45 protein-coding genes and 1 tRNA gene (2 of these 46 running past the window's edge) are annotated in these 57,671 nt (G+C 73.2%); 12 read left to right on the top strand and 34 right to left on the bottom strand.

Going from position 1 to position 57,671, the window contains the following annotated elements:
- Positions 1-163: the 5' portion of a TetR/AcrR family transcriptional regulator gene (locus tag R4Z62_RS22435; RefSeq protein WP_491520716.1), read on the bottom strand. The gene continues 605 nt to the left of window position 1, outside the view; only the first 163 of its 768 coding nucleotides appear in the window; its start codon is at positions 161-163; its stop codon lies beyond the left edge, outside the window.
- Between the two features lie 185 nt (positions 164-348).
- On the opposite strand from R4Z62_RS22435, the gene hisN reads away from it, so the two are divergent.
- Complete coding sequence (hisN, locus tag R4Z62_RS22430; protein ID WP_385495904.1) at positions 349-1,149, top strand: histidinol-phosphatase; 801 nt, start codon at positions 349-351, stop codon at positions 1,147-1,149.
- A 243-nt stretch (positions 1,150-1,392) separates the two neighbouring features.
- Entirely contained in the window at positions 1,393-1,794 is a 402-nt protein-coding gene (locus R4Z62_RS22425; RefSeq protein WP_064537624.1) for a CBS domain-containing protein, read from the top strand.
- A 163-nt stretch (positions 1,795-1,957) separates the two neighbouring features.
- Here the strand turns inward: R4Z62_RS22425 and R4Z62_RS22420 are convergent, their stop codons facing one another.
- The gene (locus R4Z62_RS22420; protein ID WP_491520715.1) at positions 1,958-3,409 is read right to left on the bottom strand and encodes a catalase; all 1,452 of its coding nucleotides are present in this window, start codon (positions 3,407-3,409) and stop codon (positions 1,958-1,960) included.
- A 143-nt stretch (positions 3,410-3,552) separates the two neighbouring features.
- Here R4Z62_RS22420 and R4Z62_RS22415 point away from each other — a divergent pair, with 143 nt between their 5' ends.
- On the top strand, positions 3,553-3,969 hold the full coding sequence (locus R4Z62_RS22415) for a Fur family transcriptional regulator (RefSeq protein WP_064535191.1): 417 nt from the start codon (positions 3,553-3,555) through the stop codon (positions 3,967-3,969).
- A 183-nt stretch (positions 3,970-4,152) separates the two neighbouring features.
- Here R4Z62_RS22415 and R4Z62_RS22410 read toward each other — a convergent pair.
- The 3 genes from R4Z62_RS22410 to R4Z62_RS22400 form a co-directional block, all read right to left on the bottom strand.
- A tRNA-Met gene (locus R4Z62_RS22410) sits at positions 4,153-4,226 on the bottom strand.
- 201 nt (positions 4,227-4,427) lie between these two features.
- Positions 4,428-6,374, bottom strand: a complete 1,947-nt coding sequence (locus R4Z62_RS22405; RefSeq protein WP_382851768.1) for a tetratricopeptide repeat protein — start codon at positions 6,372-6,374, stop codon at positions 4,428-4,430.
- Between the two features lie 214 nt (positions 6,375-6,588).
- On the bottom strand, positions 6,589-9,498 hold the full coding sequence (locus tag R4Z62_RS22400; RefSeq protein WP_491521911.1) for a UPF0182 family membrane protein: 2,910 nt from the start codon (positions 9,496-9,498) through the stop codon (positions 6,589-6,591).
- Positions 9,499-9,651: 153 nt separating this feature from the next.
- On the opposite strand from R4Z62_RS22400, the gene R4Z62_RS22395 reads away from it, so the two are divergent.
- On the top strand, positions 9,652-10,194 hold the full coding sequence (locus R4Z62_RS22395) for a PPA1309 family protein (protein ID WP_064535187.1): 543 nt from the start codon (positions 9,652-9,654) through the stop codon (positions 10,192-10,194).
- Between the two features lie 55 nt (positions 10,195-10,249).
- On the opposite strand, the gene R4Z62_RS22390 is transcribed toward R4Z62_RS22395, so the two are convergent.
- The 4 genes from R4Z62_RS22390 to R4Z62_RS22375 form a co-directional block, all read right to left on the bottom strand.
- Positions 10,250-11,347: a YlbL family protein gene (locus R4Z62_RS22390; RefSeq protein WP_064535185.1), complete on the bottom strand. Its 1,098-nt coding sequence runs from the start codon at positions 11,345-11,347 to the stop codon at positions 10,250-10,252.
- A gap of 59 nt (positions 11,348-11,406) precedes the next feature.
- Positions 11,407-11,571: a hypothetical protein gene (locus R4Z62_RS22385; RefSeq protein WP_018571315.1), complete on the bottom strand. Its 165-nt coding sequence runs from the start codon at positions 11,569-11,571 to the stop codon at positions 11,407-11,409.
- Positions 11,572-11,732: 161 nt separating this feature from the next.
- Entirely contained in the window at positions 11,733-12,194 is a 462-nt protein-coding gene (locus tag R4Z62_RS22380) for a molybdenum cofactor biosynthesis protein MoaE (RefSeq protein WP_018571314.1), read from the bottom strand.
- Between the two features lie 120 nt (positions 12,195-12,314).
- Positions 12,315-13,427, bottom strand: coding sequence for an SDR family oxidoreductase (locus R4Z62_RS22375; protein ID WP_355476904.1), 1,113 nt, complete (start codon positions 13,425-13,427; stop codon positions 12,315-12,317).
- Positions 13,428-13,619: 192 nt separating this feature from the next.
- Here R4Z62_RS22375 and R4Z62_RS22370 point away from each other — a divergent pair, with 192 nt between their 5' ends.
- Both R4Z62_RS22370 and R4Z62_RS22365 read left to right on the top strand, forming a co-directional pair.
- Complete coding sequence (locus R4Z62_RS22370) at positions 13,620-15,083, top strand: zinc-dependent metalloprotease (RefSeq protein ID WP_064535181.1); 1,464 nt, start codon at positions 13,620-13,622, stop codon at positions 15,081-15,083.
- The gene (locus R4Z62_RS22365; RefSeq protein ID WP_064535179.1) at positions 15,080-15,595 is read left to right on the top strand and encodes an NUDIX hydrolase; all 516 of its coding nucleotides are present in this window, start codon (positions 15,080-15,082) and stop codon (positions 15,593-15,595) included. The genes R4Z62_RS22370 and R4Z62_RS22365 overlap by 4 nt, the downstream gene beginning before the upstream one ends.
- 82 nt (positions 15,596-15,677) lie before the next feature.
- Here the strand turns inward: R4Z62_RS22365 and R4Z62_RS22360 are convergent, their stop codons facing one another.
- The 4 genes from R4Z62_RS22360 to R4Z62_RS22345 all read right to left on the bottom strand — a co-directional run bounded on the left by R4Z62_RS22360 (position 15,678) and on the right by R4Z62_RS22345 (position 19,644).
- Positions 15,678-16,433 carry an AIM24 family protein gene (locus tag R4Z62_RS22360; protein WP_355476910.1) on the bottom strand — a complete coding sequence of 252 codons (756 nt, stop codon included), beginning with the start codon at positions 16,431-16,433 and terminating at the stop codon, positions 15,678-15,680.
- 16 nt (positions 16,434-16,449) lie between these two features.
- Positions 16,450-17,130 carry an AIM24 family protein gene (locus R4Z62_RS22355; RefSeq protein WP_018571309.1) on the bottom strand — a complete coding sequence of 227 codons (681 nt, stop codon included), beginning with the start codon at positions 17,128-17,130 and terminating at the stop codon, positions 16,450-16,452.
- Between the two features lie 11 nt (positions 17,131-17,141).
- Positions 17,142-18,875, bottom strand: a complete 1,734-nt coding sequence (locus tag R4Z62_RS22350) for a TerD family protein (protein WP_491520714.1) — start codon at positions 18,873-18,875, stop codon at positions 17,142-17,144.
- A gap of 172 nt (positions 18,876-19,047) precedes the next feature.
- Positions 19,048-19,644 (bottom strand): M48 metallopeptidase family protein, encoded by a 597-nt coding sequence (locus R4Z62_RS22345; RefSeq protein ID WP_355476914.1) that lies wholly within the window; start codon positions 19,642-19,644, stop codon positions 19,048-19,050.
- A 257-nt stretch (positions 19,645-19,901) separates the two neighbouring features.
- On the opposite strand from R4Z62_RS22345, the gene R4Z62_RS22340 reads away from it, so the two are divergent.
- On the top strand, positions 19,902-21,116 hold the full coding sequence (locus tag R4Z62_RS22340; RefSeq protein ID WP_491520713.1) for a TOMM precursor leader peptide-binding protein: 1,215 nt from the start codon (positions 19,902-19,904) through the stop codon (positions 21,114-21,116).
- Entirely contained in the window at positions 21,109-22,473 is a 1,365-nt protein-coding gene (locus tag R4Z62_RS22335) for an ABC1 kinase family protein (RefSeq protein WP_064535171.1), read from the top strand. The genes R4Z62_RS22340 and R4Z62_RS22335 overlap by 8 nt, the downstream gene beginning before the upstream one ends.
- A 60-nt stretch (positions 22,474-22,533) precedes the next feature.
- On the opposite strand, the gene R4Z62_RS22330 is transcribed toward R4Z62_RS22335, so the two are convergent.
- From R4Z62_RS22330 to R4Z62_RS22310, 5 genes are all read right to left on the bottom strand, one after another.
- Complete coding sequence (locus tag R4Z62_RS22330) at positions 22,534-22,743, bottom strand: hypothetical protein (protein WP_491520712.1); 210 nt, start codon at positions 22,741-22,743, stop codon at positions 22,534-22,536.
- 136 nt (positions 22,744-22,879) lie between these two features.
- Complete coding sequence (locus R4Z62_RS22325; protein ID WP_018571304.1) at positions 22,880-23,206, bottom strand: putative WhiB-interacting protein; 327 nt, start codon at positions 23,204-23,206, stop codon at positions 22,880-22,882.
- On the bottom strand, positions 23,203-23,571 hold the full coding sequence (locus tag R4Z62_RS22320; protein ID WP_026253134.1) for a WhiB family transcriptional regulator: 369 nt from the start codon (positions 23,569-23,571) through the stop codon (positions 23,203-23,205). The genes R4Z62_RS22325 and R4Z62_RS22320 overlap by 4 nt, the downstream gene beginning before the upstream one ends.
- Before the next feature lie 176 nt (positions 23,572-23,747).
- A complete protein-coding gene (locus R4Z62_RS22315; protein ID WP_018571302.1) occupies positions 23,748-24,068 on the bottom strand; it encodes a hypothetical protein in 321 nt (106 codons plus the stop codon).
- A gap of 164 nt (positions 24,069-24,232) precedes the next feature.
- The gene (locus R4Z62_RS22310) at positions 24,233-26,446 is read right to left on the bottom strand and encodes an ATP-dependent DNA helicase UvrD2 (RefSeq protein ID WP_491520711.1); all 2,214 of its coding nucleotides are present in this window, start codon (positions 26,444-26,446) and stop codon (positions 24,233-24,235) included.
- A 221-nt stretch (positions 26,447-26,667) separates the two neighbouring features.
- Here R4Z62_RS22310 and R4Z62_RS22305 point away from each other — a divergent pair, with 221 nt between their 5' ends.
- Positions 26,668-26,910, top strand: coding sequence for a mycoredoxin (locus R4Z62_RS22305; protein WP_491520710.1), 243 nt, complete (start codon positions 26,668-26,670; stop codon positions 26,908-26,910).
- Between the two features lie 117 nt (positions 26,911-27,027).
- Here the strand turns inward: R4Z62_RS22305 and nudC are convergent, their stop codons facing one another.
- From nudC to R4Z62_RS22280, 5 genes are all read right to left on the bottom strand, one after another.
- Positions 27,028-27,972: an NAD(+) diphosphatase gene (gene nudC, locus R4Z62_RS22300; RefSeq protein ID WP_064535163.1), complete on the bottom strand. Its 945-nt coding sequence runs from the start codon at positions 27,970-27,972 to the stop codon at positions 27,028-27,030.
- Between the two features lie 154 nt (positions 27,973-28,126).
- On the bottom strand, positions 28,127-29,530 hold the full coding sequence (locus R4Z62_RS22295) for a dipeptidase (RefSeq protein WP_491520709.1): 1,404 nt from the start codon (positions 29,528-29,530) through the stop codon (positions 28,127-28,129).
- A gap of 104 nt (positions 29,531-29,634) precedes the next feature.
- Positions 29,635-33,255, bottom strand: a complete 3,621-nt coding sequence (locus tag R4Z62_RS22290) for an ATP-dependent helicase (protein WP_491520708.1) — start codon at positions 33,253-33,255, stop codon at positions 29,635-29,637.
- A 191-nt stretch (positions 33,256-33,446) separates the two neighbouring features.
- Complete coding sequence (locus R4Z62_RS22285) at positions 33,447-36,839, bottom strand: ATP-dependent helicase (protein ID WP_491520707.1); 3,393 nt, start codon at positions 36,837-36,839, stop codon at positions 33,447-33,449.
- Positions 36,840-37,150: 311 nt separating this feature from the next.
- The gene (locus tag R4Z62_RS22280; protein WP_064535157.1) at positions 37,151-37,543 is read right to left on the bottom strand and encodes an MGMT family protein; all 393 of its coding nucleotides are present in this window, start codon (positions 37,541-37,543) and stop codon (positions 37,151-37,153) included.
- Between the two features lie 185 nt (positions 37,544-37,728).
- On the opposite strand from R4Z62_RS22280, the gene R4Z62_RS22275 reads away from it, so the two are divergent.
- The 3 genes from R4Z62_RS22275 to R4Z62_RS22265 all read left to right on the top strand — a co-directional run bounded on the left by R4Z62_RS22275 (position 37,729) and on the right by R4Z62_RS22265 (position 44,100).
- A complete protein-coding gene (locus R4Z62_RS22275) occupies positions 37,729-40,596 on the top strand; it encodes a lysylphosphatidylglycerol synthase transmembrane domain-containing protein (RefSeq protein ID WP_491520706.1) in 2,868 nt (955 codons plus the stop codon).
- A gap of 191 nt (positions 40,597-40,787) precedes the next feature.
- A complete protein-coding gene (locus tag R4Z62_RS22270) occupies positions 40,788-42,329 on the top strand; it encodes an alpha/beta hydrolase (RefSeq protein WP_491520705.1) in 1,542 nt (513 codons plus the stop codon).
- A gap of 184 nt (positions 42,330-42,513) precedes the next feature.
- Positions 42,514-44,100, top strand: a complete 1,587-nt coding sequence (locus R4Z62_RS22265) for an alpha/beta hydrolase (RefSeq protein ID WP_491520704.1) — start codon at positions 42,514-42,516, stop codon at positions 44,098-44,100.
- Positions 44,101-44,258: 158 nt separating this feature from the next.
- On the opposite strand, the gene moeZ is transcribed toward R4Z62_RS22265, so the two are convergent.
- From moeZ to R4Z62_RS22210, 11 genes are all read right to left on the bottom strand, one after another.
- Positions 44,259-45,437: an adenylyltransferase/sulfurtransferase MoeZ gene (gene moeZ / locus R4Z62_RS22260; RefSeq protein WP_037888165.1), complete on the bottom strand. Its 1,179-nt coding sequence runs from the start codon at positions 45,435-45,437 to the stop codon at positions 44,259-44,261.
- Between the two features lie 63 nt (positions 45,438-45,500).
- Positions 45,501-46,250, bottom strand: a complete 750-nt coding sequence (locus tag R4Z62_RS22255) for a spherulation-specific family 4 protein (protein ID WP_355476946.1) — start codon at positions 46,248-46,250, stop codon at positions 45,501-45,503.
- Positions 46,238-47,200, bottom strand: a complete 963-nt coding sequence (locus tag R4Z62_RS22250) for an NAD-dependent epimerase/dehydratase family protein (RefSeq protein ID WP_064535149.1) — start codon at positions 47,198-47,200, stop codon at positions 46,238-46,240. The genes R4Z62_RS22255 and R4Z62_RS22250 overlap by 13 nt, the downstream gene beginning before the upstream one ends.
- A gap of 408 nt (positions 47,201-47,608) precedes the next feature.
- Positions 47,609-48,871: a hypothetical protein gene (locus R4Z62_RS22245; RefSeq protein WP_491520703.1), complete on the bottom strand. Its 1,263-nt coding sequence runs from the start codon at positions 48,869-48,871 to the stop codon at positions 47,609-47,611.
- Positions 48,868-50,832: a DUF3492 domain-containing protein gene (locus R4Z62_RS22240; RefSeq protein ID WP_491520702.1), complete on the bottom strand. Its 1,965-nt coding sequence runs from the start codon at positions 50,830-50,832 to the stop codon at positions 48,868-48,870. The genes R4Z62_RS22245 and R4Z62_RS22240 overlap by 4 nt, the downstream gene beginning before the upstream one ends.
- A 192-nt stretch (positions 50,833-51,024) precedes the next feature.
- Positions 51,025-52,779, bottom strand: a complete 1,755-nt coding sequence (locus R4Z62_RS22235) for a dipeptide ABC transporter ATP-binding protein (protein WP_491520701.1) — start codon at positions 52,777-52,779, stop codon at positions 51,025-51,027.
- Positions 52,776-53,783, bottom strand: a complete 1,008-nt coding sequence (locus R4Z62_RS22230) for an ABC transporter permease (protein ID WP_355484718.1) — start codon at positions 53,781-53,783, stop codon at positions 52,776-52,778. Before R4Z62_RS22230 ends, R4Z62_RS22235 begins: the two co-directional genes overlap by 4 nt.
- Positions 53,780-54,937, bottom strand: a complete 1,158-nt coding sequence (locus tag R4Z62_RS22225) for an ABC transporter permease (protein WP_491520700.1) — start codon at positions 54,935-54,937, stop codon at positions 53,780-53,782. Before R4Z62_RS22225 ends, R4Z62_RS22230 begins: the two co-directional genes overlap by 4 nt.
- Before the next feature lie 4 nt (positions 54,938-54,941).
- Complete coding sequence (locus tag R4Z62_RS22220) at positions 54,942-56,660, bottom strand: ABC transporter substrate-binding protein (RefSeq protein WP_491520699.1); 1,719 nt, start codon at positions 56,658-56,660, stop codon at positions 54,942-54,944.
- A 222-nt stretch (positions 56,661-56,882) separates the two neighbouring features.
- Positions 56,883-56,975 (bottom strand): Ms4533A family Cys-rich leader peptide, encoded by a 93-nt coding sequence (locus tag R4Z62_RS22215; protein ID WP_018571282.1) that lies wholly within the window; start codon positions 56,973-56,975, stop codon positions 56,883-56,885.
- A 90-nt stretch (positions 56,976-57,065) separates the two neighbouring features.
- A protein-coding gene (locus R4Z62_RS22210) for a DUF3152 domain-containing protein (protein WP_491520698.1) crosses the window boundary here: on the bottom strand, positions 57,066-57,671 show its end. 609 nt of this gene lie beyond the right edge of the window; only the last 606 of its 1,215 coding nucleotides appear in the window; its start codon lies off the right edge, out of view — the gene reads right to left on this strand; the stop codon is at positions 57,066-57,068.

Raw genomic sequence — 57,671 nt, 5'->3', positions numbered from 1 at the left:
AGCCGTCCGCCTCGCTCCTGACCAGGGCCCGCGCCAGACCGTCCTTGCCGCCGAACTCGTTGTAGAGCGTCTGCCGCGACACGCCCGCCGCGGCGGCCACGTCCACCATCCGCACCGCGGACCACGGCCGCCGGGCCAGCGCCGTACGCGCGGCGTCCAGCAAGGATTCCCGCGCTGCCGGCATCATCGCCTCCCGGGGACGCGTGCGGGTCCCGTACGACGGCTCTGGGACCACAGGTTTGGCGCGGAAGAGGGCACTGTCAAGACTCCCCGACGGCATCCGGCGGACACCCCGCGTTCAGCTTCCCCTGTGGCATTGCGTCACCTCGGCCGGATACCGTTCCCCGCATGCCCGACTATCTCGACGATCTGCGCCTGGCCCACGTTCTCGCGGACGCGGCGGACGCCGCCACGATGGACCGCTTCAAGGCCCTCGACCTCAAGGTCGAGACGAAGCCCGACATGACCCCGGTCAGCGAAGCGGACAAGGCCGCCGAGGAGCTGATCCGCGGTCAGCTCCAGCGCGCCCGGCCGCGCGACGCGGTCCTCGGCGAGGAGTACGGCGTCGAGGGCACGGGCCCCCGGCGCTGGGTCGTCGACCCGATCGACGGCACCAAGAACTATGTGCGCGGTGTTCCCGTCTGGGCCACGCTGATCGCCCTGACCGAGGCGGGCGAGGGCGGCTACCAGCCGGTCGTCGGCCTCGTCTCCGCGCCCGCGCTGGGCCGCCGCTGGTGGGCGGCGAAGGGACACGGCGCGTTCACCGGGCGCAGCCTGTCGCAGGCCTCCCGCCTCCAGGTCTCCCGGGTCTCCTCACTGCCGGACGCCTCCTTCGCGTACTCCTCGCTCGGCGGCTGGGAGGAGCAGGGGCGGCTGGACGGCTTCCTCGACCTGACCCGCGAGGTGTGGCGCACGCGCGCGTACGGCGACTTCTGGCCGTACATGCTGGTCGCCGAGGGCGCGGTGGACATCTGCGCCGAGCCCGAGCTGTCGCTGTGGGACATGGCCGCGAACGCGATCGTCGTCACCGAGGCCGGCGGCACCTTCACCGGCCTCGACGGCCGCCCGGGACCGCACAGCGGCAACGCGGCGGCCTCCAACGGCCTGCTGCACGACGAGATGCTGGGGTATCTCAACCGGCGCGGCTGAATCACGACCGGCGCGGCCGGATCGCGGCGGACGCCCGTGCGCGCCCCCGCCCGGCCGCGCACGCCCTCTTGTTGCACCCCGTCCGGCCTGCGACTCTGGGAGCCCCCTCACTTGTGAACAAGTGAATCCCACCCTCACGCGGGCCGCTCCCGCACGGGTGCGCGCACTCCGCGCCTCCCGTACAGGAGCGTGCTGCGCGTGGATTCCTTGAGGAGGTGGCTCCGCCCCATGCCCGTCCCTCCCCTGCTCGTCCGTGACGCCATGAGCACGGTGGTCCTCACCATCGGTCCCGCCCACACCCTGCGCGAGGCCGCCGTCCTGATGTCCGCCCGCGGTGTCGGCGCCGCCGTCGTGCACGACCCCGACGCCGGCGGCATCGGCATCCTCACCGAACGCGACATCCTCAACTCCGTCGGCCTGGGCCAGAACCCGGACTCCGAGCACGCCCACGCCCACACCACCACCGACGTGGTCTTCGCGGCCCCCGCCTGGACCCTGGAGGAGGCGGCGCGGGCCATGGCAGGCGGCGGCTTCCGCCATCTCATCGTCCTGGACGGCGGCGAGCCGGCCGGTGTGGTCTCGGTCCGCGACATCATCCGCTGCTGGGCGCCGGTGCGGCGGCACCCGGCCCGGGTGCCCGTCTGAGCCCGCGCCACGGACGCGGACGTACGGCGACGGACGTACGGCGACGATCGCGGACGTACGGCGACGATCGCGGACGTACGGCGACGATCGCGGACGTACGGCGACGGGCCGGGTCCCCGAAGGAACCCGGCCCGCCCGTCCGGCAAACGGTCCAGTGCCGGAGTCAGCCGCGCAGTGCTCGCACGGCGGCCTCCAGCCGCTTGCCGAAGTCCCCGTCGGCCCGACGGAAGTTGTCGACCGCGCGCTCGACGATGTCCTCGCGCGAGACCTGGGAGATCGCACCGGCGAGGTTGCCGATCAGCCGGTCCTTCTCCTCGTCCGTCATCAGCCGGTAGAGGTCGCCCGCCTGGACGAAGTCGTTGTCCTCGGCGTGTGCCGGGGCCGCGTGGTCGCCGGTGGCCCCGGTGACCGCGACGGGCTGCCACAGCGGCCGGTCCGTCTGGAACGGGCCGCCGAAGCTGTTCGGCTCGTAGTTCTTCGCGCCCTTGTGCCGGCCGTCGTACAGGAAGCCGTCACGGGCGTGGGAGCGGGCCTCGGTCGCGTGCGGGCGGTTCACCGGCAGGTGCCCGGCGTTGATGCCGACACGGTAGCGGTGGGCGTCGCCGTACGCGAACAGCCGGCCCTGGAGCATCTTGTCCGGGGACGGGCCGATGCCGGGCACGAAGTTGGCCGGGGTGAAGATCGACTGCTCGACCTCGGCGAAGACGTTCTCCGGGTTGCGGTTCAGCTCCAGCTTGCCGAACTCGATCAGCGGGTAGTCCGCGTGCGGCCACACCTTGGTCAGGTCGAACGGGTTGAAGCGGTACCCCGCCGCCTCGGCCACCGGCATGATCTGCACGTACACCGTCCAGGACGGGAACTCGCCGCGCTCGATCGCCTCGCGCAGGTCGCGCTGGTGCGAGTCGGGGTCCTTGCCCGCCAGGACGTCGGCCTCCTCGGCGGTCAGGCACTTGATGCCCTGGTCCGTCTTGAAGTGGTACTTGACCCAGAAGGACTCGCCGGCCTCGTTGTTCCACTGGTAGGTGTGCGAGCCGAAGCCGTCCATGTGGCGGTAGGAGGCCGGGATGCCGCGGTCGCCGAAGAGCCAGGTCACCTGGTGCGTGCTCTCCGGGGACAGGCTCCAGAAGTCCCAGACGTTGTCCGGCTCCTGGCTGCCCGTGTACGGGTCGCGCTTCTGGGTGTGGATGAAGTCGGGGAACTTGATGGCGTCCTTGATGAAGAACACCGGGGTGTTGTTGCCGACGAGGTCGTAGTTGCCCTCCTCGGTGTAGAACTTCAGCGCGAAACCGCGCGGGTCGCGCACCGCGTCCGCCGCGCCCAGGTTGCCCGCCACCGTGGAGAAGCGGAGGAAGGTCTCCGTCTCCTTGCCGACCTCGGAGAGGAACGCGGCACGGGTGTACGCGGTGACATCGGCGGTGACCGTGAACGTGCCGTAGGCGCCCGCGCCCCGCGCGTGCACCACGCGCTCCGGGATGCGCTCGCGGTTGAAGTGCGCCAGCTTCTCCAGCAGGAGCTGGTCCTGGACGAGAACCGGGCCGCCGACGCCCGCGGTCTCGCTGTTCTGGTTGTCGGCTACCGGAGCACCGGCCTCCGTGGTGAGCGGCCCCTGGGTCACGTCGCCTCCTGCGGCAATTTCTGTCGTACCTGTCGCTTGGCCGAAGCCAGTCCCGATCCTACAATGGACAAAGTCTAAGTCAAGTAGAACTCCAAAGTCACACTTGTTCGGGATCTGTTCTCGCTGCTGTTAGGCTGGTGTGTATGAGTGACCTTCTGGAACGGCTGCGGGGACGCGGGTGGCGCATGACCGCGCAGCGGCGCGTCGTGGCCGAGGTCCTGGACGGCGAGCACGTCCATCTGACGGCCGACGAGGTGCACGCCCGAGCCGTGACGAGGCTCCCCGAGATCTCCCGGGCGACCGTCTACAACACGCTGGGCGAGCTGGTCACGCTGGGCGAGGTGCTGGAGGTCAGCACCGACAAGCGCGCCAAGCGGTACGACCCCAACGCGCACCAGCCGCACCACCACCTGGTCTGCGCCGGCTGCGGCGCGATCCGCGACGTCCACCCGAGCGGCAACCCGCTGGCCGACCTCCCGGACTCGGAGCGCTTCGGCTTCACGGTCTCCGACGTCGAGGTGACGTACCGCGGGCTCTGCCCGAACTGCGCGTCGGCCTGACGCGCCCCGCACACGGAACACGGCGAAGGCCCCGGCACCCGAGAGGTGCCGGGGCCTTCGCCGTACCCGCCCGGAAGCCGTTCCGCCCGGAAGCCGTCCCACCGGGACGCCTCACCGCACCGGAACGCACCGGAACGCACCGAGGGCCGGAACCCTGATCGGATTCCGGCCCTCGACCTTCAGTAGCGGGGACAGGATTTGAACCTGCGACCTCTGGGTTATGAGCCCAGCGAGCTACCGAGCTGCTCCACCCCGCGTCGATGAATAGAACACTACGTGACCGGGGGGAGAAGAAGCAAATCGCTTCCCCGCGGCCCCACCCGCCCCGCGAAGCCGCGCGACCTCGCGGTCCTCCGCCGCCCCGCGGGGCCGTCCGGCGCGCGTCCGGCCGCGCGGGCCGGCGGTGCGAGCCGGCCGGTGCGAGCCGGCCGCGCGGGCCGGCGGTACCTCGCCGAGCGTCACGCCGACAGCTCCTCGCGCAGCGCGTCCCGCAGCCGCGCCGCCCGCTGGGCGACCTCGCGCGGCCCCAGCGCCACCGCCCGGTCGGCCCACCGCTGGCCCTCGGCCAGCTCGCCGCGCCGCGCGCAGACCAGCGCCAGCCGCAGCGCCGCGCGCCCGTGCCCGGCCTCCGCCGCCCGCGTCCACCACACGACCGCCTCGGGCTCGCTGCCCTCGCGGGCCAGCAGCAGACCGAGGTTGAACGCGCCGTTGCGGGACCCGGCCTCCGCGGCCTCGCGGTACCAGCGCGCCGCCTCGACGACATCGCCGCGCGCCGCGGCCAGCATGCCCACCCGCACCTGAGCCCGGCGGTGCCCCTGGGAGGCCGCCCGCTCGTACCACTCCTCGCACTCGGTCTTCTCGTGGACCGCCGGTTCCCCCAGTTCGTGCGCGGGCGGCGGGGGGCGGCGCGCGTCGAGCACGCTCGCCAGCCGGTAGGCGCCCTCCGCGCTGCCGCCGCCGGCCGCGCAGCGCAGATGCCGCTCGGCCGCCCGCTCGTCGCCCGCGCGCAGCCGGGCCATGCCCACCTGGAGGGCCGCCTCGCTGTGCCCGGCCGCCGCCGCCTGCTCGTACCAGCGCAGGGCGTCCCGTTCCAGGCCGCGCCCGGCGTAGAGGATGCCCAGGTTGAAGGCGGCGTCCACGCTGCCGGCCTCGGCCGCCTTGGAGAACCACGGCTCGGCGCCGGCCGTGTCCCCGCCCTGGAGCAGCAGGACCGCCAGCGCGTTCGCGGCCTCGCGGTGGCCCGCGTAGGCCGCGCTGCGGTACCACTGCTCGGCCTGCGGGGTGCGGCCCTGCTCGGCGCAGAGCAGGGCGAGGTTGTAGGCGCCGTTGACGTCCCCGGCGTTCATCGCCGCGCGGTACCAGCGCTCGGCGGTCTGCGTCTCGCCGCGCTCGGCGTGCAGCGCGCCCAGCGCGTTGGCCGCGTTGCCGTCGCCGTCCTGCGCGGCCCGCAGCCACCACACGGCCGCGCTCTCGGTGTCCCCGGCGTCGCGCAGCAGGAACCCGAGGGCGCAGGCGGCGCGCGCCTCGCCGTCCTTGGCGGACGTCAGGTACCAGCGGCCGGCCTCCCTCAGCTCGCCCCGCTTCTCCAGGATCGCCCCGAGGTGCAGTGCGGCGCGGCGGTGGCCGCGGGCCGCGGCCTGCCGGTACCACTGCTCGGCCTCCGCGGAGGGGGCGGCGCCGTCCGCCGCCGGGTCCGGCGCGGACCGCCGGTCCACCGCCCTGGCCAGGCGGTACGCCGCCTCCCGGTGCCCGCGTTCGGCGGCCACCCGCATCCAGCGCTCGGCGTCCGCGTCGGCGCGGTGCTCCAGCAGGTCGGCGAGGGCGTAGGCGCCCAGGACATGGCCCTGTTCGGCGGACTGGCGCAGCCAGTACTCGGCGGCGGGCTCGTCGCCGCGCTCGCGGTGGTGGCGGCCGAGCGCGTGCGCGGCCGGGGCGGAACCGGCGACGGCGGCGATGCGCCACCAGCCGGCCGCCTCCTCGGGGTAGCCGCGCTGCTGGAGGAGGACGCCCAGGTTGTTGGCCGCGGCCCGGTCACCGGCCGCGGTGGCGGCCCGCAGATGGGGTTCGGCGCCGTCCAGGTCGCCCCGGCGCAGCAGCATGGCGCCGAGGACGCTCATCGCCTCGGTGTCGCCGGACTCGGCGGCGAGCCGGCGGCGTGCCAGCTCGGCGACCTCCTCGGCGGCGGCCCCGGTCTCGTCCGCCGCGGTCTCCCGCGCTGCCGTCCGGTCCCTGGTCCCGTCCTCGGTCCCGTCCGTGCCCGTCACCTCCGCACCGGGGACGCGGGTACCGGTCCGGTACCGGTCCGCGCTGCCGGACTCCTCGGGCCCCTGGGTCGGCCCGGGGTCGGAAGTCTGCACAAATCGCCCTGTCTCGAACAGAGTTACCTTGTCCCCCATAACGTCCATCGTCGCACCACCCGCAACCCGGGTACACCTGGTATACCGCAGCCAGTGAGGTCACTTCAGCGTTTTGTCGACATGCCCACAGAGAGACAAGTCAAACACAGATCGCCCAACTCCCCACGGCGGCACGGCGGTCGTGGGACACGCGTCTTGAGTCCGCGCAGCGCGAAGGCCCGGATCCGTCGAGGGATCCGGGCCTTCGACTCGTTCGGGAAATTCAGCTCCCGTTCTTGCCGTTGCCCTGCTTGCGGGCCGCCTCCTGCGCGTCCTCGGCCTGCTGGAGCGCCTTCTGGAGGTCCTTCTGCGCCTTGCCGTAGGCCTCCCAGTCGGTCGGCTTCTTGTTCAGCGCCGTCTGGCCCTCGTCGAACGCCTTCTGGGCCGCCTCCAGGGCCTTCTGGACCGTCGGGTTGCCCGCGGCCGGCGGTTTGGTGCCGCTGCCCTTGTCCGGCGGGTTCGCGGCCCCGCTGGTCCCGAAGACCTTGTCCAGCGCCTGGTCGAGGGTGTCCTCGAACGCGGTGGCCCCGCCGTAGGTCACCAGGACCTTGCGCATCAGCGGGTACTTGAGCTGACCGCCGCGCACATAGACCGGTTCGACGTAGAGGAATCCGCCGTCGAGCGGGATGGTCAGCAGATTGCCGTACTCGATCTCCGAGTCACCGCCTCTGATGAGTTTCACGAACTCGGCGATGTTCTGCGAGGAGTTGGAGTTGAACTGGCTCTGCACCTGTTTGGGGCCGCCGACCGTCGTGCTCTTCGGCTTCAGGATTCTGATCTTGCCGTAGTCGGGCGTGCCCGCCTGCGAGTCGACCGCCATGAACGCGCTCAGGTTGTCCCGGCCGCTCGGCGTGAACGTCGTGGTGAGTGAGAACGCCTGGGAGTCCTGGCCGGGCATCTTCATCGTCAGGTAGTACGGCGGCACCGCGTTGCCCGACTTGTTGGTCGGATCGTCGGGCACCTGCCACACCTCGCTGCTGCTGAGGAAGGTCTGCGCGTCCTGGACGTGGTACCGGGTGAGCAGTTCGCGCTGCACCTTGAACAGGTCCTGCGGATAGCGGAGGTGGTCCATCAGCTCCGGCGAGATGGCCGCCTTCGGCTGCACCGTCCCCGGGAACGCCTTCATCCAGGTCTTCAGGACCGGGTCCTCGGTGTCCCACTGGTACAGCTTCACCTCGCCGGTGTAGGCGTCGACGGTCGCCTTCACCGAGTTGCGGATGTAGTTGACCTGGTTCTGCTGGGCCACCACCGCGCGCTGGTTGTTGTTGTACGTCAGCGAGTCGGCCGTGGTGTCGCCCAGCGTCGTGCGCGAGGCGTACGGATAGCCGTTGGTCGTCGTGTACGCGTCGACGATCCACTGGATCTCGCCGTTCACCACCGCCGGATACGCGTCGCCGTCGATGGTCAGCCAGGGCGCCACCGCCTCGACGCGCTCCTTGGGCGTGCGGTTGTACAGGATCCGCGAACCGTCCCCGATGGCGCCGGAGTACAGGATCTGCGGCTCGCCGAACGCCAGCGCGTACGCGGCCCGGTTGACCGGGCTGGACAGGCTGACACCGCTCTTGCCCTGGTAGCTGGTGGTCGTCTCGCCGTCGTTGTTGGAGTAGTCGATCTCCTTCTGGGGACCGCCGACGATCGAGTACGTGGTGGTCTTCTCGCCGTAGTAGACGCGCTGCTCGTACGTGCCGAGGTCGCCGGTGGCGGGCAGGTTCTTCTCGGTGAAGACCGGCTCGCCGTTGCTGGCCTCGGTGCCCTTGGCGGCGACGAGGCCGTAGCCGTGGGTGTACCGGAAGTGGCTGTTGATCCAGTTCTTCTTGATGCTGTCGAAGTTCAGCTCGCGCAGACCGACGACCGTGTCCTGGACCTTGCCGTCCTTGGTGGGATACCGGTCGACGTCCAGATTGTTCGGGAACGCGTAGAAACCGCGGATCTGCTGGATCTGCTGGAACGTGGGCGAGACGATGTTCGGGTCGAGGATGCGCACGCTCGCCGTCTTGTCCACCTGGCCGCGCAGCGTCGACTTGTCCTCGGTGCTGCTCGTGCCGTCGTAGTCCGAGACGTCGGTGTGGTCGATGCCGTACGCCTCACGCGTCGCCTTGATGTTCTTGGCGACGTACGGCGCCTCCTTGGCCTGCTCGTTGGGCTGGACCTGGAACTTCTGCACGATCGCCGGGTACAGGCCGCCGATGAGGACGGCCGAGAGCACCATCAGACCGAAGCCGATCACGGGGAGCTGCCAGGTGCGCCGCCACAGCGTGGCGAAGAACAGCAGCGCGCAGATCACCGCGATGCAGAACAGGATCGTCTTGGCCGGCAGATAGGCGTTGGCGTCGACGTAGCGCAGGCCCGTCCAGTTGTCGGTGGCCTTGAAGTCGCTGGACTTGACCGCCAGCCCGTACCGGTCGAGCCAGTACGCGACCGCCTTCAGCGCGACGAACACGCCGAGCAGCACGGACAGGTGCCCGGTGGCCGCGGCCGTGGCCCGCGCGCCGGGGCTGGTGATCCGCAGCCCGCCGTACAGGTAGTGGGTCAGCACCGCGGCGATCAGGGACAGGATCGCGGCGGCGAAGCCGAAGCCCAGCAGGAAGCGGTACCAGGGCAGGTCGAACGTGTAGAAGGAGATGTCGAGGTGGAACTGCGGGTCCGTCCGGTGGAACGGCACGCCGTTGACCCACAGCAGCCAGGTGCGCCACTGGCCCGCGGCGGAGGCCCCCGCGATCAGCCCGACCACGGCGGTGATCCCGCACAGCAGCCACTTCTTGTACGGCGCGATGCCCATCCGGTAGCGGTCGAGGTTCTGCTGCTCCATCGACATGGCGCTCAGCGGGGGCCGCAGCCGGTGCGCCAGCCAGACGTTGAACCCGACGGCCGCCGCCATCAGCAGGCCGAACACCAGGAACAGCCCGATCTTGGTCCACAGCGTGGTGGTGAACACGGACGAATAGTGCACCGACCGGTACCACAGCCAGTCCGTCCAGAAGCCCGCGAACATCGTGAACGCGATGCCGAGAGCGGCAAGGACGCCCAGGACGATCAGCAGGGTCCGGGCTCGCCGGGACGGGCGGCCGACTCTGATCCGCGGCCCGGACGGGCCTCCGCCGCGGTCCGGCATCTGGAAAGCCAAGGTGCGCACCTCGAAGTTCGCTGGTGGTTCGCTGTCGTTGCGTCTGGCCCCCGTGTCCGCGGACCGTACGGAGCGCCCGCGGTCACGGGCGCCCACCTATGCAACTTACTCACCGTTTATTCGGTTCCCGATTCCGGCCGGGAACGAGGCAGGATTGTGACCATGTCCAACACTCCCATGGCAGCGAACCCCCTCACCCGGGCCGTCCTCGAGATCGACGAGTACGCCTCCGGGCTCGGCTGGGACCAGCCCGCTCGCCTCTTCGCCCTCGTCGACACCGCGCGGCTGCGGTCCGAGGAACCCGCCCTCGCCGCGCAGCTCGGTCTCCAGGACGAGCAGGAGACCTCCGGTCTCACCCCGATCGAGCAGGACGAGGTCCCCGCTGACCGGCCGCTCGACGAGTTCCTCGCCACCATCGCCTGGCCGGGCGCGGTGGCCGGCTGCGCGCTCACCGTGGAGCGCCTGATGCTGCCGCCGTCCGCCGAGGCGCAGGTCCCGCAGGGCCTCGACGATGCCAAGCTCGCCCGGTGGGTGGCCGCCCACCCCGAGCGCCAGGAGGTCCGTATGACGGTCGCGGTGCTGCGCGACGGCGCGCGCGAGTCGGCGCTGCGCCTGCGGGAGAAGGACTCCGCCACGGACGTCCTCACCGGCTCGGAGCTGGTCCCCGGGCTGGCGGAGGCGCTGGCGGCCACGTTCGAGGAGTGAGTGCCCGAGGGGCCGCTCCGGAGGGAGCGGCCCTTGAGGCGCGGGGGCGGTCCGCTCAGCCCTTGGCCGAGCAGGTCGGCAGACCGGCGGTCTTCCCGGAGCGGATGTCCTTGAGCGCGGCGAGGGCGTCGCGGATGGTGCCGACCTTGACGAGGGTCAGCCCGGAGGGGGTGTCCGCGGCCGCCGCCGCGCAGTTGTCGGCGGGCGTCAGGAAGTACTGGGCGCCCTTGTCGCGCGCGCCGATGGTCTTCAGCTCGATGCCGCCGATCGGGCCCACCTTGCCGTCGTCGTCGATCGTCCCGGTCCCGGCCACGAACTTCCCGCCGGTGAGGCTGCCCGGGGTGAGCTTGTCGTAGATGCCGAGGGCGAACATCAGACCCGCGCTGGGTCCGCCGACGTCCGCGAGCTTGATGTCGATCGTGAACGGGAAGGTGTGGTCGGTCCCCGGCGAGATGCCGACGACGGCGCGCTGGGCGCCCCCGTCGTGGGACCGCGCGGTCGTGATCGTCACGTCCTTGGTGACCGTCGCCGCCTTGTGCGCCTTCTCGGCGGCGGCCTGGTCCTTGGCGGGCACGATGGTGAAGACGGTCTTCTCGCCCGGCTTGTGCTTGGTAACCAGCCCCGCCACGTCGGAGGGCTGCTTGACGGGGGTGCCGTCCACCGCCTTGATGACGTCACCGGCGTGCAGCCTGCCCTGCGCCGGGCTGTCCTTGACCACGGTGGACACGATCACCCAGCTCTGCACCGGGATGCCGAGCTCCTTCAGGGCGGCGACCTTGGCGCTCTCCTGGGACTGGCTGAACTCCTCGGCGTTCTCCTGGGTCGACTGCTCCTCCGTCTTGCCGTCCGGGTAGAGCGTGTCGTGCGGGACGATCCTGTTGTCGTGGGCGAGCCAGCCGTAGACGGCCTCCACGAGGTTCATCCGGTAGTCCGGGCTGGTGACCCGCACGGTCGTCATGTTGAGGTGGCCGTCGGTCGGGTACGTCTTGTGCCCGTCGATCTGCAGCACCGGCTCGCCGTCGTGGTCGCTGAGGGTGTTGACCGTCGGTCCCGGTGACATCTCCGAGTACGGCACCCGGAGGAAGACTCCCGCGCACAGGAGCGCGATCAGCATCAGGGTGGAGGCGAGCATCGTCGCGGTGCGGCGTGGCATGAGTCGACAGTACGGGACCGGCCTGTCGGCGCACCGTCAGGGCCGCCGCGGGGATCCGGTCAGGTGCCGGAGGTGGACCGCTCCATGGCCTCGCGGAACCGGGCGTAGCCGTCCAGTTCGGGCCCGTCGCTGCGGATTCTGCGGGTCCGGTTCGCCCAGCTCCCCCACAGCCCGGCGACTATCCCCGCCACCACCGGTATCAGCAACCAGGCGAGTGCTCCCACGCCGACCTCCCTACCCCGATCGACCGACCCCGACCGACTGATCAGCAGATTAACCATCCGCACTGACAACGCTCGGGCCAGGGGGCCGGTTACGCAACCGGGGCCGGGCGCGGGAGCGACACCGGAGCCGGGGTACGGCTCTTCGGGGCGGCGCTCTGGGTTCAGCAGGCGCCGACCCATTCCTCGGTGCCGTCGGAGAACCGCTGGTGCTTCCAGATCGGCACCTCGTGCTTGAGGTCGTCGATCAGCTTCCGGCAGGCGGCGAACGCCTCGGCGCGGTGCGGGCACGACACGCCGACGACCACGGCGAGGTCCCCGATCCCCAGATCCCCCACCCGGTGCACGGCGGCCAGGGCCCGCACCGGGTACTCGGCCACCACCTTCTCGGCGACGCGCCGGATCTCCTCCTCGGCGCTGGGGTGGCAGGAGTACCCCAGCCCGTCGACGTCGGCGCCCCCGTCGTGGTTGCGCACGGTCCCCACGAACAGCGCCGTGCCCCCGGCCGCGGCGTCGCCCAGCGCCCGGAAGACCTCGTCCAGGGAGAGCGCGGTGTCCCGGACGCCGATGAGCTTGATGGGATCGTCGGCGGTGTGCTCGCCGGGGTGATCGGTGGTGGGTGCCATGTCCTCCATCGTGCCGCACGCGCGCGAGGACGCGGAATAGCGTGATCGCCCGGCACGCGCGCGTGGGGGTTGGAGCCTCCTACGACCGGCCGACGGCCCGCCCGGCCGGGCGCGGGTCGCTCAGATGCGGCGGCGGGCCTTGCGCGCCCGCCGCACCACCGCCGCGGCGCCCAGCAACGCGACCGTCGCGCCCGCGGCCCCGGCCGCCGTCGCGTCCTTGCGCCCGAGCCGCCGCCCGGCCACCGTGTGCCGCCCGGCGACCTCCTCCAGCAGCTCGGCGAGGACCTCCTCGTTGGTCCACTTGGGCCGCCATCCGGCGTCGTGCAGCCGGCTGCCGCTCACCACCCAGGGGTACATCGTGTACGCCAGGTCCCCGGCCGGGGACGGGGTGAGCCCGATCCGGTGCAGCCGGGCCGCCGCGCCCAGCGCGACCGCCGACGGCAGCTCCATGCGCCGGATCCCGCTCAGCTCCTCGACCTCCTCCTGCTCCAGCCAGCCGTCGCAGCCGACGGCCAGCTCGCCGTCGGCCTTCTCCAGCACGGCGTACTCCAGCGCGCCGCACAGGTCCTCGACATGGCAGAACTGCCAGGCCGGCCGGGACCCGGCCACCACCAGCAGCCGCGGCGACTCGAAGTACCTGGTCAGCGCGGTGTCGGTGCCGCCGACCAGGACGGCGGGGCGCATCACGGTCACATTGAGGCCGGGGTGCGCGCGGGGAGCGCGCCGGGCCAGCCGCTCGATCTCCAGCAGGTCACCGACACCGGTGGCCTCGGCGGTCGCCCGCAGCTCGGCGTCCTCGGACAGCGGCAGCTCGTTCTCCGGCAGCGCCCCGTAGACCATCGCGGAGGTGCACAGCACCACCCGGTGCACCCCGGCCGCCGCCGCGGCCGTCAGCACCGTCTGCGTGCCCCGGACGTTGTAGGCGCTGCGGGCGGCGGGGTCGCTCTCCAGATCGAGGTCGAGCGCCAGGTGCACCACGACGTCGGCGCCGCGCAGCCGCTCCGCGATGGCGGGGTCGCGCACGTCCAGGACGTGCCACTGCGCCTGCGCGCACTCCCCGCGCCGTTCGTCGATGGCGATGACCTGCCGGACCTCGGCGGAGGCGGCCAGCCGCTCGGTGAGCAGGGCGCCGACACCGCTCGCGGCTCCGGTGACCGCGACGACGGGCCCGCGCGCGGCGGGCGTGTTTTCATGGTTTCGCGCTGCGCGAACCTGTGGATCTGGGGAACTCACCGGGCGTCTCCAGCGGTTGTCTTCCATACGGGCGCGAATGACGCGTACGTACCAGGTGGCATCCATCCTGCCGCAGGCGTTCTGTCGGCGAAGCACCGAGGCCCGAACCGCTCGCGGTGTCTAGGCTGGGTGGTGTTGTCGGGCAGCCGCGCCGCCGGAGAGAACCGGTGGCCTTACCAGCCGAGGAACCCCGTGAGTGACACCCCATTCGGATTCGGCCTTCCGCCGGAGGAGCCGGACGACGGCGACGAGGGCAAGAAGAAGGACCAGGAGAGCGGTGGTGGGCAGGGACCGGCCAACCCGTTCGGTTTCGGGCTGCCCGGAGCCGGAGGCTTTGGCGGGCCCGGCGCCGACAATCCGCTCGCGGCGATGTTCGGGTCGCTGAACCCCACCGACCTGGGCGCCGCCTTCCAGCAGCTCGGCCAGATGCTCTCCTACGAGGGCGGCCCGGTGAACTGGGACATGGCCAAGCAGATCGCCCGCCAGACGGTCGCCCAGGGCACCTCGGACGGCACCAAGGACGCCAGCGTCGGCCCCGCCGAGCGCACCGCCGTCCAGGAGGCCGTCCGCCTGGCCGACCTGTGGCTGGACGACGCCACCTCCCTGCCCTCCGGCGCCGCCGCCACGGTTGCCTGGTCCCGCGCGGAGTGGGTCGAGGCGACCCTCCCGGCGTGGCAGGAGCTGGTCGACCCGGTCGCCGAGCGCGTCGGCAACGCCATGGGCGATGTGCTGCCCGAGGAGATGCAGGCCATGGCCGGCCCGCTGATCGGCATGATGCGCTCCATGGGCGGCGCCATGTTCGGTACGCAGATCGGGCAGGCGGTGGGCGTGCTGGCCGGCGAGGTCGTCGGCTCGACCGACATCGGTCTGCCGCTCGCCCCGGCCGGCAAGGCCGCGCTGCTCCCGGTGAACGTCGAGAAGTTCGGCAAGGACCTCGGCGTGCCCCAGGAGGAGGTGCGCCTGTACCTGGCGCTGCGCGAGGCCGCCCACCAGCGCCTGTTCGCGCACGTGCCGTGGCTGCGCTCGCACCTGTTCGGCGCGGTCGACGGGTACGCGCGCGGGATCAAGGTCGACACCGCCAAGCTGGAGGACGTGGTCGGCCAGTTCGACCCGCAGAACCCGGAGCAGTTGCAGGACGCCCTCCAGCAGGGCATGTTCCAGCCGGAGGACACGCCGGAGCAGAAGGCCGCCCTGGCGCGTCTGGAGACCGCTCTGGCGCTCGTGGAGGGCTGGGTGGACGCGGTGGTGCACGCCGCCGCCAAGCCCCGGCTGTCGTCCGCGGACGCGCTGCGCGAGACGCTGCGCCGCCGCCGCGCCTCGGGCGGCCCCGCCGAACAGACGTTCGCCACGCTGATCGGTCTCGAACTGCGTCCGCGCCGCCTGCGCGACGCCTCCCGCCTGTGGGCCTCGCTCACGGACGCGCGGGGGGTCGAGGGCCGGGACGCCCTGTGGGCCCACCCGGACATGCTCCCGACCGCCGCCGACCTGGACGACCCGGACGGCTTCGTGCACCGCGAGCAGCTGGACTTCTCCGAGCTGGACAAGATGCTCGGCGAGGCGGCGAGCGGCAAGCCCGACCTGCACAAGAAGGACCCGGGCGAGGGCGGGGCCCCCGAGGACGGCGCCGACGACGGCAAGGACAACGGCACCGAGTGAGCCTCTTCGACGACACGGTCCTCGTGCTGAAGGGCTACGAGGACCAGACGGAGCTGCGCCAGGTCTATCTGGACCATCTGGCCGCTCACCCGGACGGCCTGTGGAAGGCGTGCGGGGACGGGCACATCACGGCGAGCGCGCTGGTGGTCGACCCGGAGCACGGCCGGGTGCTGCTGACCCTGCACAAGAAGCTGCGCATGTGGCTCCAGATGGGCGGCCACTGCGAGCCGGAGGACGCCACCCTGGCACAGGCGGCTCTGCGGGAGGGGACCGAGGAGTCGGGCATCCCGGGGCTCTCCCTGCTGCCCGGCGGCCCGGTCCGGCTGGACCGGCACCTCACTCCCTGCGCCTGGCACCTCGACGTCCAGTACGCCGCGATCGCCCCGCCCGGGGCCGTCGAGGCGATCAGCGACGAATCGCTGGATCTGCGCTGGTTCGCCTACGAGGAGGTGGGCGGCGTCGCGGACGACTCGGTCGTCCGGCTGCTGGAGGCCACGCGCGACCGGCTCTGAGGCAGAGACGGAGGTAAGGGGCGACCGCTTGGGCGGTCGCCCCTTACCTCTGCTCCTTTCCGTCCGAGGCTCGGGCCGCGGCTCAGCTCCAGGCGTTGCCCTGGTTCTGTCCCCGGGCGCCCTGCTGCCCCATGCCGAACTGCGCGGCGAGGCCCTGCCCGATCGCCGCGTTCTGCGGCGGCAGCAGCTCACTGGGCTGGACGAGCGCGTAGCCGCTGCCCATGAAGCTCAGCTCCCAGCCCTCGCCGGTGTTGCCGCGGCGCCGCCACACCCCCGAGGAGTGCGTCTGGGCCTGCATCTGCACGCGCAGCCCGGTGGACCAGGCGACGATCGCGTCGGCGTCGCAGTTGACGTACTTGTCGGGCGTCACCTGCATCATCAGCGGCGCCCCGGAGGTCATCAGGGCCACCTTGCCGTGTCCGGTGATGTTCAGCTGGTACTTCCCGGAGCCGGAGATGCCGTACATGCTGTCGACGGCGATCACCTCGTGGTGCAGCGAGGAGTCCATCGCCAGGACATAGCTGCTGTCGACGGTGAGGCCGTCCTGCTCGATGTCCATGATGTGCACGTACTGGCCGAGGTTGGCGAGGTAGACGGTGCCCTGCCCGTGGCAGCGCATCAGGTCGAGGCCCTCGCCCGTGTAGGCACGCGCGTGCCCCTGGTTGCCGCTCTGGTACTCGGCGTCGAACTCGACCATGCCCTGGTAGGCGACCATCGTGCCCTTGCGGGCGAGGATGTCGTCGTGGCCCTCCATGACGACGCGCAGCATCTGCTTGTTCTGGAGGCCCCAGCGGTCCTGGGTCTGGACGTCGTTGAAGGCGAAAAGCGGGCTCTGCATTGTCCTTCTCTCCCCCTCAGCCCCGGACCCGGAGGCGGTCGGTGCTGTCCTCGCTGGGCTGCACGACGACGATGCCCTGCCCGGAGAACGCCATCTGGTACGCCTCGCCGCTGCCCCGTCCGATCAGGGACTGCGCCTTGAAGCTGCGCTTGCCCTTCACCTTGAGGTTCGGCGACCAGGCGACCAGGGCGTCCGGGTCGACGTAGGTCTCGTTCTCCCCGCCGCCGCAGTCGACGACGATCGGCTTGCCCCGGGAGGTCAGCGCGACCCAGCCCTGCCCGGAGATCTTGGTGTTCCACAGGCCCTGTCCGGCGAACTTCGCCAGCCCCTTGACCCGCTCGACGCCCCACTGGAGGTGCGCGTCGAAGGCGAGCAGGTTGGTGGCGTTGACGGAGATCGCGTCACCGCCCAGGTTGATGACGACGACGTCGGCGCCGTAGTCGGCGAGGTAGAGCAGACCGTCGCCGGTGCACTTCATCAGGGGCGCGCCCTCGCCGGTGATCCAGTCACGGGCGATCTGGCGCACGGCCGGCGGGTTGGGCTCGTACTGCACGAAGCCCTCGTAGGCGACCATCGAGCCCACGCGCGCGAAGAGGTCGTTGCCGGTCTGCATGGCGACCTTCAGCATGTGGCTGCCGTGGTTCTCCATGCGGGCGGTGACGGGTGCGGGGGCGTAGCCCGCGAGCGGCTGGTTCATGACGGGCTCCCTCAGACCTCGTAGGGCTGGACGACGACGAAGTTGCCGGGCGCGGCCCGGAACTGGAGGTTGACGCCCTCCCCGGTGTGGCCCGGGTAGGCGTTGCGGCGCATGCGCACCTGGCTGGAGACGATCACCTGCGCGGCGGCGGACCAGGCGACGACGGCATTGGAGTCGACGAACGTCGTGGGGGTGACCGGCAGGACGACCGGCGTACCGTGCGTCTTGACGACCACCGTGCCGGTGCCCTGGAACTGCATGGTGAACAGGGCGCCGCCGGGGATGCCGTGCCCTTCGATGCGGCGGACCTCGTACTGGAGGCTCTCGTCGAAGGCGAGGACGTTCTCCGCGGAGACGCAGATCGCGTCGCCCTGGAGTTCGACCGGGTGCAGATGGGCGGAGTTCTCGGCGAGGAACACCTGTCCTTGGCCGGTGCAGCGCATGAGCTGCATCTCCTGGCCGGTGGCGTTGCCGACGACACGGCCCGCGAAGCCCGCGCCCTTGTAGCTGAAGTCGACCTTGCCCTGGTAGAGGACCATGCTGCCCTGCCGGGCCAGGACGGGCTGGCCGCCCGTGCCGAGGTCGGCGCGGATCAGCTTGCCGTTCTGGAGGGTCCAGCGCTGGCCGGTGGGCGTCTCCTTGAACTGCTGGAGCGCGGCGGCCACCCCGGCGCCCTGCGGAGCCTGCGCGGCGGCCTGCGGCGCGCCGTAGGGCGCGGGCTGGCCGGGCGCCTGCCCGAACGGCGGCTGCTGTCCGTAGGGCGGCTGCTGCCCGTAGCCGGGCGGCATCGGGGGCTGGCCGTAGCCGGGCGGCGCGACCGGCGCATGGGCGGCCGGGGGCTGGCCGGGGTGCCCGTAGGGCGCGGGGGCCGGGGCCGGCGGCGGGACAGTGCCTCCGGGCGGGGCCATGGGCGCGATGATGGTCGGCGCGGCGTGCACCGAGGGAGTGGGCGCCGGAGCCGGGGGACCGGGGGGCGGCGGGGGCGAGCCCGGGGGCGGCGCGAAGCCCTGGGCGGCGGGCTGCGGCACGGGGGCCGGAGCGGGCACCGGTGCGGCGGGTGCGGGTGCCGCTGGTGCGGGTGCGGGTATCGCGGGTGCCGGTGCCGCGCCGGGGGCTCCGAAGGCGGGCGGGGCGGCGGACCGGGCGGGCGGGGCGAAGCCCGGGACCGCGCCCGGCTGCGCCTGCTGCGGAGCCGGTGCCGGAGCGGGTGCCTCCTCCTCCAGCACCTCGCCGCCGAAGTTCTTCAGCAGCGCTTCCAGGCCGCCGTCGAATCCCTGTCCGACCGCGGCGAACCGCCAGACGTCCTTGAGGTAGATGTCGCCCAGCATCACGGCCCGCTCGGTGGAGAACTCGGCACCGGTGAAGGAGTACCGGGCCACCTCCTCGCCGCCCGCGACGATGCGCAGGTAGCCGGGGCCCACCTGCGACATCTGCCCGGCGCCGTCGAGGGTCGCCGTGAAGGACAGCTTCTGGATCCCCGGCGGGATCCGGTCGAGCGTGACCCTGAAGGACTCCGTGTCGCCGGCCTGCGCGCCCAGCAGCTGGATGGCCTCCTCCGGGGACTTCGGCTGGTTGAAGAAGACGAAGTACCGGTCGTCCGAGAGCCTCTCCTCGGCGTCGAGGCCGAAGCAGCTGATGTCGAAGGTCAGTCCGGGGCCGGAGATCTGTACGCCCACGTACAGATCCGTGCCCGCGGTCAGGTCACTGATCCTGGCCTTGTGGCCGCGTTGGAATTCCCTGGGCATACGTAACGACCGTCCCCCATCCCGAGTGCGAGTGCGTCGCGCCAGGCTAACGGCAAACTCCGACACCCGACCAAGCCGGTACAGACCCGGTACACAATCCCCGCCCGGCCGTGGCGCACGGTGCCGCGCCGCCCGAGGGGGTCACGTGCCGCGCGCCCGGCGGGGCGGCCGGTCAGTCGTCGCGGTCGCCCGGCGGGTGCGGCAGGCGGCCCGCCGCGACGACCCCCTCCAGGTAGCCGCGGGCCCGCTCGGTGCGCGGGTAGGCGTCCAGGAGCCGCCAGAAGTCGGGGCCGTGGCCCGGCACCAGCAGATGAGCCAGCTCGTGCAGCAGCACGTAGTCGACGACGTACTCGGGCATCCCCTGGAGGCGGTGCGAGAGCCGGATGCTGCCCTCCGCCGGGGTGCACGAGCCCCAGCGGGTGTTCTGGTTGGTGACCCAGCGGACCGAGACCGGCCGGGCCCGGCCGTCGTAGTACTGGGCCGAGAGCCGCTCGGCGCGCTCGGCCAGCTCGGTGTCGCCGAGCGAGCGGCGGCTCTCCTGGGCGGCCAGCTTGTCGAGCATGACGTTCACCCAGCGCCGCTCCTCCGCCTCGGACATCCGGGCGGGGATGAGCACGACGGTGCGGTCGCCCTCGCGGTACGCGGAGACGGTCCGGCGGCGGCGGGCGCTCCTGCGGACCTCGATCGGACTCGCCGCCGAGCCGCTCGGCGGCGGGCTCGTCTTGCTGCGCTGCGGCGCTCCGGCACGGTGCAGTGGGTCGGCGGACACGCCCCGACGTTACCGGGTGCGCACGGCGGAAGTCCCGGGTCCGGGACGGTTCCGCGCCGATCCCCCACCGACGGTCCGATTCATGTGACGAATACCCCCTGCCTGTGGACAACTTTCCGCACCGCCCGGCCGGACCGGGCATGCTGGCATGCGTCGACGGAGCACCGACCGGCTCCACCGACTCAGCTGCTTTCTCGTCGTAGCTGCTTTCTCGTCGTACTCGTTCGCTCTTGTCCATCCGGCTACGGGGGCCGCTCATGCATCCGATGGTGAAACCCGCGCTGCGGCGCGGCTGGCGTGATCTCAACACCGTGCAGTTCGGGATGACACCCGCGCACGCGCTGACCCTGGGGCCGGTCGACACGGCGACGGGCAGCTTCCTCGAACTGCTCAACGGCAGCCGGGGGCTGCCGCTGCTGCGGGAGGAGGCCCACCGCATGGACCTGCCCGAGGGGCACGTCGACCTCCTCGTGCGGCGGCTGTCCCGCGCGGGCCTGCTGGACGACGCCCGGGGCGGCGGCGCGGCGGCCGCGGAGCTGCGGGCGAAGAAGGAGGTCATGGACCGGCTGGCTCCCGATCTCGCCGCGCTGTCCGTGGTGAACCGCGAGCCGGACGGGGCGATCGAGCGGCTGGCCGCCCGGCGCGGTATGCGGGTGCGGGTACGCGGCGCCGGCCGGGTGGGCGCCGTGCTGGCCGCGCTGCTGTCCGGCGCGGGGGTCGGCGAGGTCGAGGTGCTGGACGGAGGATGCGTGGAGCCGTGGGACGTGGCCCCGGGCGGGCTGCCCGCCGAGGCCGTCGGTGAGCGCCGGGACGCCGCCGCCCGACGTGCCGTGCGCCGCGCCGCCCCCGCCCGCCCGGAGCGCCGCACCGCCGGGACGCCGTCCGGGGCGGACGAGACCGGGCACGCGCTGGTCGTCATCGCCCCGCGCGACGACATCGCCGTGCACGCGCCGGACCCGGCCGTGGCGGCTCCGCTGATCGCGTCGGGCACTCCTCATCTGTACGCCGGGGTCGTGGAGGCCACGGGAGTCGTCGGCCCGCTGGTCCTGCCCGGACAGACCGGCTGCGCCGAGTGCCTGCACCACGGGCGCACCGACCGGGACGAGACCTGGCCGCGCCTGGTGGCGCAGTGGCGGTCCGGGCGGCAGCGCCGGGTGCGCCCCTGCGACCTGGCCCTCGCCACCACCGTGGCCGGGCTGGCGGCGGCCCATGCGCTCGCCTTCCTGGACGGGGAGACACCCTCCAGCACCGGTGCCCGCTGGGAGGTGTCCGCACCCGCGCTGAACTGGCACGGGCGCCCGGTGTGGCCGCATCCGGACTGTCCGTGCGGGGCGGCGCGCAAATCCGTGGTGGAAGACACCTCAAAGGAGGGCGGCGCACGCGCGACAATGGCTGGGCAACGGCCGTCGTCCGTACCTCGCCGTCAGGCGGAAGCGACGCGGCCTGCTGGGACTTGGAGGGCGCATGTCTGATCTTCCCCGGAAGGCGGTCACCCGGACCGCCAAGCTCGCCGCGCTCCCGCTCGGTTTCGCCGGGAGGGCGACCTGGGGACTCGGCAAACGGATCGTCGGCGAGTCCGCCGAGATCGTCGGCCGGGAGCTCCAGCAGCGCACCGCCGATCAGCTGTTCAAGGTGCTCGGGGAGCTGAAGGGCGGGGCCATGAAGTTCGGGCAGGCCCTGTCCGTCTTCGAGTCCGCCCTGCCCGAGGAGGTCGCGGGTCCCTACCGGGCGGCGCTGACCAAGCTCCAGGAAGCCGCCCCGCCGATGCCGACGCGCACCGTGCACGCGGTGCTGGAGGAGCGGCTCGGCGCGGACTGGCGTGCGCTGTTCGAGGAGTTCGAGGACAAGCCGGCCGCTGCGGCGTCCATCGGGCAGGTGCACCGGGCGGTGTGGCACGACGGCCGCGAGGTGGCGGTCAAGGTGCAGTATCCGGGCGCGGGCGAGGCCCTCCTGTCCGACCTGGGCCAGCTGAGCAGGTTCGCCCGGCTGCTGGGACCGCTGATCCCCGGCATGGACATCAAGCCCCTGATCACCGAACTGCGCGACCGCGTCTCCGAGGAACTGGACTACGGCCTGGAGGCCCAGGCCCAGCAGGCGCACGCGGAGGAGTTCGCGCAGGATCCCGACGTCCTGGTCCCGGCGGTGATCCACCAGTGCGAGCAGGTCCTGGTCACCGAGTGGATCGACGGTGTCCCGCTGGCCGAGGTGATCGCGGACGGCACCCAGGAGCAGCGCGACCGCGCCGGACAGCTGCTCGCCCGTTTCCTGTTCTCCGGCCCGGCCCGCACCGGCCTGCTGCACGCCGACCCGCATCCGGGCAACTTCCGCCTGCTCCCCGGCGGCCCGGACGGCGAGGACGACTGGCGGCTCGGCGTGCTGGACTTCGGCACCGTCGACCGGCTGCCCGGCGGCCTGCCGGAGCCGATCGGCGCCTCCCTGCGGATGACCCTGGACGGCGAGGCCGAAGCCGTCTACGACATGCTGCGCGCGGAGGGCTTCGTCAAGGAGACGGTCGATCTGGATCCGGACGCCGTGCTCGACTACCTCCTGCCGATCATCGAGCCGGCCCAGGCGGAGGAGTTCACCTTCACCCGCGGCTGGATGCGCAGCCAGGCGGCCCGTATCGCCGACATCCGCTCGCCCGCCTACCAGTTGGGCAAGCGGCTCAACCTGCCCCCGTCCTACCTGCTGATCCACCGGGTCACGCTCAGCACGATCGGGGTGCTGTGCCAGCTGGGCGCCACCGTGCGGCTGCGGGACGAGCTGGAGGAGTGGCTGCCTGGCTTCGTCACCGCGGTGGAGGACGAGGAGGCCGCCGCCGAGGTGTGACCGGCCAGGGCCCGGCAGACCCGGGTCAGGCCCGCGCGGAAGGGCGGCCGGTGCCCGCGGTCACCACCAGGCGGAGTCGAGCCGTCCCTCGATCGATCTGAGGTGTGCGCGGGAGCAGGTGTCGCAGAAGTAGCGGCGGACACCGTCCTCGACGGAGCAGGTCCAGGTGGGAGGCGCTCCGTCCGCCGGGGCGCCGCAGTGCGCACAGCTCACGGACGGGCGCGGTGCGCCGTCGCCGCCGTGGTCAAGGTCTCCGGGAGGACGCGTCACCCGGCGACGATACCTCCGGCCCGACAGGGCGCGGGGACAACGCACCGCGGGGGCCGGTCCGTGCGGACGGACCGGCCCCCGCGAGCATCGAGCTCACCTCCCGGCCGGGAGGTCACCGCCGAGCGGTGTGGGCGGCTCAGTGCATGACCGCCATGGCGAGCGCGCGGCGGGCACGCCGTGAGGCGCGCTCGGCGCGGCGCTGCATCCGGCGGGCGGCCACCACGCGCAGAGCGTGGCGCTCGCGGTCCGCCTCGTGCAGCCGCTCCTGCATATGCGCACGAGCCATGGCTTCTGGGATGAGTTGCATCTCGCGGGTCCTGTTCTGACGCGAGTCGTTCGCGCCGGTGGTGGTGACGTCTTCGGTGGCGGAGCCTGCGGGCTCGCTGGGGACGGACGGCTTCATCGGGGCCTGCTTCTGGGGGTCGTGCGTGAGGGGGCGATCGATCGTTCCTGGGATGTTCATGCCGCAACCGGGTTCTTGCGCGGACGGCCACGGGGCCGCTTCCGGGCGACGACGACACCCTGGACGAACAGCTCTCCGCCCCAGACACCCCAGGGCTCGCGCCGCTCCTTGGCGCCCGCGAGGCAGGCTTCCATCAACGGGCAGGTGCGGCACAGGGACTTGGCGTACTCCACGTCCGCCGGCGACTCGGCGAAGAAGACCTCCGGGTCGTAGGAGCGGCAGGGGACGGGCACGCCGAGGTTCTCGATGGCGTCGTCGAGCGCGGTGAGCGCGGTGAGGGGGATCAAGGCGGGGTCCTCCGTGAGACCGGGCTTGGGGATCGTGTCGGAAGGCGGTACGGACGGGGCGTGCGCTTCGAGTTGCACGGCTGGTGTTTCCTCGTCTGGTCGGTCCGGCCGGGTCGGCCGGGTGTCGGCTGGGTACCGGGTTCTTTTCTTGTCCCGAGGCCCCTTCGGTCCGTCGTCCCCGTTCGGGGAAAACAGAAGGGCCGCGGATCCCGGGTGGGGTTCCGCGGCCCTGAAGGCGCCGGCCTGATCGACGATCAGGCTGGATCACTCCAGGGTTCTGGCCCACGGAAGGCCCACATCTGGTGGTGGTGCGTCGTCTGCTTCCGGATACCGGCACCGGCCGCCGTAAAGGCATAGGCGCGGGCCTGTGCCACTACTGCTTCCAGTGCCTCGGTCGGTCGCTCATTGCCCTCGCGGACAGGGAGGCCCGCGAGAGACAGGGAGGACGCCGGACGCGCGGCGCGAACGCCGGACACACCGGTGCCCTGGTCCGAGACGCCGAGCATGCACAGGGAAGCGACCGAGCGATCGGTCATTTTGGCGGTGCTGAAGAAGCTGCTCTTGATGCTGATCACTGGGCTCGCCTCCTCTCGGCGTCTGGGGGACTGGGGTGAACCAGTCCGTACGGATATGCAAGTACAACACGGAATCAGGGCCTCAGGAAGGCCGCTGTCCCCGTGACCAAGAACCTATGGGGATTGCCGGGGCATGCGCAAACTATTTTTTCGACGAGTTCGCATCAGTTGTCGATCTCTTCGTCCGGAGGCTCCTGGCCTGCGCAGATGGCGAGAACATCGGCCCCGTGGCGCCGCAGCTTGCGCGTGCCGACGCCGGGGATGCGTGCCAGCTCGCGCGCGTCCTCGGGCGCGGTCTCGGCGATCGCCATCAGCGTCCGGTCGGTGAAGACGCAGAAGGCGGGCTGCCCGCTGAGCCGAGCCTGCTCCTCCCGCCACTCGCGCAGCCGCTCGTACAGGCCCTCGTCCATGTCGGAGGGGCAGTCGTCGCAGCGCATCAGCTTCATCTCGCCGGCGTCGGTGAGGGTGCGGCCGCAGACCCGGCACCGGGCCGGGACGCGCTGGGTGCGCCGGAGGACGGCGCCCGCCGTACGGGCCGCACCCGCGGCGGGGGCGGTCCCCCGCTCGATCCCCCCGACGGCGCCCGCGGCGCCCTGCCCGGTCGCGCCGGCCGTGCCCGGACGCAGTCCGTCCAGGAAGCGGCTCGGGCGGCGGCTGGGGCGCCCGCCGGGTGTGCGGGTCAGCGACCAGGAGACGAACAGCCGCTCGCGGGCGCGGGTGACGCCCACGTAGAGCAGCCGGCGCTCCTCCTCGATCTGCTCGTCGGTTCTGGCGTAGGTGATCGGCATCATGCCCTCGGCGACGCCGACCAGGAAGACGGCGTCCCACTCCAGGCCCTTGGCCGAGTGCAGGGAGGCCAGGGTGACGCCCTCGACGGTGGGGGCGTGCTGGGCGTTGGCGCGCTCGTCCAGCTCGGCCACCAGGTCGCTCAGGGTGGCGCCGGGGCGGGCCGCGGCGAAGTCCCGCGCGAGGTTCACCAGCGCGGCCAGCGACTCCCAGCTCTCCCTGACGGCGCCCGAGCCGGCCGGGGGCTGCGGGGTCCAGCCCTCCCCGGACAGCACGGCCCGCACCTGCGAGGGCAGGTCGACGGTGTCGTCGAGGAGGGCGTCGTTGCCGCCGAAGCGGGCGGCGGCCCGCAGGGCGATACCGGCCTTGCGCACCTCGGGGCGGTCGAAGAAGCGCTCGGCACCGCGCAGCTGGTAGGGCACCCCGGCGTCCGCGAGGGCCTGCTCGTATGTCTCCGACTGAGCGTTCGTACGGAAGAGGATCGCGATCCCGCTCGCCGGGACGCCGGAGGCGATGAGGTCGCGGATGCGGCGGGCCGCGCCCTCGGCCTCGGCGGGCTCGTCCGCGTACGCCGTGTACTCCGGCTCGGGGCCCGCGGGACGCTGTGAGACCAGTTCCAGCCGGTGGTCGGCGGCGCGGCCCCGGGCCAGCGCCAGCAGTCCGTTGGCGAGGTGGACCACCTGGGGGGTGGAGCGGTAGTCGCGGACCAGTTTGACGACGGTGGCGCCGGGGTGACGGACACGGAAGTCGAGCAGATGGTCGGGGGTTGCTCCCGTGAACGAATAAATCGTCTGGCTGGCGTCGCCGACGACGCACAGGCTGTCCCGCTCCCCCAGCCACAGCTCCAGCAGGCGCTGCTGGAGCGGGCTGACGTCCTGGTACTCGTCCACCACGAAGTGCTGGTACTGGGCGCGGATCTGTTCGGCGACGTCACGCCGGTCCTGGAGGATGGCGACGGTGAGCAGCAGGACGTCCTCGAAGTCGATGACCGAGCGGTCGCGCTTGAGGTCCTCGTAGACCGAGTACAGCTGGGCGAGCTCGGCGGCGTCGCGCGGGGTGTCGCGGCCGGCCTTCGCGGCTGCGAGGGCGTAGTCGGCCGGGACGGTCTGGGTGACCTTGGCCCATTCGATCTCCGCGGCGGCGTCGCGCAGCTCGCCCCGGTCCAGCCGGACGCGGCAGGCGGCGGCCGCGTCCGCGACGAGCTGGATCTTGCGGTCGACGAGGCGGGGCATGCTGCCGCCGATCGCTTTCGGCCAGAAGTACTGCAACTGCCGCAGCGCGGCGGAGTGGAAGGTGCGCGCCTGGACGCCCTGGGCGCCGAGCTGGCGGAGCCGGCCGCGCATCTCACCCGCGGCGCGGTTGGTGAAGGTGACGGCGAGCACGGTCGAGGGCTGGAGGATGCCCGCGCGCACCCCGTAGGCGATCCGGTGGGTGATCGCCCGGGTCTTTCCGGTGCCGGCGCCCGCCAGTACGCACACCGGACCGTGCAGCGCGGTGGCCACCTCGCGCTGCTCGGGGTCGAGCCCTTCGAGCACCGCGTCGGCAGAGTCCGGTACCTGCGGGAAGAGGGTGGAGTGCGTTGCTGCTGTCACACCGCCATGCTGCCAGGTCGCGGGAGACGGGTGAGCCGGTTGTCCACAGGCAACCCCTTGCAGTCGTACTGATGCGACCGGTGTCACCCTGCTGCGACCGGTGTCACGCCGAGGCGCCGCGCGCTCCGTCCCGATACCCCCGGTGGGAATGCCCGGTGTGCGGCGCGCGTTCCCCCACTGCGACGATGACGTCCCCGACCCGCCGAAGGAGCACGAGAGACATGCCGGGCACTGTGACGATGTACAGCACCACGTGGTGCGGCTACTGCCGCCGTCTGAAGGGCCAGATGGACCGCGAAGGCATCGCGTACACCGAGATCAACATCGAGCAGGACCCGGAGTCCGCGGCCTTCGTCGAGAAGGCGAACGGCGGCAACCAGACGGTGCCGACCGTGCTCTTCGAGGACGGCTCGACGCTGACGAATCCGTCGCTGGCGCAGGTCAAGCAGAAGATCGGCGTCTGAGCCCGGTCGGTGTTCCCTGCGCCTGCCGGGCGCGGAGCCGGAGCGCACGAGCGCGCCGGAAGGCGGTCCCCGAGTTCGTCGGGGGCCGCCTTCTCGTATTTCGCGCGGTGCCCGCGGTCAGACGACGCTCCTGGTCGGCAGGGGCTTGCCGTACCAGAGTTCGATGAGGCGGGCCGCGATGGAGATGCCGTAGGGCGGCAGGACCTCGCCGGACTCGAAGGCCGTGCGCAGCTCCTCGCGGGAGAACCAGCGGGCCTCGTGGATCTCCTCGCCGTCGACATCGATCTCGGTCGAGGTGGCGTGGGCCATGAAGCCCAGCATGAGGCTGGAGGGGAAGGGCCACGGCTGGCTGGCGACGTACTCGACCTGGCCGACGGCGACGCCGACCTCCTCGTGGACCTCGCGGCGCACCGACTGCTCGATGGACTCGCCTGGCTCGACGAACCCGGCGAGCGTCGAGAAGCGGCCCTCGGGCCAGTGCACCTGGCGGCCGAGGAGGATGCGGTCCTCGTCGTCGGTGACCGCCATGATCACCGCCGGGTCGGTGCGCGGGTAGTGCTCGGCGCCGCAGGCCGGGCAGCGGCGGATGTGGCCGGCCGCGGCGATCACGGTGCGCTCCCCGCAGCGGGAGCAGAAGCGGTGCAGCCGCTGCCAGTTCTCCAGGGCCACCGCGTGCACCAGCAGGCCGGCGTCCCGGGGCGACAGCAGCAGGCCCGCCTCGCGCAGGCCCGCAGGGCGCGCGGACTGGTCCATGCGACCGGGCAGCGAGTCCTTCTGGAGGGCGAAGTAGCTGACGCCGTCCTCGTCGGTGCCGAGGAAGTAGCGGTGCGCCTCGGTGAGGGGGGCCTCGAAGGACGGGGTCATCACCAGCTCGGTGCGGCCGTCGGGCGTCTCGTCGATCAGCGCCTGACCGCCGGAGACCACGAAGCAGCGGGTCGTGGGGTGGCTCCACGCCGCGGCGAGCCATGCCTCGTCGAGCCGGTGGTGGGCGGCCCGGTCGATGCCGCTGGGCGCGGTGAGCGAGATGGGTCGGTCTGCGGTGTGGTCGGTCCAGGTGGTCACGGGTGCTTCCAACTCCCCCGGTGCAACGGTTGATTCGGCGGCGGTTCAGCGGGACGGACGGCAGGAGGGGACCGGTCCGGCGGGGCCCTCGGAGCGCGGGGCGGCGCTTCCAGTGTGCCCCGCGCGCGGCGAGGTGCCGGACGGCGGCGGCAGGTCAGGGCACATCGCGCCAGTGCTCGGCGAGGTCGCCCCACAGATACGCGCTGGTCTCGACGCCCTTGAACAGGAGGTCGAGCTCGACCTTCTCGTCGGGGGCGTGCCAGCCGTCGGACGGGACGGAGATGCCCAGGAAGAGGACGGGTGCGCCGAGCACCTCCTGGAGGTCGGCAGCCGGTCCCGAGCCGCCCTCGCGGGTGAAGCGGACCGGGGTGCCGAAGGCCCGCTCCATGGCGCGGACGACGGACCTCAGGGCCGGGTGGTCCAGCGGGGTCAGACAGGGACGCGTGGCCGCGCCGAACACCGTCTCGTGCCGGATCCCCTCGGGCACCTGTTCGCCGATCCAGGCGCGGACGGCCTTCTCGACGTGGTCGGGGTCCTGCCCGGCGACCAGGCGGAACGACAGCTTCACCATCGCGTCGGACGGGATGACCGTCTTGCTGCCGGGGCCCTGGTAGCCGCCGCCGATGCCGTTGACCTCGGCGGTGGGGCGGGCCCAGATGCGCTCCAGCGTGGTGTGCCCGGCCTCGCCGTGGGTGGCGTACGACTTGGCGGTGCGCAGCCACCGCTCCTCGTCGAAGGGCAGCTCGGCGAAGAGTTCGCGTTCGCGGTCGGTCAGCTCGACCACGCCGTCGTAGAAGCCGGGGACGGCCACGCGCGCGTGCTCGTCGTGCAGGGCGGCCACGAGACGGGCGGCGGCGGTCGCCGGGTTCGGCACGGCGCCGCCGAAGGAACCGGAGTGGATGTCCTGGTCCGGGCCGTAGAGCCGGATCTCGCACTCGGCGAGCCCACGCATGCCGGTGCACACCGTGGGCGTGTCCTCGGACCACATGCCGGTGTCGGAGACGATCACGGTGTCGGCGGCGAGCCGGTCGGCCCGCTCCTCGACCAGTGCCCGGAAGTGCGGGGAGCCGGACTCCTCCTCGCCCTCGATCAGCAGCTTGAGGTGGACGGCCGGGGCGGTGGCGCCGGTGGCCGCGAGGTGGGCGCGCACCCCGAGTGTGTGGAAGAACACCTGGCCCTTGTCGTCGGCCGCCCCGCGCGCGTAGAGCCGGTTGTCCCGGACGACCGGCTCGAAGGGCTCGCTGTGCCAGCCGTCCTCGCGGGCGGCGGGCTGTACGTCGTGGTGTCCGTAGACCAGGACCGTGGGAGCGCCGGGGTCGGCGGCGGGCCACTCGGCGAAGACGGCCGGGGCACCCGGTGTCGGCCAGACCTCGGCGGTGGGGAAGCCGGTGTCCCGGAGCTTGGCGGCGAGCCAGTCGGCGCTGCGCCGTACATCGGGCGCGTGGTCGGGCTGGGCCGACACGGAGGGGATGCGCAGCCACTCGGCGAGGTCGTCGAGGAAGGCGGTGCGGTGCTGCTCGATGTACGTACGGACGACGCTGTCCGGGGTCTGGCTCATGCTCCCGAGCCTATCGGCACGCGGTGACATCCCGTTCGGGCGGTTCGTCACACTGCGCCGGGGCCCCGGTGCCGGTGCGCCTGCCCGTCCTCGCAGCCGTCCGCCTACCCGTTCGCGGGCTCGTCCAGCAGGAGCCGTTCCAGCGCGGCCCGGTCCGGCAGGTTCCGCGGTCTGACCACCTCGCCGCTGCGGACGTACACGAACGCGGCGCCGACCCGCTCCAGCGGCAGGCCGTGCCGCTCGGCCCAGGCCAGCCGGTACACGGCGAGCTGGAGCGGGTCCGCGGTGTGCGAGTGGTGCGTCTTCCAGTCCACGATCTCGTACGCCGTCGCCTCGCCGTCGCCCTCCTTGTAGACGGCGTCGATCCGGCCGCGGACGACCCGGCCGGCTATCTCCAGCTGGAAGGGTGCCTCGACACGATGAGGGGTGCGGTGGGCGTACTCGGTGCGCTCGAAGGCCTCCTTGAGGGCTTCCAGATCGTGTTCGTCGGCGATCTCGGCGTCGTCCGCGCCGGGCAGTTCCTCGGGCTCCAGCAGGGGCAGCGTGAGCGCTTCGAAGCGGGTCTCGATCCACGCGTGGAAGCGGGTGCCCCGGCGTGCGGCGGGTTGCGGGGGGCGCGGCATGGGGCGCGCGAGTTCCGCCGCGAAGGCGTCCGGGTCGGCCGCCAGGCGCAGCAGCTGTGTGGCGGTCAGGGTCGTCGGCAGGAGGACGTCGGTGACGCTCTGCCGGGAACGCCGCAGCTCTCCGGCGAGCGCGTCGAGGTCGCGGTCCCAGGAGGCGAGGGTGCGGGCCTCCTCCGGGGTGAGGCGCCGGGGCTGCGGGTGGCTCCCCTGGCCCGGGAGGGCTTCGGGGGCCGGTGCGGCGGCCGGCCGCGGGGGCGACGGCGGTGCGGCGATGTGCCCGTCCACCGGTGTGACCTGGTGCGGGACGGTGGGGCGGGCCGTGCTCCAGGAGTCCCGGTCACCGGTGTCACCGGTGTCACCGGTGTCGCCGGGATCGCTGGGGTCCCCGGGCAGCCCGTGGCCGCCGGGGGCGTCCGCCGTGGGCACGTCCTCCTCGTAGGACGGTTCGTCGTAGGGCGGTTCGTCGTCGTAGGGCGGTTCGTCGTCGTCCGGGGGTGGGGGCCAGTCCGGGTCGTCGTGGGAGTCCGGATCGTGTACGGCGGCGGGCGTGAGGGCCGGCCCGCCGTGGGCACCGTCCGTGCGGGGGCCGTCCGCGGCGGCGAGGCCGGCGAGACCCTCCAAGTGGGCCAGTACGGTCGCCGCGGCGGCCCGGCGGCGGGCCAGGGCCGTCTCGTCCAGCGGCAGGGGCCATGCCTGGTCGGCACCACCCTGGTGCAGCGCGGGGTTCTCCTCGTCCTCCCCCGGCTTCTCCGCCCAGACCTCGATCTCGCCATGCCCGGCCGCGCAGTGGTCGTACAGCGCCTCCAGGAAAGCGGAGGGACCGCGGGGCTTCTTCTGGCTCGGGCCCCACCAGTGGCCGGAGCCGAGCAGCAGGGAGCGGGGCCGCGTGAAGGTGACGTAGCCGAGGCGCAGCTCCTCGGTGTGCTGGTGGTCCTTCATGGCCTCGTGGAAGGACTTCATGGACCGCGCGTCCCAGTCGTCCACGTCGGGCAGGGTGGCGGCGTCGCCGCGCAGGGCGTGCGGCAGCACCTTGCCCTGGCTGGTCCACTTCTCCCGGCCCTGGCTGCTGGGGAAGGCGCCGGTGACCAGGCCGGGGACCGCCACGACGTCCCACTCCAGGCCCTTGGACCGGTGGGCGGTGAGCACTTTGACGGTGTTCTCGCCGCCGGGCAGCGTGTTGTCGAGGCCCTTCTCGTACTGGGCGGCGGTGCGCAGGAAGCCGAGGAAGGCCAGCAGGGTGGCCTCGCTCTCCTGCGCGGCGAAGGAGGCGGCGACGTCCAGGAAGTTCGAGAGGGTCTCGCGGCGGCGGGCGGCCAACGCGTGCGGGGACGCCGACAGCTCCACCTCCAGGCCGGTGACGGCCAGCACCCGGTGCAGGACGTCCATCAGCGGGTCGGACAGGGAGCGGCGCAGGTCGCGCAGTTCGGCGGCGAGCCGGGCGAAGCGCACGCGCGCGTCCGGCGAGAACGGCAGCCCGTCGTCCCGGCCGTCCGGGGAGCCCTCCAGGAACGTGTCGAGGGCGTCGGCCAGGGAGACCACCTCGGCCGGGTCGACGCCTTCGACCGCCTCGGCGAGCCTGCGGTCCGGGTCGTCGTCGGCGTCCCCGCGCGCGTGGGCGACGAGCAGCCTCGCCCGGCGGCCGAGGAGGGCGAGGTCGCGCGGGCCGATCCGCCAGCGCGGGCCGGTCAGCAGCCGCACCAGGGAGGCGTTGGCCCCCGGGTCCTGGAGCACTTCGCACACGGCGACGAGGTCGGCGATCTCGGGCAGATGAAGCAGCCCGGACAGGCCGACCACCTCGACCGGGACGTCGCGGGCGACCAGGGCGCCCTGGATCTCGGCGAAGTCGGTGGCCGTACGGCACAGCACGGCGATCTCGCCGGGGGCCTTACCGGTGCGCACCAGATGGGCGATCGAGTCGGCGAGCCAGGCGATCTCCTCGGCGTGGGTGGCCAGCAGGGCGCAGCGGACCAGACCGTCGCGTTCGGCGCCGGGGGCCGGGCGGAGGGCTTCCACGCCCGCGTGCATGGCGCGCAGGGGCGCGGCGAGGCCGTTGGCGAGGTCGAGGAGGCGTCCGCCGCTGCGCCGGTTCTCGCTGAGGGCCTGCCGGGCGGCGGGCCGGCCGTCGGCGCGGGTGAAGTGCTCGGGGAAGTCGTCGAGGTTGGCGACGGAGGCTCCGCGCCAGCCGTAGATCGCCTGGCAGGGGTCGCCGACGGCGGTCACGGGGTGGCCGGTGCCCTCGCCGAACAGGCCGGCCAGCAGGATGCGCTGGGCGACCGAGGTGTCCTGGTACTCGTCCAGGAGGACCACCCGGAACTCCTCGCGCAGGGCCCGGCCGACCTCCGGGAGGCCGGCGAGCCGCGCGGCCAGGGCGATCTGGTCGCCGAAGTCGAGCAGGTCGCGCTCGCGTTTGGCGGCCCGGTAGCGCCCCACCAGCTCGGCCAGGTCGCGGCGGGCCGCGGCGGTCTCGGGGACCTTGCGCAGGTCGGCGTTGGTGAGCCTGGTGTCCTGGAGGGTGTGCAGCAGCTCCGCGTCCCAGGCGCGCAGGTCCTCGGGGCGTACGAGGTGTTCGGCCAGCTCGCCGTCGAGGGCGAGGAGGTCTCCCACCAGGTCGGGGAAGGAGCGGGTCAGGGCCGGATAGGGGCCGGACGCCTCGCGCAGCACCCGGGCGGCGAGCTGGAAGCGGCCGGCGTCGGCGAGCAGGCGTGTGGTGGGCTCCAGGCCGATGCGCAGGCCGTGGTCGGTCAGGAGGCGGCCGGCGAAGGCATGGTAGGTGGAGATCACCGGTTCGCCCGGCGGGTGGTCCGGGTCGATGGTGTCGGGGTCGGTGACACCGGCCCGGACGAGTGCCTTGCGGACGCGCTCGGCCAGCTCGCCGGCGGCCTTGTTGGTGAAGGTGAGGCCGAGCACCTGTTCGGGGGCGACCTGGCCGGTGCCCACCAGCCAGACCACGCGGGCGGCCATGACGGTGGTCTTGCCCGATCCGGCTCCGGCCACGATCACCTGCGGGGCGGGCGGCGCGATGACGCAGGCCGTCTGCTCCGGGGTGAAGGGGATCCCGAGGAGTTCCTTGAGCTGCTCGGGATCGGTGATTCGGGCGGGCACGTCGAAGAGGCTAGCGGCGGCCACTGACAATCGTGGCCGCGGCCGCCTTCACGGGCAGGAGAACCGCAGGTCGGACCCGGTGGTGCGATACGTCACCCGGGCGCGGGGGAACATGTCGGCCGGGCGGGAAGCACCGGGCAGGCGCGGTGCGTCGAGCGAGCGAGGTGCGCCGGGCGGGCGGGTCGTCCGGCTCACTCGACGACGTGGCGGCCCTCCGGGCGGGCGCTGCACGAGGCCCGGAAGGCGCAGTGCGCGCAGTGCTGGCCGGTCGTCGGGGTGAAGCGCTCGTCGAGCACCTTCCCGGCGGCGGTGGCCAGCAGGTCGCCGACCCACTCCCCCTCCAGCGGCTCCTGGGCCTGCACCTTGGGCAGGGTCTCCCCGCCGTCCCGCTTGGCCGCGCCCTGGCGCAGCTGGACCAGTTCGGCGCCGCCGGGCTCGGGCCGGGTGCCGTCGAAGGCGTCGTCCACGGCGCCCTCGCGGACGGCGAGCTGGTAGACGGCGAGCTGGGGGTGGCGGGCCACCTCGGCTCCGGTGGGCGCCTGCTTGCCGGTCTTGAAGTCGACGACGTAGGCACGGCCGTCCCGGTCGGCCTCCACCCGGTCCATGGAGCCGCGGATGCGCACCTGGTGGTCGCCCGCGCCGAGCATCACGTCGAAACCGTGCTCACTGGCCACCGGGGTGCGTCCGGCGCGGTCCAGGACGTGCCACCTCAGGAAGCGTTCGAGCGCCACGCGCGCGTTGTCGCGTTCCTGCTGCGACTTCCAGGGGGCGTCGAAGGCGAGGGCGTCCCAGACGGTCTCCAGGCGTTCCATCAGGACGGCGAGGTCGGCGGGCGTGCGGCCGGAGGCGACCTCGTCGGCCAGGACGTGCACGACGTTGCCGAATCCCTGGGCGGCGCTGGCCGGCGCGTCGGCCTTCACCTCGCGGCCCAGGAACCACTGGAGGGCGCAGGTGTTGGCAAGCTGGTCGAGGGCGCTGCCGGAGAGCACGACCGGCTGGTCGCGGTCGCGCAGCGGCACCTTGCTCGCGGTCGGCTCGGCCATGCCCCACCAGCGGTAGGGGTGCGCGGAGGGGACCAGCGGGCGGCCGTCCTCGTCGCTGAGGGCGGCGAGCCGGGCCAGGCGGTGCGCGGCGGCCTCCCTGAGGGCGTCGGACACGCGCGGGTCGACGGTGGTGGCGCGCAGTTCGGCGACCAGGGCCGCCACGGAAAGGGGGCGGCGGGGGCGGCCGGTGACGTCCTTGGGTTCCACGCCGAGTTCGGTCAGGAAGCGGGAGGGCTGGTCGCCGTCGTCGGCGGGTGCCTTCACCGCGGTCACCACGAGCCGTTCACGCGCGCGCGTGGCGGCCACGTAGAAGAGGCGGCGCTCCTCCGCCAGCAGGGCGCCTGGGGGAAGCGGCGCGGCGAGGCCGTCGCGCCCGATGCGGTCGGCCTCCAGCAGGGAGCCGCGGCGCCGCAGGTCCGGCCACAGCCCCTCCTGGACACCCGCGACGACGACCAGACGCCACTGGAGGCCCTTGGAGCGGTGCGCCGTCATCAGACGCACCGCGTCGGGGCGTACGGCACGCCGGGTGAGCGTGTCGGCGGCGATGTCCTGGGCGTCGATCTCCTCCAGGAAGTTCAGCGCGCCCCGGCCGCCGGTGCGCTCCTCCGCGCGCGCGGCGGTCGCGAACAGCGCGCAGACGGCGTCCAGGTCCCGGTCGGCGTTGCGTCCCGCGGCGCCGCCGCGCCGGGCGGCCCGCTCCAGCCGCGTAGGCCACGGTGTGCCCTCCCACAGGTCCCACAGGGCCTCCTCGGCGGTGCCGCCGCCTGCGAGGCGCTCCCTGGCCTTCCTGAGCAGCGCGCCCAGGCGCTGGGCGCCACGCGCGTACGCGGGGTCGTGCGTCACCAGGCGCTCCGGTTCGGCCAGGGCGCGGGCGAGCAGTTCGTCGGAGGGCGGCGGCAGGTGGTGGCCTGCGGCCCGTTCCTCGTCGCGCAGCGCGCGGCCGAGGCGGCGCAGGTCGGCGGTGTCCATGCCGGCGAGCGGCGAGGCGAGCAGGGTCAGCGCGGTCTCGGTATCCAGCCAGCAGGGCCCCGGACCGTCCTCGTCCTGCTCGCCGTCCGCCCGGCTCCGCTCGCCGTCCCGGGCCCGGTCGTGCTCCCCTGCCGGGGCGCGGCCGGGCTCTGGCCGGGCCGGGTCCGGGCGGGTCGCCGCCTCGGCCGTCGCCACCGCGCGCAGTGCGGTGAGCAGCGGGGCGACCGCCGGTTCATGGCGCAGCGGGAGGTCGTCGCCGTCGACCTCCAGGGGCACACCGGCGGCCGTCAGGGCGCGGCGCAGGGTCGGTATGGCGCGGGCGCCGGCGCGTACGAGGACGGCCATGTCGCTCCACGGGACGCCGTCCTCCAGGTGGGCGCGGCGCAGGATGTCGGCGATGTTGTCCACCTCGGTGCCCGCGGTCGGGTACGTGTGGACCTCGACGCGCCCGCCCTCGTGGACGGGGATCAGTTCCCGGTGGGCGCGGACCTTGTCGGCGGGGAGCCGGGTGAGGGGCATACGGCGGGTGAGCAGGCGGGTCGCGGTGAGCAGCGCGTCGGCGGAGCGGCGGGAGGTGCGCAGCACGGCGACGGGCGCCGGGCTGCCGTCCGCGCGCGGGAAGGTGTCGGGGAAGTCGAGGATGCCGTTCACGTCGGCGCCGCGGAACGCGTAGATCGACTGGTCGGGGTCGCCGAAGGCGAGCAGGGTCCGGCCGCCCCCCGCCAGGGCGTGCAGCAGCCGCACCTGGGCCGGATCGGTGTCCTGGTACTCGTCGACGTAGACGACGTCGTACTGGCCGGCGAGCTGCCCGGCGACGTCGGGGCGGCCGGCGAGGAGGACCGCGCGGTGGACGAGTTCGGCGTAGTCGAGGACGCCCTGGAGGTCGAGGACGTCGAGGTACTCGGCGAGGAAGGCGGCCGCGGCCTGCCAGTCGGGGCGGCCGGTGCGGCGCGCGAACGCCGCCAGGGCGTCGGGGCCGAGGCCCAGTTCGCGGCTGCGGGCGAGGACGGCGCGGACCTCGTCGGCGAACCCGCGGGTGGTCAGGCAGGCGCGCAGTTCGTCGGGCCAGCGCACATGGGCGAGGCCCAGCCGCTCCAGGTCGACCTGTCCGGCCAGGAGGTCGCGAACGGTCACGTCCTGCTCGGGTCCGGACAGCAGCCGCAGCGGCTCGGCGAACAGATCGCTGTCCTGGTGGGCGCGGACGAGGGCGTAGCAGAACGAGTGGAAGGTCGTCGCCCGGGGCGCGCGGGCGGCTCCGGTGCGCTGCGCCATGCGGTCGCGCAGTTCCACGGCGGCCTTGCGGCTGAAGGTCAGGACCAGGACGCGTTCGGGGTCCTGGCCGCGGGCGATCCGCGCGGCGACGGACTCCACCAGGGTGGTGGTCTTGCCGGTACCCGGGCCGGCCAGGACGAGCAGCGGGCCGCTCCCGTGGTCAACCACGGCACGCTGGGCGGCGTCCAGACGAGGGGGATCCGGTCGCGTGGGCGGGGTACGCACCAGTCGGTGAGCGCCACGGTTCCCCTGCCGCACCTGGGGGTGCGGCAGGCGCCTGGTGGAGGAAGAGGAGCTCACGTGGTTCGCCGGTCCTGGTGGGTGTGCTGGGTGGTGTCGCGGACGGCGCGGGGCGCCGTGGCCGCGGGTGCGGCCCGCCGGTCGTGGCGGGCGGTGGCCTCGGGGTGAGGGGGACGCGCTGGGGCGACGCTACGCCCGCCGCCGCCCTGGAGGCCGGGCTTCCGTTTCTCCCCGTACGCCTCTCCGGGCACCGCGGGCACCGCCGTCACGGGTGTCCCCCACTGCACGAACGTACGGCATTGCCCGCCGGTGCCCGGATTCGCCCGTACGGGTTCCGGGCTCCCCACGGGCGTGCCGGATGGCGGAAGCTGTCAGGTGTGACCCTGCGCACGTCCGCCGCTGTCGCCGTCCCAGCGGGCCCGCCTCATGTCGAGCCGGGGCAGGTGGCCCTCGGCCGCCCGGCCCGCCTCCCGCAGCGGTGTGCCCTCGGAGCGGTAGTGGGCGAGCGCGCGCAGTTCGTGGCCCGGGAGCAGGGTGCCGTCCGCGCGGACGACCCGCCACCAGGGGACGGCGCCGCCGTAGAGCGCCATGACGCGTCCCACCTGGCGGGGTCCGCCCTCCTCCAGCCACTCGGCGACGTCCCCGTACGTCATGACCCGGCCCGCCGGGATCCCCTCGGCCACCTCCAGGACCCGCTCGGCGTACTCGGGCAGTTCCTGCGGGCCGTCGGACCCCTCGCCGCCGGGAAAGCTCACTTCGCTCATCCCAGCCATCCTGCCGCACACCACCGACAGCGCGGCGGGGTCTCCGCGAACCGCCCGCCTCGCTCGCGGGCGGCGCGTGGGGCAGACTGTCGGACCCGCATATGCACCCTGACGCCCCCGTGTGTCGGTGGGGCATGCCACCATCGTGCGGGCGGTGACCGGTGATACGAGACCAAGAAGAGACGATGAAACAGCAGGGTGTGCACCCCGACGACGCGGAGGGCACCTCTGGGGTCTCGTCGCGCCCGGACGCCGACAGCGCCGACCACGCCAGTCACGCCGACCACGCCGACCACGCCGACCACAAGGGCTCCGCCGAGGACCCCGCGAAGGGGGCGGACGCGGCGCAGGAGCGGCCCGACGAGAGCGCCGACGTGGCCCACATCGACGAACTGGAGGGTGACGAGCCGCTGCTCCCCGCGCGCGTGCACCGTCCTTCGGACCTGATGCGGCTGCTCGTGGGCGTGCTCGCCATCGCGGTCCTGCTCGCCGTCGCCGCGTTCGCGCACGGCACCACCTCCGGCCTCGAACAGGACATCAACAAGGGCACGGGCCAGGCGCCCGACCTGCTCATCAAGATCGCCGGGCTGGTGTCCAGCATCGCGATCCTGCTGGTCCCGGTCGCCTTCGCGATCGAACGGCTGATCAAACGCGACGGGCTGCGGATCGCGGACGGCGTCCTCGCGGCGGTCCTGGCACACGGGGTGACGCTCGCCACCGACCTGTGGGTGGCCAAGGCCGCCCCGGGTTCGATCCAGGACGCCCTCACCCAGCCCTCCCCCGGCAATCTGCACGCGCTGACCGACCCGGTCCACGGCTATCTTGCCCCGGTCATCGCGTACATGACGGCGGTCGGCATGTCCCGCAGGCCGCGCTGGCGTTCGGTGCTGTGGATCGTGCTGCTGCTCGACGCCTTCTCCATGCTGGTCACCGGGTACACGACACCGTTCTCGATCACCCTGACGGTGCTGATCGGCTGGTCCATCGCCTACGGCACCCTGTACGCGGTCGGCTCGCCGAACGTCCGCCCCACCGGACGGACCCTGATGGCGGGGCTCCAGACCGTCGGCTTCCACCCGGTGAGCGCGGCTCGCCAGGAGGCGGCGGAGACGACCGCGGACAGCGGCGACCGCGGCCGGCGCTACTTCGTCACCCTGGAGGACGGCCCGCCGCTGGACGTCACGGTCGTCGACCGCGAACAGCAGGCGCAGGGCTTCTTCTACCGGCTGTGGCGCAACATCACCCTGCGCGGATTCGCGACCCGCAGCAGCCTCCAGTCGCTGCGCCAGGCGCTGGAGCAGGAGGCGCTCCTCGCCTACGCGGCCATCGCGGCCGGCGCCAACGCGCCCAAGCTGATCGCGACGTCCGAGCTGGGCCCCGACGCCGTGATGCTCGTCTACGAGCACACCGGCGGCCGCACCCTCGACTCGCTGCCCGACGAGGAGATCACCGACGAGCTGCTGCGCCTCGCCTGGCAGCAGGTGCGGGCGCTGCAGTCCCGCCGCATCGCGCACCGCAGGCTGTCGGGTGACGCGATCGTGGTGGATCGTTCCGGCAAGGTGATCCTGACCGACCTGCGCGGCGGGGAGATCGCCGCGGGCGATCTGCTGCTGCGCATGGACGTCGCCCAGTTGGTGACGACGCTCGGCCTGCGGGTGGGCGCCGAACGCGCCGTCGCCTCCGCGGTGGACGTGCTGGGGCCGGACGCGGTCGCCGACTGCCTGCCCATGCTCCAGCCCATCGCCCTGACCCGCTCCACCCGTGCCACCTTGCGCCGGCTCGCGCGGGAGCGCGCGCAGCGGGAGCGCGACGCGGTCCTGGAGGCGTCCCGGCAGGCCAAGCAGACCCGCCTGGAGCACGCCGCGCAGAGCGCTGACATCGGCGCTGACGCCGGTACCCCGCCCGGCGTCGTCCTGGACAAGCCGGAGACGGCGGACCGGAACAGGCCGGACAAGAAGCAGGACAAGCAGGGCAAGAAGGCCGAGCGTGCCGAGGCACGGGCGGAGAAGCGGGCCATCGAGGAGGCCATAGACGGGGCCCGCGAGGACGACCTGCTGACCCAGATCCGCCACCAGGTGCTGCGCATCAGGCCACAGGCCCCGGTGGAGCCGGCCCGGCTGGAGCGCGTACGGCCGCGCACCCTGATCAGCTTCATCGCCGGTGCCATCGGCGCGTACTACCTGCTGACGCAGCTCACGCACATCGAGTTCAACACGCTCTTCGCCCATGCCCAGTGGGGCTGGCTGGCGGCGGCGGTGGCGTTCTCGGCGCTCAGCTATGTGGCGGCGGCGATGGCGCTGCTGGGGTTCGTGCCGGAGCGAGTGCCGTTCGTACGGACGGTGGCCGCCCAGGTCGCCGGGTCGTTCGTGAAGATCGTGGCACCGGCCGCGGTGGGCGGTGTGGCGCTCAACACGCGCTTCTTGCAACGCGCGGGCGTGCGCCCGGGGCTCGCGGTGGCGAGTGTGGGCGCGTCCCAGCTGTTCGGGCTCGGCTGCCACATCCTGATGCTGCTGTCCTTCGGTTATCTGACCGGTACGGAGAAGACGCCGTCGCTGTCGCCGTCCCGGACGGTGATCGCCGGGCTGCTGACGGTCGCGGTGCTCGTACTGGTGGTCACCTCGGTGCCGTTCCTGCGGAAGTTCGTGGCCACGCGCGTGCGGTCGCTCTTCGCGGGGGTCGTGCCGCGCATGCTGGACGTGCTCCAGCGCCCGCAGAAGCTCGTCACCGGCATCGGCGGCATGCTGCTGCTCACCGCCTGCTTCGTGATGTGCCTGGACGCCTCCATCCGGGCGTTCGGCGACGAGTCGACCTCGCTCAGCATCGCGAGTGTGGCCGTGGTCTTCCTCGCCGGCAACGCCCTCGGCTCCGCCGCCCCGACGCCCGGCGGGGTGGGCGCGGTCGAGGCCACGCTCACCGTCGGCCTGATCGCGGTGGGGCTGCCCAAGGAGGTGGCCGCGCCGGCAGTGCTGATGTTCCGGCTGCTGACGCTGTGGCTGCCGGTGCTGCCGGGGTGGCTGGCCTTCAACCATCTGACGCGCAAGGGCGCCCTGTAGGGATGACGCGCAAAGGCACCCTGTAGGGATACGGCGGGTCGCGGCCCCAGGGGTGTGCGGCGGTGCGGCGGGGCCCCGGAGAAGAGTGGGTTCCGCCGTCACGGAAGGACTTCCTCCGGTGTGTGGGCCGCACATACCCCGGACGGCACACGCCCCGCGCGGGAGTGCGCCCGCGGCATGAGGATGGAGCCATGCCGAACCCGCGCGGGCCGCGTGCTGCCGCCCTGACCGCAACCGCAGTGCTGCTGGCCGCTCTGATGGCGGGATGCGGCGACGAGAGTCCCGGGAGCGGGGACCTGACCGCCCAGAAGCTGGACTGGACGGACTGTCCGGCCCCGTCCGTGTCCGAGGGCGGCGGCACGGCACCCTCCCCGCTGCCGGACGGCGGCACCTGGCAGTGCGCCACCATGAAGGCACCGCTGGACTGGAGCAGGCCCCGGGGGGACACGATCGGCATCGCGCTGATCCGCGCGCGGGCGGCCGGACCGGGCCAGCGCATCGGCTCACTGATCTTCAACTTCGGTGGCCCCGGCGGCTCCGGGGTGAGCACCCTGCCCTCGTTCGCGCAGGACTACGCCCCCCTGCGCACGCGATACGACCTGGTCAGCTTCGACCCGCGCGGGGTGGGGCGCAGCGCGGGTGTCCGATGCGAGAGCGACGCCCAGCTCGACCGGTACTTCCAGCAGGACGCGACACCCGACGACGCCGCCGAGCGCGCCACGTTCCTGAAGAACACCGAGCAGTTCAACGCGGCGTGCGAGAAGAACTCCGCGCGGGTCCTGCCGCATGTGCGCACGACCGACGCGGCCCGCGACATGGACCTCATGCGGCAGGTCCTGGGCGATGCCCGGCTGCACTACTTCGGCATCTCCTACGGCACCGAACTGGGCGGCGTCTACGCCCACCTCTTCCCCGGGCACGTGGGCCGGGCCGTCCTCGACGCGGTCGTCGACCCGACGCAGACGCCCGAGCAGAGTTCGCTCGGGCAGGCCAAGGGGTTCCAACTGGCCATGGACAACTTCGCGCACGACTGCGTCACGAAGTCCAAGTGCCCCATCGGCACCACCGCCCAGGACGTCGAGAACCGCGTCGCCGCCCTGCTCAAGAACCTCGACGCCAAGCCGATCCCCGGCGTCTTCCCCCGGCTGCTGACCCAGACGGCCGCGACCAACGGCATCGCCCAGGCCCTGTACTCCAAGGACCTGTGGGGGCCGCTCACCGAGGCCCTGGAGCAGGCCTACGCCGGTGACGGCAGGATTCTCATGCTGCTGTCCGACGCGATGAACGGCCGCACCGAGAACGGCGAGTACAGCAATCTCACCGCCGCGAACGTGGCCATCAACTGCTCCGACGAGAAGCAGCGCTACGACACGTCGTACGTGCAGCGCAAGCTGCCCGAGTTCCGGGCCGCCTCCCCGCTGTTCGGGGACTTCCTGGCCTGGGGCATGCTCAGTTGCGCCGACTGGCCGGTGCCCGGCGCGGCCGACCACCCGGACGTGAGCGCGCCCGGCTCGGCGCCGATCCTGGTCGTGGGCAACACCGGCGACCCGGCCACGCCGTACGAGGGCGCGCGGAAGATGGTGGAGGCGCTGGGGCGGGGCGTCGGCGTGGAACTGACCTACAAGGGTCAGGGCCACGGCGCCTACAACAGCGGCGACAAGTGCGTGCAGAGCGCGGTGAACGGCTACCTGCTCGACGGCAGGGCACCGGCGGCCGGAACGGTCTGCGCTTAGCCCCCGGCCCCGGCCCCGGCCCAGAGAACCCTGGACCTCCAGGCAGGAAATCCCCAGGTCAGAGCGTTATCCACAGGCTTCTCCCGGTTGATCGCGATCCGCCTACCATGGCCTGACTGCTTCCCGCGGGCCGATCCGCGGGAGTGCGTGGGAGCGCATGGGTGCGCATGAGGGGGGATGCGGCATGGGACGTCTGGCACGGTGGGCGGCGGCGGTCGCCGCCGCGGCGCTGCTGGCCGGGTGCGGCGGACCGGACGGCACGGGCGGGGACACGGGCAGGGGGCGGTCGGATCCGTCGGCCGGCGCCTCGTCACCGGGCACCGCGTCACCGCCGGGCGCGGCCCCGTCGCCGGGCGCGGCCGGGGACTCCTCGGCGCTGCCCGCCTCCCTGACGTCCCAGCAACTCGCCTGGGGCCGCTGCGGGGCCGCCGCCGGCTCCCCGGCGCCGGGCCGCGACTGGCAGTGCGCCACACTGAGGGCGCCGCTGGACTGGTCCCGCCCCGGCGGCGAGACCATCGGCCTCGCCCTGATCCGCGCCGGGGCCACCGGCGAGCGCACCGGCTCCCTGCTGTTCAACTTCGGCGGCCCCGGCGGCTCGGGCGTACAGACGCTCCCGGCGTACGCCTCCGCGGTGAGCACCCTCCGCCAGCGGTACGACCTGGTGAGCTGGGACCCGCGCGGGGTCGGCGCCAGCGAGGGCGTCCGCTGCCGCGACGACCGCGGGATCCAGGCCGCCGAGGCCATCGACACGACGCCCGACACCCCGGCGGAGGAACAGGCGTACCTGCGGGACGCGGCCGACTTCGCCCGGGGCTGCGCCAAGGCCGCCGGAAAGCTCCTCGCGCATGTCTCGACGACCGACACGGCCCGCGACATGGACCTGATGCGCCAGGTCCTCGGCGACCGCCGGATGCACTATTTCGGCATCTCCTACGGCACCGAGCTGGGCGGCGTCTACGCCCATCTGTTCCCCGGGCACGTCGGTCGGCTCGTGCTGGACGCGGTGGTCGACCCGACGGCCGACACGATGGGCCACGCGCTGAACCAGACCCGGGGCTTCCAGCGGGCGCTGGACGACTATCTGAAGTCCACCGGCCAGGACCCCGCGAACGGCTCACGCCAGATCGCGGACCTGCTGACGCGGATCGACGCGAAGCCGCTGCCCACCGCCTCGGGACGCAAGCTGACGCAGACGCTCGCCCTGACCGGCATCGTCCTGCCGCTGTACAGCAGGGACAGCTGGCCGAGACTGACCGCTGCCCTCGCCGCCGCGCGGCGGGGCGACGGGACGGGGCTGCTGGCGTCGGCCGACGCCTACAACGACCGCGACGCCTCGGGGCACTACGGCACGACGACCCATGCGCAACGGGTCATATCGTGCCTGGACGACAGGCAGCGGCCCACGCCGGAGGAGGCGAAGCGGCGGCTGCCCGAGTTCGAGCGGATCTCCCCGGTGTTCGGTGCCTTCATGAGCTGGGACACGGCGGGCTGGTGCCACGACTGGCCGGTGGCCGGGCAGTACGACACCCCGCGGGTCGATGCGCCGGGCGCGGCGCCGATCCTCGTGGTCGGCAACACCGGCGACCCGGCGACCCCGTACGAGGGCGCCCGCAAGATGGCGGACGGACTCGGCAAGGGCGTCGGCGTGGAGCTGACCTGGAAGGGCGAGGGCCACGGCGCGTACGGCAGTGGCAGCGACTGCGTGGACTCGACGGTCGACGCCTATCTGCTGGACGGCACGGTACCGAGGGACGGCAAGGTCTGCTCCTGATCGCCCGGTCGGCCGGGCGGTCAGCAGGGCGGACGGCGGGCTGGACTGCGGGACAGGCGGCGGGACGGGCGGCCGGGTGGAACGGCACGAGCCCATGGCGCCCGCCGTGGGCGGGGGCCATGGGCTCGTACTGCCGGTCCGGTCGCCCGGAGTCCGGCTCAGTAGACCGGCTTGCTCGGTTCGATCTGGTTGACCCAGCCGATCACGCCGCCGCCGACGTGCACGGCATCCGAGAAGCCCGCGGACTTCAGCACGGCGAGGACTTCCGCACTGCGGACACCCGTCTTGCAGTTCAGGACGATCTTCTTGTCCTGCGGCAGACCCTCCAGGGCGGTTCCCATGAGGAACTCGTTCTTCGGGATCAGCCGGGCACCCGGGATGGAGACGATCTCGAACTCGTTCGGCTCGCGCACATCGATGATCTCGATGTTCTCGCCGTCGTCGATCCACTCCTTGAGCTGCTTGGGAGTGATCGTGGAGTCGGCCGCCGCCGCCTGGGCCTCCTCGGAGACGACGCCGCAGAAGGCCTCGTAGTCGATGAGTTCCGTGACGGTCGGGTTCTCGCCGCAGACCGCGCAGTCGGGGTCCTTGCGGACCTTGACCTGGCGGTACTGCATCTCCAGGGCGTCGTAGATCATCAGACGGCCGACCAGCGGCTCACCGATGCCGGCGAGGAGCTTGATGGCCTCGTTGACCTGGATGGAGCCGATGGACGCGCACAGCACGCCCAGCACGCCGCCCTCGGCGCAGGAGGGGACCATGCCGGGGGGCGGGGGCTCCGGGTAGAGGCAGCGGTAGCAGGGACCGTGCTCGGACCAGAACACCGAGGCCTGGCCGTCGAAGCGGTAGATCGAACCCCACACGTACGGCTTGTTGAGCAGCACGCACGCGTCGTTGACCAGGTAGCGGGTCGCGAAGTTGTCCGTGCCGTCGACGATCAGGTCGTACTGGCTGAAGATGTCCATCACGTTGTCGGCCTCGAGCCGCTCCTGGTGAAGGACCACGTTCACGTACGGGTTGATGCCCTTGACGGTGTCGCGCGCGGACTCTGCCTTGGAGCGGCCGATGTCGGCCTGGCTGTGGATGACCTGGCGTTGCAGGTTCGACTCGTCGACCTCGTCGAACTCCACGATGCCGAGCGTGCCGACGCCCGCGGCGGCCATGTACATCAGCGCCGGCGAGCCCAGGCCGCCGGCGCCCACACAGAGCACCTTGGCGTTCTTCAGCCGCTTCTGCCCGTCCATCCCCACATCGGGGATGATCAGGTGGCGGGAGTACCTGCGGACCTCGTCTACGGTGAGCTCAGGAGCTGGCTCGACCAGGGGTGGCAGCGACACGGGGACTCCGTTGGTCGGTCAATCACTACGGTTGTTCTCCCCGTAACACTGCCACGGCCTTCTTCATTCCGAGACACCTGTTCCGACCAGCGAGACAATATCGTCCCAGTAGCCGGGCAGGCCCTCCCAGGGGGCCCTCCGGCCGCCGTGGTCCGTGCGGTCGGTGAACCAGATCGTGGCCGCGCCCTGCCAGCGGGCGACGCGCAGCGCCTCGTCGAGATGGCCGCGCGGGACACCGTGCACGAAGTGGCAGAAACGCTCGGGCGGATGGTCCGCGGTCCACTCGGCGGTCTGCGAGAAGCGGTAGTCGCTCCACGGCCCGTCGAAGGTCACCAACTGCTCGGCGCACTCGGCGTATCCGGGGTACGGCGGGGTGCCGTGCCCGAGGACGAGATGGGCGTCGGCGCGCAGGGCCCGCAGCGAGGTGATCGTGCGGCGGGTCTCGGGCAGCCCCGCGCGGCTCGCGGGGCAGCGGTCCAGGAGGAAGCCGTCGACCTGGTACCACTCCAGGTACCGGTGCGCGTCGGTGATCAGTTCCCCCCGGGCCCGGGTGCCCCGGAGCAGGTCGAGGCGGCCGAGGACCCGGACGCCCGCGTTGCGCAGCCGCCCGGCCGCCTCCAGGCAGCGCGGGTCGGGCCGGACGCCGGGGCCGTCGGCGACATCGAGGACCGTCCAGTGCAGGGGCGTCCCGGGCCGGGTGAGCGCGTTCCACTCGGCGGGGGCGAGCAGGGGGTGCGCACAGCCGGGGACGCCGAGTCCTGCGCGGACGGCGGTCCGGGAGCCGCCTGCCGCGGTGCCGGTCAGATACGGCATGCGGCCTCCATCCAGATGTCGGCCAGCGACTCCTCCAGGCTGATCCGGGGGCGCCAGCCGAGCCGGTCGCGCGCGGTGCGCACATCGGCCTGCTGCCAGCCGCCGCAGCCGTCGGGGTACGGGTACGCGACCGGCGCGGGGTGGTCGGGGTCGCTGCGCGGGTGGCCGATGGTGGGCCGCAGGTGGCCGGCGGGCGGGCCGTCGAGTTCGTGGAGGGCGCCGCCGTATCCGGCCACGCGTGCCAGGACCGACGCGGCGTCGCGCAGCCGGACCGCGCGGCCGGAGCCGATGTTGATGACGCCCTGGGCGGCCGAGAGGGAGGCGGCGTGCACGGCGCGGGCCACGTCGCGGACGTCGACGAAGTCGCGCTGGGCGCCGAGGCCCGCGAGCTTGAGGTCGCCGTCGCCGGACTGCATGGCGCGGCGCATGGCCTCGGCGAGCCGGCCGAGCGGCGAGCCCGCCGGTGTGCCGGGACCGGCGGGCGAGAAGACGCGGAGCACCACGGCGTCCAGACCGGAGCCGAGGACGAGTTCGGTCGCGGCGAGTTTGCTGACCCCGTACGGGCCGCCGGGGCGGGGGACGGCGTCCTCGGCGGTGGAGGAACCGGGCTGGCTGGGGCCGTACTCGGCGCCGCAGCCGATCTGCACCAGACGGGCCCCGCACCCGCTGCGGCGCAGCGCCTCGCAGACGGTGGCGACCGCGACGGTGTTGTGCCGGGTGAGTTCGCGGGCACCGCCCCGGGTGGCGCCCGCGCAGTTGACGACGACGCCCGGGTGGACGGCGTCGAGGAAGCGGGTGAGCGCTCCCGGGCTGCCCGTGGCGAGGTCGAAGCGGACGTCGGCGTCGTCGCCGCGGCCGAGTGCGGTGAGCTGGACGGCCGGGTCGGCGAGCAGGCGGTCGGCGACGAAGCGGCCGAGGTATCCGCCTGCTCCGATCAGCAGAACCCTCATCGGGCGGCTCCCGGGGTGTGCGCTCCGGTGGCTCCGGAAGCTCCGGACGCTCCGGATCGGGCGGTGGTCATCTGGTGTTCTCCTTCAGGGGGGTGGTGCGGTGGGCTCCGGCGGCGGGGCCGAAGGCCCGTGGTCCGCGCGGGACCGGATCCGCCTGCGGCTCCGGCCCGGGGCGGTCGCGTGTGGGGGCGCGCCGGTGGCGTACGGCGCCGATGGCCCGCCCACCGGGAGCCTGTTCGTCCGAGGACCGCACGCCCGGGGCCCGCTCGCCGCGCGCGGGCTCGCCGGGTGCGGGCTCGCCGGGTTTCCGCGTACCGGGCGCGGGTTCGCCGGGGCTCAGGTGGTGGCGGTGGCCGCGGCAGGGCGAGGGCCGCCCGGCGGTCCGTGGCCCGGGGCGGCGGGTGTCCGTCACGGCTGCTTCTCCGCCTGCGCGTAGGCCGAGGCCCTGGTCAGGGTGCGGGCCGCGTGGATGAGGAGGGCGAGGGCGGCGGCTCCGCAGGCGAGGGCGGGGATGCTGCCCGGCCCCCAGGCGGTCACAAGGGTGTCGACCGGGACGGCGAGCGGGTCGCAGCCGGGGAGGCGGGCAGCGAAGACGCTCGCCTGGGCCGTCGCCTCCACCGTGGCCGCGGTGGCGAGCGCGGCGGCCGGGGCGTGGGTGGAGCCGTGCGCGGTGAGCAGCCGGGCGAGCAGCAGCAGGGCGCCGAGCGCGAGGGTCTGGACGATTGCGGCGGGCTCGTGCAGGACCCTGCCGCAGGCGGTGAGCAGGGCGGCGAGAGCGCCCAGGAAGAGGGTGAACACGGCGAGGAGCAGGGGCCGTACGGAGGCGGCGAACTCGTGCAGGCCGCGGCTGGCCGTCAGCGCGCGCCGGGCGCGCACCGCGAAGAGGTGGGCGGCCCAGCACGCCGGTGCGCAGGCGAGCGCGAGCGCCAGCACGGGGACGGTCGCCAGCGGCCAGGGGCCGGTCCGGGTGCCGTCGGGCAGTCCGTCGGGGCCGCCCGGGACCGCCGCGCCGAGCAGGCCGTCACCGAGGACGGCGTAGGCGAGGAGCCAGTACGTCCAGGCACGGGTACCGGGGGTGCGCGGGCCGCCCCGGGGCTGCTCGCGGCTGCCGAGCGGGCCGCGGCGGAGCAGGGCGTGCACGGCCAGGGCCAGGGTCGGCAGACCGACCGCCGCCACCGCCGGACGGACCGGGCCCGTGGTCAGGCGCACTCCGGCGGCCGTCGCCGCGCACAGGACGCCGGGCAGCAGGCCGAGCAGGATCCAGCCGGCACGCGCGCGGGGCGCGGTGGCGTCCCGGGGCGGCACGGGTGTGGCGGTGTCGCGTGCGACGCGGGCGTACATCTCCTCCGCCAGGGAGAAGACGTCGCGGTGGCGGTAGCGGGCGGCGGTGCGGTCGGTGACGCCGTGCGCCTCCAGAGCCGCGGCGATCTCCAGGGGGTCGACCGCGCGTTCGCACAGTTCGCGATGGCGGTGCAGCAGGGAGGTGACCGGGTCGGCCGCGCCTCGGCGCGGTGCGGTGGCGCGGGCCCGGTCGAGCACGGTGCCGCGTCCGCGCGCCCCGTCGCGCCCGCCGGTGCCGTCGGCCGCCGCCGGCCGCTCCGCCGGGCCCGCGCCCCAGGCGCCGGGGCTGGTCGGGGTCCTCGGGTGGTCGGATTCTCTCGGGGTGGTCATGGGGCGGCCTCCGTGGCCGGACGGCGGGTCGGGGTGCGGCCGGGGGCGGCGGCCGCCCAGCTGGGGGCGGTGCGGGCCGGTGCGGCGACGGAGGGGCCCGGGGCGGCGGTGCCCGGGTGCCGGGCGGCCGGGCCGGTCCGGCGGTCGGGCGGGCCGGGGAATCCGGGCGGCCCGGCGAGGTGGGACTCGGCCGGGGCGGCGAACGGAAGGGGCGCGCCGGAGTCGTCCAGGACCACGCGCCGGACCGGGCACCGGGAGACGACCTCCAGGTAAATGCTGTGAAATGCCGCGATGTTCCGCTCGACGGTGAACAGTTCGAGTGCGCGGGCGCGGGCGGCGGCGCCCAGGCGCGCACGGCGCTCGGGGTCGCGCAGCAGCGCCACGCACGCCTCACCGAGCGCCCGCGGATTGCGCGGCGGCACGACGAGTCCCGTACCGCCGATGACCTCGACGACCGCGCCGACGTCCGTGGAGACGGTCGCGCACCCGGAGAACATCGCCTCCACCAGGCCGGACGGGAAGCCCTCGACCACGCTCGACAGGACCACCACGGCGCCCGAGGCGTAGGCATCGGCGAGGGCAGGCACCTCGGGGCCGCCCACCTCCTCGAAGGCGACCGGGTTCTCGCCGACGGTGTGCGGGCCCTCGGCCTCGTCCGGGAAGAGCTGGGCCGCCAGCGCCTTGCAGTGGGCCAGGTAGTCGGCGGCCTCGTGACCGTCCGGCGCCGCCGTGGCCACGATCCTCAGCCGCGCCCCCGGGTGCTCCCAGCGGACCTCCGTGAAGGCGTGCAGCAGGGACACCAGGTCCTTGGCCGGTTCGACACGGCCGGTCCACACCAGCGTGTCCGCGCCGTGCGCCCGCGTGCGAGCCTCGGCGCCTCCGCTCCCGCCGGTCCCACCAACCCCACGAGCCCCACTGGCCCCACTGGCCCCTGCGCCCCCACCGGCCTCGCCCGCCTCGGCGAACGGCGTGGCGTCCATGCCGGGAGGGACGGTGCGCAGCCTGGCGCGGTCGGCGCCGCAGCGCTCCTGCCAGCGGCGGGTGTGGGCGTTGCCGTGGGTGATGACGGCGGCCTGCCGGTAGACCTCGGCGGCGAGCCGGGCGTGGAAGGCGGCGAGCAGGGACCGCACGGCCGGGGCGGTGCGGGCGGCGGTGGCGGCCAGGTGGTGCGCCCGCAGCGGCGCGCCGTACTCGGTGACCAGGAGGGGGACGTCGCAGAAGTGGCGCGCGAGCAGTCCGGGCAGGGCCGCGGTGCCGCCGCCCGCGGTGTGGCAGAGGTCGGCGGCACCGAGGCCGTCGTCCCCGTACCAGTCCAGGGTCAGGGGGCGCAGGGCGTGTTCCAGGTGCACGGCCACACCGAGGAGATCCGGTACGCGCGCCTCACGCGCCTCGCGGTGGGCGCCGGGCGCGCGGCAGGCGTGTTCCAGCGCGCGGACAGCGCTCTCCGAGCGCAGCGCGCCCGCCAGGCCGCCGCCCGTGTCGCGGGCGAGTTCCGCGAGGCCGTACAGCGCGTAGGCGAAACGGTCCGCCTCGTCGTCCGAGCGACCGGCCGGACCCGTCCCGTCCTGTCCGGCCCACACCGCTCGGCCGCCCCGCGCACCCCATGCGGCCGATGCGCCCTGCCCGGTCCGCCCGGTCTGCCCGGCCCGCCCTGTCTGCCCGGCCGTCCCCGTCGCGCACAGCACGGCCGCCAGTTCCCCGTAGTACTCGGCGAAGCGGCGGCGCGCCCGGCGTCCGTGGCGCGCGCCGGTGTCCTCGGCCCCCCACAGGGGCGCCGTACGGACCCGGCCGACCTGCCGGGGCAGCGGGACCCAGCCGTCCTCCTCCTGCCGTCGGCTGCGGCTGAGCGCGTAGAGGTCGAACTCGTGCTGCCCGAGCCCGCGCACGAGCCGTTCGCACCAGAGCGTGCCGTCCCCGCTCGCATACGGGTAGCCGCCCTCCGTCACCAGTCCGATGCGCACGCGTGCACCCCCGTTCTCTCCCGTGTGGAGAGCCGCCGTCGCACCGGCGGCTCGCAGCGGGAAGAACGTATGCGGACAGGCCGGTGGCGCGACGGACGGTTGTCCGTCGCGCCACCGGAAGGGGTGAACGGGCGTAACTTTCCCGGGCGGACGGCGTTCTGTCGCACCGGGGGATCACTCGGCTACGCGGTGTCAGGCCATGGCCAGCTCTCGGCGGGCGGCGCGGCGCCGGGCGGCGGCCTCCGGGTCGAGCGCCGGTACGGCGGCCAGGAGCTGCCTGGTGTAGGGGTCCCGGGGCGCGTCGTACACCTCGGCGGCCGGGCCCTCCTCGACGATCCGGCCCCGGCGCATCACCGCGACCCGGTCGCTGACCTGGCGTACCACCGCGAGGTCGTGGGCGACGAAGACCAGGGCGATGCCGAGGTCCCGCTGCAACTCGCCGAGCAGGGCCACCACCTGAGCCTGCGTGGTGACGTCGAGCGCGGAGACGGGCTCGTCGCAGACGATCACCCGCGGGTCGGCGGCGAGCGCCCGCGCGATGCCCACGCGCTGACGCTGCCCGCCGCTGAACTCGTGCGGATAGCGGTCGTACTGCGCGCGTTCGAGCCCGACGCGCTCCAGCAGTCCGCCCACGCGCTCCCGGATGCGCTCCTCGCTCCGTTCGCCGCGCGCCCGCAGCGGATCCGCGATGGACTCCCCCACGCTGCGGCGCGGGTTGAGGGAGGAGACCGGGTCCTGGAAGACCATCTGCACGGCCGGATCCACCCCGGCCCTGGCCCGGCCCTCGAAGCGCACCTCGCCCGCGGTCGGCTCCAGCAGCCCGACCAGCATCCGGCCCAGCGTGGTCTTGCCGCTGCCGGACTCGCCCACGATCCCCAGGGTCTCGCCGCGCCGCACGGTCAGCGAGACGCCGTCCACGGCCGCCAGCGCCCGCCGGCCGCGCCCGAACTCGCGCCGCAGCCCGGTCGCCTCCAGGACGACCTCGGCCCCGGTCCCGGCCCCGGAGCCGGAGCCGGAGCCGGTCCGCGAGCCGGTCCGCGAGCCGGTCCGTGAGGACCCGCGGCCCTCCGATGCCTCCTCCCGCACCGGCGCCTCCGGCACGTCCCCGGACCCGTCGGTCACCGTCCGCGGGCGTTCCAGTCGCGGCACCGCCGCCAGCAGTTGCCTGGTGTACGCCGCTCCGGGCCTGCCCAGCACGTCGGCGACGGGACCGTGTTCGACGGCACGGCCGTGCCGCATGACCAGCACCTCGTCGACGCTCTCGGCGGCGACACCCACGTCATGGGTGACCAGCAGCAGTCCCATCCCTGTCTCCTCGCGCAGCGTGTGCAGCAGGTCGAGGATCTGGGCCTGGACGGTCACGTCGAGCGCGGTGGTCGGTTCGTCGGCGATCAGCAGGTCGGGGGCGCACGCGAGCGCCATGGCGATCAGGGCGCGCTGGCGCATGCCGCCGCTGAACTCGTGCGGCCGGGACCGGGAGCGCCGTGCCGCGTCGGGGATCCCTACCCGGTCCAGCACCTCCACGGCACGCGCGCGTGCCGCCCGGCGCGAGGCACGCGTGTGCGTGCGGTACACCTCGGCGATCTGGTCGCCGACGGCGTAGTACGGGTCGAGGGAGGACAGCGGGTCCTGGAAGACCATGGCGGCCGTCCCGCCGCGCAGCCGCCGCAGCTCCTCCTCGGAGGCGGACCGCACATCGGTGCCGGCCACCCGGACCGTACCGCCCTCCCGCGCGCCGGTGCCGCGGTGCAGCCCCAGCAGGGCGGAGGCGACCGTGGACTTGCCCGAGCCGGACTCGCCGACGAGGGCGAGCGCGCCGCCGGGCGCGAGCCGGAAGGAGAGTCCGTCCACGGCGCGCAGCGCCCCGAACGCGACGGTCAGGTCCGCCACCTCGACGAGGCTCGACGCGGCGGAACCGGTCGGATTCATCAGGTTCTTCGGGCTCATGCGAGTACCACCCGTCGGTCGGCCACCGCGAACAGCACGTCCGCGACGGCGTTGGCGATGACCACGAAGAAGCCGATGACCAGGACCATGCCGACGACCACCGGCAGGTCCACGACGTTCACCGCGTGCACCAGTTCCTGGCCGATCCCGGGCAGGCCGAACAGGGTCTCGGTGAGGACCGCGCCGCCGACCGCCGAGCCGACGTTGTTGGCGTTCAGCGCGATGACGGGGGCGAGGGCGCCGCGCAGCGCGTGCCGCCCGACGATCGCCCGCTCCCCCACTCCGTACGCGCGGAAGGTGCGGATGTGGTCCTCGGCGAGGGTCTCCAGCATCGACGCCCTGGTCATCCGGGCGAAGGCGGCGGCCTCGATCAGGGCCAGCGAGAGCCACGGCAGGACGAGGTTCCACGCCCACTGCTCGGGGTCGTCGGTGAGGCTCACGTACTGCGGGAAGGGCAGCCACTGGAACTCGCCGCAGACGACGATCAGCAGGACCAGGCCGATGACGAACACGGGGGTGGCGGTGCCCGCGAGCGTGACGGCGGTGAGGACGCGTTCGGAGATCCGGCCGCGCCGCCAGGCGGAGAGCACGCCCGTGCCCACCCCGAGGATCAGCCAGAGCACCATCGCGCCGAACACCAGGGACAGGCTCACGGGGAGCTTGGTCAGGATGATGCTCAGGACCTGCCGCCCGGACTGGTAGGAGACCCCGAGGCAGGGCGCGGAGCAGTGCTCCACGGAGGTGCCGGTCGAGTAGTCCTGGCCGGCCACGAGTCCTTCGAGGAAGTGCCAGTAGCGCAGGTACAGCGGGTCGTCCAGGCGCAGTTGCCGGGCGACTTGGTGCACCTGCTCCGGCGAGCAGCGCGGGCCGCAGCTGATCTGGGCGACGTTGCCGGGGGTGGCGTAGAAGACGACGTAGACGATCACCGAGATGGCGAGGAGGGTGATCAGGGCGCCGAGGGCACGGCGCAGCACGAATCCTCCGAGTCCGCCGAAGACGCTCACGCGGTGGCCTCCTTGCGTGCTTCTCGGGCCTGGGCCTTGGCCTGGGCCTGGGGCGGCCCCTCGGCCGCCGCACCGCTCTCCGGACCGGCTTCCGTCCCGAACTCCGCACCAGCTTCCGTCCCGGTCTCCGGACCGGTCTCCGGACCGGTCTCCGCATCGGCACCGGCCGCCGACTCACGCCTGCGGCCGGTACCGATGCGCAGGCGGGAGGCGGCGCGCGGGTCGAGGGCGGTGCGGACGACGTCGCCGAGGACGGTCAGGGCGACCACGGTCACGAAGAGGGCGCCCGCGGGCAGCATCAGGTACTGCGGCGCCGCCTGGTACCAGACGTCGGCCGCGGTGAGCATCTGCCCCCAGGACGGGGTGGGCGGCTTCACGCCGACGCCGAGGAAGGACAGCGCCGCCTCGACGGAGATGTTGGTGGGCACGAGCAGGGCGGCGTAGGTGATGACCGGGGCCGCGAGGCCGGGCAGCAGTTCGCGGCGGACGACGCGCACGGTGCCCCAGCCGCTGAGCCGGGCGGCGGCGACATGGTCGAGGCCCTTGAGCGTGAGGGTCTGGGCGCGCACGATCTTGGCCATGTTGCCCCAGGCGATCAGGCCGATGACCAGGGTGACCAGCACCGGGCGCGGGAAGCTCGACGGGACGATGGCCAGCAGCGCGAGGGCCATGATCATCAGCGGCATCGAGACGATGATGTCGGTGGCCCGGCTCAGCAGCTGGTCGACCCAGCGGTTGCCGAGCGCGGCGGCGACGCCGACCGCGACCCCGATGGCGATCTGGATGAGGGTGGCGGCGAGCGCCACGCCCAGCGAGACCCGGGCGCCGTAGACGAGGCGGGCGAACAGGTCGCGGCCGGTCTGCGGTTCGACGCCGAGCCAGTGGTCGGCGCCCGCGCCGCCGAACGTGCCGATGGGCACGCCGCCGCGCGCGGAGTCGACCAGGCCGGGGTGGTAGGTGGTGGGGTCCTGGCCCTCCAGCGCGGTGAGCAGCGGCGCGGCGAGCGCGACCAGGACGAGCAGTGCGACGACGGCCGCCGCGACGAGGGCGGCGCGCTGCGCACGCAGCCGCCGCCAGAACCGGTGGGCCCCCGCGGCCGCCGGGACGGGGATGTCCGTCCCGGCGGCCGGGGAGGCGGCAAGTGCCTCGCTCACGGCGTCACTTCACCGCGACCTGGGAGATGTCCAGCACGCCGGTCCAGTCGCTGATCACGATGTTCTTGACGTCCTTGCCGTACAGGCGCTTGTAGACGGGGTGGAACAGCGGCACGGTCAGGGCCTGCTGGCCGATCTTCTTGTCCAGGGCGCCCCAGCGGGCGGCGGCGGCGCCGAGGTCGGTCAGCTTGTTGATCGCGTCGATCTCGTCGTTGACGGACGTGTCGTCGAGCTGTCCGCTGTTGAAGTTGGCGCCGTCCGCGACGATCTGGCGGCCGTCGAAGATCGGGGCCAGGAACGGGCCGCCGGAGGGCCAGTCGGCACCCCAGTGGGCGAGGAAGAGGCCCGGCTCGGTCTTCACGTTCTGGGTCTTGTCGGAGTAGTCGTTCTTCTCCAGGCCCTGGAGCCTGACGGTGATGCCGGCCTTCTTGAGCGCGTCCTGGACGGCGGTGGCGATCTCCGGGCTGGTCTCGAAGTCCTTGCTGTTGGAGTGGGTGAGGGTGACGGTGATGCCGTCGGGGTGGCCGGCCTGCTTCAGCAGCTCCCTGGCCTTGGCCGGGTCGCCCGAGGTGCCCGCCGGGAAGAGGTCGTAGGGGGTGTGGCCGAAGGACTTCTGGTTCGGCAGGAAGGTGGTGGCGGGCTCGGCGAGTGCGCTGCCGCCGGCCGCGTTGACGACCGAGGACCGGTCGATGGCGTAGGCGACGGCCTGGCGCACCTTGATGTCGTCGAACGGCTTCACCTTCGGGTTGAAGGCCAGGTAGTTCGTGTAGCCGAAGTGGCCGGTGCCCACGCGCGCGGCCAGCGCCTTGTCGCCGCTGACCTTGGCGAGTTCGGCCGGTCCGAGGTTGGTGTCCGTGGTGACGGCGGCGGCGTCCGGGCCCTGGGAGGCGGAGAGCCGCTGGTTGATGACGGACGAGTCGAGCCCGGACCGTACGTCGATCCGGTCCGGGTACGCCTTGCGCTCGGCGTCGGTGGCGGCGGACCAGTGCGGGTTGCGCTCCAGGACGAGGTGCTCGCCGTCGTTCTCGTTCTTGACGACCTTGTACGGGCCGGACGAGACCGGGTGCTCCTCGTACCTGGTGCCGGTGTCCTTGGCCTTGGGCACCGGCGTGAACTGGGTCTGCGTGGCCAGGTACGGGAACTCGCCCTCGGGCTTGTTCAGATGGAAGACGATCGTCCGGGCGTCCGGCGTCTCGATCGCGGCGAGGCCCTTCTTGTCCTTGTACGGCCCCTGGTAGCCGGCCGCGCCGACCAGCCAGTCCCGCAGGTAGGGGGCGCCGCCGGAGAGTTCGGGGGCGAAGGAGCGCTCGATGCCGTACTTGACGTCGGCCGAGGTGATCGGCGTGCCGTCCTCGTACTTCAGGCCCTCCTTGAGGGTGTACGTCCAGACGGTCGCGTCCTTGCCGGGGCGCCCGGTGTCGGTGGCGAGGTCCGGGACGACCTCGGCACCGGCGGCGCCGTTCTCGCGGTTGCGGGTGGTGAGGGTGCGGAAGACCAGGGAGGGGACGTTGCCGCCGCCGGAGGTGTAGAGGCGCGCCGGGTCGAAGTCCTGCTGGGGCTGGGCGTTGAGGACGTTCAGGGTGCCGCCCTTGTGGGGCCGGGAGTCGCCGCCGGTGCTCTTGGCATCGTCGTCCTTCGGCCCGCAGGCGACGGCGCCCGCTGCCACGACCAGGCTGACGGATACCGCGGCCACGCGGCGGGCTGAAACGGACGGTTGGCGCATCGGAATGACGACCTCTCGAAAAGGATGTCCCGGACACGTCTCGGATCGCGAGACGGTTGGACGAGGAATGAGACGAATCTGGACAGACGTCTGCCTCGGCGACGGGTCGTCGGACCACCGGGGACCGTACTGCCGCGCGACGGCGCTCGGCGGGAGCGCACCAGGACGCGGAAGGTCAGGGCGAGGGGGAGAACGGGGCGACGCGCACGCCGGGGGCGGGCGTCAGCAACAGTGGATGTCGGCCACACAGAGGGCGGTCACGCCGAGGAGCGCCATCTCGATGGCGGCGCTGCTGACGGAGTGACGGGACCACATGCGCAGAAATATGAACGAACATTCGGCGCAATGTCAACATGATCGGAGGGCGGCGCGGGGCTCCCCCGCGGCCGCCCCGCACACCGTCCGTCAACTCTTCGGATAGGGCCAGGAGTTGGGCAGGCAGTGAATTCCGTCATGGTCGAGGAACTTCGTCTGCTGCTGCATGACCGGCGCCAGTTCCCCGTCCTTCTCGCAGGTGACGTGGTTGTGGCCGAGACGGTGGCCGACCTCGTGGTTGATCAGCATCTGCCGGTACGGGTAGATCCGGTCGCCGTAGGTCTTGGCGCCCTGCGCCCAGCGGTAGGCGTTGATCATCACGCGCGGGGTGGCGGCCGAGTCGCACGAGACGTTGTCCTCGGTGGTGTCCAGACCCGACTTCTCGCACCACACGGCGGTGGTGCCGGGGCTGGCGAGCGTGATCACGAAGTCGCTCTCGCCGGAGGAGACCCGCTCGAAGGTGCGCGCGCCGCCGTGGGCCCAGCTGCGGTCGTCGTTGAGCGTCTTCTGCACGGCGTCCGCGAAGAGCCGTCCGTCGAGCCCGAGGCCCTGCTCCACGTCGACCCGGTAGGTGAACTTGCGCCCGCGCCCCGGCGCCTTGGCGAAACCGGGGACCACGTCGAACCGGCCCGATCCCTTGAGCGCGGGGCTCAGCGGGTACTTGAGGTTCATCTTCTGCTCGTACGTCAGCGCGAC

The sequence above is a fragment of the Streptomyces sp. PL-25 genome (genome assembly GCF_058344915.1).
The sequence above is the reverse complement of the archived record's forward strand: the minus strand, read 5'-3'. Positions and strand labels throughout refer to the sequence as shown.

Excerpts from the sequence above, each read along its gene's own strand:
- hisN (WP_385495904.1), top strand. The coding sequence starts at position 349 with ATGCCCGACTATCTCGACGATCTGCGCCTGGCCCACGTTCTCGCGGAC.
- R4Z62_RS22415 (WP_064535191.1), top strand. The coding sequence starts at position 3,553 with ATGAGTGACCTTCTGGAACGGCTGCGGGGACGCGGGTGGCGCATGACC.
- R4Z62_RS22405 (WP_382851768.1), bottom strand. The coding sequence starts at position 6,374 with ATGGACGTTATGGGGGACAAGGTAACTCTGTTCGAGACAGGGCGATTT.
- R4Z62_RS22395 (WP_064535187.1), top strand. The coding sequence starts at position 9,652 with ATGTCCAACACTCCCATGGCAGCGAACCCCCTCACCCGGGCCGTCCTC.
- R4Z62_RS22390 (WP_064535185.1), bottom strand. The coding sequence starts at position 11,347 with ATGCCACGCCGCACCGCGACGATGCTCGCCTCCACCCTGATGCTGATC.
- R4Z62_RS22380 (WP_018571314.1), bottom strand. The coding sequence starts at position 12,194 with ATGGCACCCACCACCGATCACCCCGGCGAGCACACCGCCGACGATCCC.
- R4Z62_RS22360 (WP_355476910.1), bottom strand. The coding sequence starts at position 16,433 with ATGCAGAGCCCGCTTTTCGCCTTCAACGACGTCCAGACCCAGGACCGC.
- R4Z62_RS22355 (WP_018571309.1), bottom strand. The coding sequence starts at position 17,130 with ATGAACCAGCCGCTCGCGGGCTACGCCCCCGCACCCGTCACCGCCCGC.
- R4Z62_RS22350 (WP_491520714.1), bottom strand. The coding sequence starts at position 18,875 with ATGCCCAGGGAATTCCAACGCGGCCACAAGGCCAGGATCAGTGACCTG.
- R4Z62_RS22340 (WP_491520713.1), top strand. The coding sequence starts at position 19,902 with ATGCATCCGATGGTGAAACCCGCGCTGCGGCGCGGCTGGCGTGATCTC.
- R4Z62_RS22335 (WP_064535171.1), top strand. The coding sequence starts at position 21,109 with ATGTCTGATCTTCCCCGGAAGGCGGTCACCCGGACCGCCAAGCTCGCC.
- R4Z62_RS22325 (WP_018571304.1), bottom strand. The coding sequence starts at position 23,206 with ATGAACATCCCAGGAACGATCGATCGCCCCCTCACGCACGACCCCCAG.
- R4Z62_RS22305 (WP_491520710.1), top strand. The coding sequence starts at position 26,668 with ATGCCGGGCACTGTGACGATGTACAGCACCACGTGGTGCGGCTACTGC.
- R4Z62_RS22295 (WP_491520709.1), bottom strand. The coding sequence starts at position 29,530 with ATGAGCCAGACCCCGGACAGCGTCGTCCGTACGTACATCGAGCAGCAC.
- R4Z62_RS22280 (WP_064535157.1), bottom strand. The coding sequence starts at position 37,543 with ATGAGCGAAGTGAGCTTTCCCGGCGGCGAGGGGTCCGACGGCCCGCAG.
- R4Z62_RS22275 (WP_491520706.1), top strand. The coding sequence starts at position 37,729 with ATGAAACAGCAGGGTGTGCACCCCGACGACGCGGAGGGCACCTCTGGG.
- R4Z62_RS22270 (WP_491520705.1), top strand. The coding sequence starts at position 40,788 with ATGCCGAACCCGCGCGGGCCGCGTGCTGCCGCCCTGACCGCAACCGCA.
- R4Z62_RS22265 (WP_491520704.1), top strand. The coding sequence starts at position 42,514 with ATGGGACGTCTGGCACGGTGGGCGGCGGCGGTCGCCGCCGCGGCGCTG.
- R4Z62_RS22255 (WP_355476946.1), bottom strand. The coding sequence starts at position 46,250 with ATGCCGTATCTGACCGGCACCGCGGCAGGCGGCTCCCGGACCGCCGTC.
- R4Z62_RS22250 (WP_064535149.1), bottom strand. The coding sequence starts at position 47,200 with ATGAGGGTTCTGCTGATCGGAGCAGGCGGATACCTCGGCCGCTTCGTC.
- R4Z62_RS22245 (WP_491520703.1), bottom strand. The coding sequence starts at position 48,871 with ATGACCACCCCGAGAGAATCCGACCACCCGAGGACCCCGACCAGCCCC.
- R4Z62_RS22235 (WP_491520701.1), bottom strand. The coding sequence starts at position 52,779 with ATGAGCCCGAAGAACCTGATGAATCCGACCGGTTCCGCCGCGTCGAGC.
- R4Z62_RS22220 (WP_491520699.1), bottom strand. The coding sequence starts at position 56,660 with ATGCGCCAACCGTCCGTTTCAGCCCGCCGCGTGGCCGCGGTATCCGTC.
- R4Z62_RS22215 (WP_018571282.1), bottom strand. The coding sequence starts at position 56,975 with ATGTGGTCCCGTCACTCCGTCAGCAGCGCCGCCATCGAGATGGCGCTC.